General features: G+C 50.4%; 59 protein-coding genes and 1 pseudogene (1 of these 60 only partly in view). 24 read left to right on the top strand and 36 right to left on the bottom strand.

Translation table 11 applies throughout. From position 1 onward, the window contains the following. Positions 1-2,003: the 5' portion of a helix-turn-helix domain-containing protein gene (locus AC1DWB_RS14835; RefSeq protein WP_477541847.1), read on the bottom strand. The gene continues 340 nt to the left of window position 1, outside the view; the window shows 2,003 of its 2,343 coding nt (coding positions 1-2,003); it begins with the start codon at positions 2,001-2,003; its stop codon lies off the left edge, out of view. A 101-nt stretch (positions 2,004-2,104) separates the two neighbouring features. Continuing rightward, on the bottom strand, positions 2,105-3,550 hold the full coding sequence (locus AC1DWB_RS14830; protein WP_477541846.1) for a peptidoglycan DD-metalloendopeptidase family protein: 1,446 nt from the start codon (positions 3,548-3,550) through the stop codon (positions 2,105-2,107). A gap of 184 nt (positions 3,551-3,734) precedes the next feature. On the opposite strand from AC1DWB_RS14830, the gene AC1DWB_RS14825 reads away from it, so the two are divergent. After that, complete coding sequence (locus AC1DWB_RS14825; RefSeq protein ID WP_477541845.1) at positions 3,735-4,601, top strand: helix-turn-helix transcriptional regulator; 867 nt, start codon at positions 3,735-3,737, stop codon at positions 4,599-4,601. A gap of 101 nt (positions 4,602-4,702) precedes the next feature. Here the strand turns inward: AC1DWB_RS14825 and AC1DWB_RS14820 are convergent, their stop codons facing one another. Continuing rightward, positions 4,703-5,539 carry a phytanoyl-CoA dioxygenase family protein gene (locus AC1DWB_RS14820; protein ID WP_477541844.1) on the bottom strand — a complete coding sequence of 279 codons (837 nt, stop codon included), beginning with the start codon at positions 5,537-5,539 and terminating at the stop codon, positions 4,703-4,705. Positions 5,540-5,669: 130 nt separating this feature from the next. Then, positions 5,670-6,272 (bottom strand): TetR/AcrR family transcriptional regulator, encoded by a 603-nt coding sequence (locus AC1DWB_RS14815; protein WP_477541843.1) that lies wholly within the window; start codon positions 6,270-6,272, stop codon positions 5,670-5,672. A gap of 117 nt (positions 6,273-6,389) precedes the next feature. On the opposite strand from AC1DWB_RS14815, the gene AC1DWB_RS14810 reads away from it, so the two are divergent. The 3 genes from AC1DWB_RS14810 to AC1DWB_RS14800 all read left to right on the top strand — a co-directional run bounded on the left by AC1DWB_RS14810 (position 6,390) and on the right by AC1DWB_RS14800 (position 7,683). After that, positions 6,390-6,932: a hypothetical protein gene (locus tag AC1DWB_RS14810; RefSeq protein ID WP_477541842.1), complete on the top strand. Its 543-nt coding sequence runs from the start codon at positions 6,390-6,392 to the stop codon at positions 6,930-6,932. A gap of 107 nt (positions 6,933-7,039) precedes the next feature. Next, positions 7,040-7,285 carry an AbrB/MazE/SpoVT family DNA-binding domain-containing protein gene (locus tag AC1DWB_RS14805; protein ID WP_477541841.1) on the top strand — a complete coding sequence of 82 codons (246 nt, stop codon included), beginning with the start codon at positions 7,040-7,042 and terminating at the stop codon, positions 7,283-7,285. Continuing rightward, a complete protein-coding gene (locus AC1DWB_RS14800) occupies positions 7,285-7,683 on the top strand; it encodes a type II toxin-antitoxin system death-on-curing family toxin (RefSeq protein ID WP_477541840.1) in 399 nt (132 codons plus the stop codon). Before AC1DWB_RS14805 ends, AC1DWB_RS14800 begins: the two co-directional genes overlap by 1 nt. A gap of 240 nt (positions 7,684-7,923) precedes the next feature. On the opposite strand, the gene AC1DWB_RS14795 is transcribed toward AC1DWB_RS14800, so the two are convergent. The 7 genes from AC1DWB_RS14795 to AC1DWB_RS14765 form a co-directional block, all read right to left on the bottom strand. Further along, positions 7,924-8,322: a DUF6454 family protein gene (locus tag AC1DWB_RS14795; protein WP_477541839.1), complete on the bottom strand. Its 399-nt coding sequence runs from the start codon at positions 8,320-8,322 to the stop codon at positions 7,924-7,926. A gap of 106 nt (positions 8,323-8,428) precedes the next feature. After that, a complete protein-coding gene (locus AC1DWB_RS14790) occupies positions 8,429-9,247 on the bottom strand; it encodes a putative protein N(5)-glutamine methyltransferase (protein ID WP_477541838.1) in 819 nt (272 codons plus the stop codon). A 273-nt stretch (positions 9,248-9,520) separates the two neighbouring features. Continuing rightward, entirely contained in the window at positions 9,521-10,591 is a 1,071-nt protein-coding gene (locus AC1DWB_RS14785; RefSeq protein WP_477541837.1) for an ankyrin repeat domain-containing protein, read from the bottom strand. Between the two features lie 195 nt (positions 10,592-10,786). Further along, positions 10,787-13,090, bottom strand: coding sequence for a 5-methyltetrahydropteroyltriglutamate--homocysteine S-methyltransferase (gene metE, locus AC1DWB_RS14780; RefSeq protein WP_477541836.1), 2,304 nt, complete (start codon positions 13,088-13,090; stop codon positions 10,787-10,789). Positions 13,091-13,216: 126 nt separating this feature from the next. Further along, positions 13,217-14,119 (bottom strand): LysR family transcriptional regulator, encoded by a 903-nt coding sequence (locus AC1DWB_RS14775; RefSeq protein ID WP_477541835.1) that lies wholly within the window; start codon positions 14,117-14,119, stop codon positions 13,217-13,219. 281 nt (positions 14,120-14,400) lie between these two features. Beyond that, positions 14,401-14,856 (bottom strand): carboxymuconolactone decarboxylase family protein, encoded by a 456-nt coding sequence (locus tag AC1DWB_RS14770; RefSeq protein WP_477541834.1) that lies wholly within the window; start codon positions 14,854-14,856, stop codon positions 14,401-14,403. Between the two features lie 97 nt (positions 14,857-14,953). Further along, on the bottom strand, positions 14,954-15,829 hold the full coding sequence (locus tag AC1DWB_RS14765; RefSeq protein WP_477541833.1) for an RNA polymerase sigma-70 factor: 876 nt from the start codon (positions 15,827-15,829) through the stop codon (positions 14,954-14,956). A gap of 138 nt (positions 15,830-15,967) precedes the next feature. Between AC1DWB_RS14765 and AC1DWB_RS14760 the strand changes: the two genes are divergently transcribed. Next, the gene (locus AC1DWB_RS14760) at positions 15,968-16,666 is read left to right on the top strand and encodes a hypothetical protein (RefSeq protein WP_477541832.1); all 699 of its coding nucleotides are present in this window, start codon (positions 15,968-15,970) and stop codon (positions 16,664-16,666) included. Positions 16,667-16,696: 30 nt separating this feature from the next. Further along, a complete protein-coding gene (locus AC1DWB_RS14755) occupies positions 16,697-16,897 on the top strand; it encodes a hypothetical protein (protein WP_477541831.1) in 201 nt (66 codons plus the stop codon). Between the two features lie 59 nt (positions 16,898-16,956). On the opposite strand, the gene AC1DWB_RS14750 is transcribed toward AC1DWB_RS14755, so the two are convergent. Beyond that, a complete protein-coding gene (locus AC1DWB_RS14750) occupies positions 16,957-17,886 on the bottom strand; it encodes a phytanoyl-CoA dioxygenase family protein (protein WP_477541830.1) in 930 nt (309 codons plus the stop codon). Between the two features lie 168 nt (positions 17,887-18,054). Between AC1DWB_RS14750 and AC1DWB_RS14745 the strand changes: the two genes are divergently transcribed. Continuing rightward, positions 18,055-18,948 carry an AraC family transcriptional regulator gene (locus tag AC1DWB_RS14745; RefSeq protein WP_477541829.1) on the top strand — a complete coding sequence of 298 codons (894 nt, stop codon included), beginning with the start codon at positions 18,055-18,057 and terminating at the stop codon, positions 18,946-18,948. 100 nt (positions 18,949-19,048) lie between these two features. Then, positions 19,049-20,149 carry a lipocalin family protein gene (locus tag AC1DWB_RS14740; RefSeq protein WP_477541828.1) on the top strand — a complete coding sequence of 367 codons (1,101 nt, stop codon included), beginning with the start codon at positions 19,049-19,051 and terminating at the stop codon, positions 20,147-20,149. 21 nt (positions 20,150-20,170) lie between these two features. Here the strand turns inward: AC1DWB_RS14740 and AC1DWB_RS14735 are convergent, their stop codons facing one another. Genes AC1DWB_RS14735 through AC1DWB_RS14725 form a run of 3 tightly spaced genes read right to left on the bottom strand, consistent with a single transcriptional unit; the run spans position 20,171 to position 21,480 of the window. Then, entirely contained in the window at positions 20,171-20,395 is a 225-nt protein-coding gene (locus AC1DWB_RS14735; RefSeq protein WP_477541827.1) for a hypothetical protein, read from the bottom strand. Between the two features lie 13 nt (positions 20,396-20,408). Continuing rightward, positions 20,409-20,738 (bottom strand): hypothetical protein, encoded by a 330-nt coding sequence (locus AC1DWB_RS14730; protein WP_477541826.1) that lies wholly within the window; start codon positions 20,736-20,738, stop codon positions 20,409-20,411. Positions 20,739-20,781: 43 nt separating this feature from the next. Beyond that, the gene (locus AC1DWB_RS14725; RefSeq protein ID WP_477541825.1) at positions 20,782-21,480 is read right to left on the bottom strand and encodes a pirin family protein; all 699 of its coding nucleotides are present in this window, start codon (positions 21,478-21,480) and stop codon (positions 20,782-20,784) included. 191 nt (positions 21,481-21,671) lie between these two features. On the opposite strand from AC1DWB_RS14725, the gene AC1DWB_RS14720 reads away from it, so the two are divergent. From AC1DWB_RS14720 to AC1DWB_RS14710, 3 genes are read left to right on the top strand one after another with little or no spacing between them, the layout of a single operon-like run. Next, a complete protein-coding gene (locus AC1DWB_RS14720) occupies positions 21,672-22,370 on the top strand; it encodes an ABC transporter ATP-binding protein (RefSeq protein WP_477541824.1) in 699 nt (232 codons plus the stop codon). After that, positions 22,367-23,728, top strand: coding sequence for an ABC transporter permease (locus AC1DWB_RS14715; protein WP_477541823.1), 1,362 nt, complete (start codon positions 22,367-22,369; stop codon positions 23,726-23,728). The genes AC1DWB_RS14720 and AC1DWB_RS14715 overlap by 4 nt, the downstream gene beginning before the upstream one ends. Positions 23,729-23,745: 17 nt before the next feature. Beyond that, a complete protein-coding gene (locus AC1DWB_RS14710; protein ID WP_477541822.1) occupies positions 23,746-24,828 on the top strand; it encodes an efflux RND transporter periplasmic adaptor subunit in 1,083 nt (360 codons plus the stop codon). 23 nt (positions 24,829-24,851) lie between these two features. Here AC1DWB_RS14710 and AC1DWB_RS14705 read toward each other — a convergent pair whose 3' ends face one another. After that, positions 24,852-25,730, bottom strand: coding sequence for a helix-turn-helix domain-containing protein (locus AC1DWB_RS14705; protein WP_477541821.1), 879 nt, complete (start codon positions 25,728-25,730; stop codon positions 24,852-24,854). A gap of 110 nt (positions 25,731-25,840) precedes the next feature. Between AC1DWB_RS14705 and AC1DWB_RS14700 the strand changes: the two genes are divergently transcribed. Next, a complete protein-coding gene (locus tag AC1DWB_RS14700; RefSeq protein WP_477541820.1) occupies positions 25,841-27,916 on the top strand; it encodes an alpha-galactosidase in 2,076 nt (691 codons plus the stop codon). A 7-nt stretch (positions 27,917-27,923) separates the two neighbouring features. Here the strand turns inward: AC1DWB_RS14700 and AC1DWB_RS14695 are convergent, their stop codons facing one another. The 3 genes from AC1DWB_RS14695 to AC1DWB_RS14685 form a co-directional block, all read right to left on the bottom strand. Beyond that, a complete protein-coding gene (locus AC1DWB_RS14695; protein WP_477541819.1) occupies positions 27,924-29,348 on the bottom strand; it encodes a DHA2 family efflux MFS transporter permease subunit in 1,425 nt (474 codons plus the stop codon). A 181-nt stretch (positions 29,349-29,529) separates the two neighbouring features. After that, positions 29,530-30,060: an MOSC domain-containing protein gene (locus AC1DWB_RS14690; protein WP_477541854.1), complete on the bottom strand. Its 531-nt coding sequence runs from the start codon at positions 30,058-30,060 to the stop codon at positions 29,530-29,532. A gap of 32 nt (positions 30,061-30,092) precedes the next feature. Beyond that, entirely contained in the window at positions 30,093-30,536 is a 444-nt protein-coding gene (locus tag AC1DWB_RS14685; RefSeq protein WP_477541818.1) for a MarR family winged helix-turn-helix transcriptional regulator, read from the bottom strand. A gap of 210 nt (positions 30,537-30,746) precedes the next feature. Here AC1DWB_RS14685 and AC1DWB_RS14680 point away from each other — a divergent pair, with 210 nt between their 5' ends. Both AC1DWB_RS14680 and AC1DWB_RS14675 read left to right on the top strand, forming a co-directional pair. Next, complete coding sequence (locus AC1DWB_RS14680) at positions 30,747-31,103, top strand: cupin domain-containing protein (RefSeq protein WP_477541817.1); 357 nt, start codon at positions 30,747-30,749, stop codon at positions 31,101-31,103. 30 nt (positions 31,104-31,133) lie between these two features. Next, a complete protein-coding gene (locus AC1DWB_RS14675; protein ID WP_477541816.1) occupies positions 31,134-32,420 on the top strand; it encodes a neutral/alkaline non-lysosomal ceramidase N-terminal domain-containing protein in 1,287 nt (428 codons plus the stop codon). A 282-nt stretch (positions 32,421-32,702) separates the two neighbouring features. Here the strand turns inward: AC1DWB_RS14675 and AC1DWB_RS14670 are convergent, their stop codons facing one another. Both AC1DWB_RS14670 and AC1DWB_RS14665 read right to left on the bottom strand, forming a co-directional pair. Next, entirely contained in the window at positions 32,703-32,834 is a 132-nt protein-coding gene (locus AC1DWB_RS14670) for a hypothetical protein (RefSeq protein ID WP_477541815.1), read from the bottom strand. Continuing rightward, positions 32,824-33,006 carry a hypothetical protein gene (locus AC1DWB_RS14665; protein ID WP_477541814.1) on the bottom strand — a complete coding sequence of 61 codons (183 nt, stop codon included), beginning with the start codon at positions 33,004-33,006 and terminating at the stop codon, positions 32,824-32,826. Before AC1DWB_RS14665 ends, AC1DWB_RS14670 begins: the two co-directional genes overlap by 11 nt. A gap of 245 nt (positions 33,007-33,251) precedes the next feature. On the opposite strand from AC1DWB_RS14665, the gene AC1DWB_RS14660 reads away from it, so the two are divergent. The 4 genes from AC1DWB_RS14660 to AC1DWB_RS14645 all read left to right on the top strand — a co-directional run bounded on the left by AC1DWB_RS14660 (position 33,252) and on the right by AC1DWB_RS14645 (position 37,430). Then, positions 33,252-34,274, top strand: coding sequence for a LacI family DNA-binding transcriptional regulator (locus tag AC1DWB_RS14660; protein ID WP_477541813.1), 1,023 nt, complete (start codon positions 33,252-33,254; stop codon positions 34,272-34,274). Then, positions 34,271-35,188 (top strand): dihydrodipicolinate synthase family protein, encoded by a 918-nt coding sequence (locus AC1DWB_RS14655; protein ID WP_477541812.1) that lies wholly within the window; start codon positions 34,271-34,273, stop codon positions 35,186-35,188. The genes AC1DWB_RS14660 and AC1DWB_RS14655 overlap by 4 nt, the downstream gene beginning before the upstream one ends. A 23-nt stretch (positions 35,189-35,211) precedes the next feature. Further along, the gene (locus tag AC1DWB_RS14650; protein WP_477541811.1) at positions 35,212-36,309 is read left to right on the top strand and encodes a sialidase family protein; all 1,098 of its coding nucleotides are present in this window, start codon (positions 35,212-35,214) and stop codon (positions 36,307-36,309) included. A 179-nt stretch (positions 36,310-36,488) separates the two neighbouring features. After that, on the top strand, positions 36,489-37,430 hold the full coding sequence (locus tag AC1DWB_RS14645; protein WP_477541810.1) for a DMT family transporter: 942 nt from the start codon (positions 36,489-36,491) through the stop codon (positions 37,428-37,430). 134 nt (positions 37,431-37,564) lie between these two features. Here AC1DWB_RS14645 and AC1DWB_RS14640 read toward each other — a convergent pair whose 3' ends face one another. Then, complete coding sequence (locus tag AC1DWB_RS14640) at positions 37,565-38,254, bottom strand: SGNH/GDSL hydrolase family protein (RefSeq protein WP_477541809.1); 690 nt, start codon at positions 38,252-38,254, stop codon at positions 37,565-37,567. 174 nt (positions 38,255-38,428) lie between these two features. On the opposite strand from AC1DWB_RS14640, the gene AC1DWB_RS14635 reads away from it, so the two are divergent. The 3 genes from AC1DWB_RS14635 (at position 38,429) to AC1DWB_RS14625 (ending at position 40,279) form a co-directional block, all read left to right on the top strand. Next, on the top strand, positions 38,429-39,058 hold the full coding sequence (locus tag AC1DWB_RS14635; protein ID WP_477541808.1) for a bifunctional transcriptional activator/DNA repair enzyme AdaA: 630 nt from the start codon (positions 38,429-38,431) through the stop codon (positions 39,056-39,058). Positions 39,059-39,062: 4 nt separating this feature from the next. Continuing rightward, the gene (locus tag AC1DWB_RS14630) at positions 39,063-39,575 is read left to right on the top strand and encodes a methylated-DNA--[protein]-cysteine S-methyltransferase (protein WP_477541853.1); all 513 of its coding nucleotides are present in this window, start codon (positions 39,063-39,065) and stop codon (positions 39,573-39,575) included. Between the two features lie 104 nt (positions 39,576-39,679). Further along, positions 39,680-40,279, top strand: coding sequence for a DUF4386 domain-containing protein (locus AC1DWB_RS14625; RefSeq protein WP_477541807.1), 600 nt, complete (start codon positions 39,680-39,682; stop codon positions 40,277-40,279). On the opposite strand, the gene AC1DWB_RS14620 is transcribed toward AC1DWB_RS14625, so the two are convergent. After that, positions 40,251-40,676 (bottom strand): Lrp/AsnC family transcriptional regulator, encoded by a 426-nt coding sequence (locus AC1DWB_RS14620; protein ID WP_477541806.1) that lies wholly within the window; start codon positions 40,674-40,676, stop codon positions 40,251-40,253. The genes AC1DWB_RS14625 and AC1DWB_RS14620 overlap by 29 nt on opposite strands. A 130-nt stretch (positions 40,677-40,806) precedes the next feature. Here AC1DWB_RS14620 and AC1DWB_RS14615 point away from each other — a divergent pair, with 130 nt between their 5' ends. Next, positions 40,807-41,280, top strand: coding sequence for a hypothetical protein (locus AC1DWB_RS14615; RefSeq protein ID WP_477541805.1), 474 nt, complete (start codon positions 40,807-40,809; stop codon positions 41,278-41,280). Positions 41,281-41,417: 137 nt separating this feature from the next. Here the strand turns inward: AC1DWB_RS14615 and AC1DWB_RS14610 are convergent, their stop codons facing one another. From AC1DWB_RS14610 to AC1DWB_RS14585, 6 genes are all read right to left on the bottom strand, one after another. Next, on the bottom strand, positions 41,418-42,497 hold the full coding sequence (locus AC1DWB_RS14610) for a TolB family protein (protein ID WP_477541804.1): 1,080 nt from the start codon (positions 42,495-42,497) through the stop codon (positions 41,418-41,420). 27 nt (positions 42,498-42,524) lie between these two features. Further along, complete coding sequence (locus AC1DWB_RS14605; RefSeq protein ID WP_477541803.1) at positions 42,525-44,864, bottom strand: helix-turn-helix domain-containing protein; 2,340 nt, start codon at positions 44,862-44,864, stop codon at positions 42,525-42,527. Positions 44,865-44,935: 71 nt separating this feature from the next. Further along, the gene (locus AC1DWB_RS14600) at positions 44,936-46,531 is read right to left on the bottom strand and encodes an extracellular solute-binding protein (RefSeq protein ID WP_477541802.1); all 1,596 of its coding nucleotides are present in this window, start codon (positions 46,529-46,531) and stop codon (positions 44,936-44,938) included. Between the two features lie 81 nt (positions 46,532-46,612). Continuing rightward, positions 46,613-47,482 (bottom strand): carbohydrate ABC transporter permease, encoded by an 870-nt coding sequence (locus AC1DWB_RS14595; RefSeq protein WP_477541801.1) that lies wholly within the window; start codon positions 47,480-47,482, stop codon positions 46,613-46,615. A gap of 48 nt (positions 47,483-47,530) precedes the next feature. After that, positions 47,531-48,496, bottom strand: a complete 966-nt coding sequence (locus tag AC1DWB_RS14590) for an ABC transporter permease (protein ID WP_477541800.1) — start codon at positions 48,494-48,496, stop codon at positions 47,531-47,533. A 310-nt stretch (positions 48,497-48,806) separates the two neighbouring features. Continuing rightward, entirely contained in the window at positions 48,807-49,388 is a 582-nt protein-coding gene (locus AC1DWB_RS14585; RefSeq protein WP_477541799.1) for a TetR/AcrR family transcriptional regulator, read from the bottom strand. A gap of 164 nt (positions 49,389-49,552) precedes the next feature. Between AC1DWB_RS14585 and AC1DWB_RS14580 the strand changes: the two genes are divergently transcribed. Beyond that, on the top strand, positions 49,553-50,746 hold the full coding sequence (locus AC1DWB_RS14580; RefSeq protein ID WP_477541852.1) for an MFS transporter: 1,194 nt from the start codon (positions 49,553-49,555) through the stop codon (positions 50,744-50,746). Positions 50,747-50,873: 127 nt separating this feature from the next. After that, a complete protein-coding gene (locus AC1DWB_RS14575) occupies positions 50,874-51,038 on the top strand; it encodes a hypothetical protein (protein WP_477541798.1) in 165 nt (54 codons plus the stop codon). 89 nt (positions 51,039-51,127) lie between these two features. Here the strand turns inward: AC1DWB_RS14575 and AC1DWB_RS14570 are convergent, their stop codons facing one another. From AC1DWB_RS14570 to AC1DWB_RS14540, 7 genes and pseudogenes are all read right to left on the bottom strand, one after another. Continuing rightward, complete coding sequence (locus AC1DWB_RS14570) at positions 51,128-53,353, bottom strand: ATP-dependent helicase (RefSeq protein ID WP_477541797.1); 2,226 nt, start codon at positions 53,351-53,353, stop codon at positions 51,128-51,130. Positions 53,354-53,386: 33 nt separating this feature from the next. Continuing rightward, on the bottom strand, positions 53,387-53,731 hold the full coding sequence (locus AC1DWB_RS14565) for a zinc ribbon domain-containing protein YjdM (RefSeq protein ID WP_477541796.1): 345 nt from the start codon (positions 53,729-53,731) through the stop codon (positions 53,387-53,389). A gap of 286 nt (positions 53,732-54,017) precedes the next feature. Next, on the bottom strand, positions 54,018-54,611 hold the full coding sequence (locus tag AC1DWB_RS14560; protein ID WP_477541795.1) for a YdeI/OmpD-associated family protein: 594 nt from the start codon (positions 54,609-54,611) through the stop codon (positions 54,018-54,020). Between the two features lie 65 nt (positions 54,612-54,676). Beyond that, a pseudogene (locus tag AC1DWB_RS14555) lies at positions 54,677-55,078 on the bottom strand (SRPBCC family protein); the annotation flags it as partial. A gap of 18 nt (positions 55,079-55,096) precedes the next feature. Further along, the gene (locus tag AC1DWB_RS14550; RefSeq protein ID WP_477541794.1) at positions 55,097-55,426 is read right to left on the bottom strand and encodes an ArsR/SmtB family transcription factor; all 330 of its coding nucleotides are present in this window, start codon (positions 55,424-55,426) and stop codon (positions 55,097-55,099) included. Positions 55,427-55,771: 345 nt separating this feature from the next. Next, positions 55,772-56,248, bottom strand: a complete 477-nt coding sequence (locus tag AC1DWB_RS14545) for a GyrI-like domain-containing protein (protein ID WP_477541793.1) — start codon at positions 56,246-56,248, stop codon at positions 55,772-55,774. Between the two features lie 401 nt (positions 56,249-56,649). Then, positions 56,650-57,135: hypothetical protein (locus tag AC1DWB_RS14540; RefSeq protein WP_477541792.1), on the bottom strand; the 486-nt coding region annotated here is incomplete at its 5' end.

Raw genomic sequence — 57,135 nt, 5'->3', positions numbered from 1 at the left:
GATCGATTGGAGCTGCGGCCATGCATGAAAGAGAACGTGAGGCTCACTACCTGAGTGAGCCAATCCTGAAACTCTACTATATTGCCGATTTCTTCGAAACGCCGGACCCAATCTTCGGACAATATGTCTTCGGACTTCATATGCGCACCCTTCACGTAGGCATGATAGACAGCAACGAAGCTCCGCCATTGGTTGTGGCATTGCTCTACAGAGTATACCCCCGACTGCAGTTCCTTCACGATCTCGCGAATAGCCTCAATCGCCGCCTGCTCGTCCCGATTCTTCAAGGCATCCTCGAATCGATCCGAGAACTGCTCCGGGAATGCTCCCGTATACAGCCCCTTATCCCGAAAGGCAGCATCCGGTAACCAGTTCAGCTCGGGATGAAAATAACTGAACTTCATGTAGCGCTGCGCCTCTTTGTAGGAATTGCGCAAGTGCATGGGCTCTTCCGTCCAACTGCCCGCTGCTGTGATCGGTTCCAGCAAGAAGTGCTGCGACGCATACGCACACAACTGATCAATCGCCTGGTGGATAGCAGCATCGTCCTTACTCTGCGCGTTAACGATAACGGATATGCCCGTATCCGACGACGAGATGGCGAGGCATCTTATGCCGTCATTGTCCAACGATTCCAATTCGCGAATCAGATTATAAATAATAATCTGCTTATTCTCCATCTGCAGCGCATCGAATCGCCGTTCATCGAATTGAATCAACAACGCGCTAAAGTAAGGCCCACTCATGTCCAGCTGCAAAAACTCCAGCTTCTCCGTCCAATCCTCCCGCGTGCCATTCGTCCGATAGAGCAGATCAGAAACCAAATGATGCTTGATTACCGGGCGATTCTCCTCCACTGTCGTCTCCAGCTCTGTCATCTTGACGGACAAGGAGCGAATAGCTTGATTGATCAAGGTGTATTCATTCAACGTCTTGCTCACAGGTTGCTGTAGAGTAGGATCGAATGTTTGACGCAGCGATTGCAGAAGTGCTTTCAACGGGTGGTAGAGGTTCATTGTGAACAGATTGGCAAGCGCCAGCCCTACAACTGTAGCTATCAGACAGATGATAATAAGCGTGCGTTGAATCGCCGACGATTTCTGGTAAAACTGCTCTACCGATGTAATCTTAATCAGCTTCCAGCCGGTAGTCGACAAGGTCGTATAGGAAACGAGTGAGCGAACCCCACCTACGTCCGTTATTACGTTGTCCATCCCTGTGTTGGAACTTATGATCCGATGCACCGTTGCCGAATCGATGGAAGCCGGGATGTCCAACGCTTTGTTATCCGCTGAGATGACCGCCCCCTGTTGATCGATAATTAGCAGTTGCCCCCGGTCGGTCGATCCATTGGAACGTATGATGCTGTTCAGCGCGCTTTCTTTCATATTCACGGCAATATAGCCTTGCGATCGCTCCGCGGTGACGGTGAATGGGTACGCTCTAACATATGTAAACAGTAGCGGCCCTCCTGTATTCGCCCCCAGGTTCTGAGCTACCGTTCGGGTTCCAATCCATAATGCCCCGGAGCGGGATTGCTCCATCTGCCGAATCCAGTCGATGTTCACGACGATCTTATCAGGCGAATCCTTCAAGTACGTAATCCCTTGTTGAGAAGACAGGATGATCTGATTGCCCTTGTAGTAGACGGATACCGATTCCAACAAGTCGGGGTATAGACGAATGGCATTGGATAAGCTGCGCTGCGCATCGATAATCTTGGCATAATTGCCCTCCATCGGATTATCGAACAGGAACGACAGATCCTGATTCATCGCGAGATCGACATACACCTTCTCGGCTTTTTGCAATATATTGCTGTCCATCATTTCACTCGTATGGTCCAGCATGTCCGCATGTATTTTCTCGATCTCTTCGTTGAAGTTGGATGTGAAGTATACGTAGGAAGTCGTTCCTACTATTAATGTCGTCAATACAATCAGCAAGGTGAAGGATAAAAACAATTTATATGGGACCGTCCTAAAGCGATTCAACAGCTTCATCTTGTGCCCTCCAGTAAAGTAAGCGTTTTCTTGTTGTCATATAGAATTGATCTACCCTATCTGATCAATTCCGTGAAAGAAGCAAGATTAAGATTCGTGCGTTACTTCGCGCTCTGCCAACGGAAAGGCGTCGTACCGAAGAAGAGGTCCGGATTCGCCTGCACATTGTGCAGCCAGAACGTGAAGTGCAAGTGGGGTCCCGTTGAGAAGCCGGTCGTACCGACTAGGCCGATAATGTCGCCTTTCTTCACCCGGTCCCCGGTCTTCACCTTCAACTCCAGCATGTGTGCGTACTGCGAGAATAATCCCATGCCATGATCCAAATAGATCGCATTCCCAGTCAGGTAGAGCGTCTCCGCCAACACGACGATGCCGTCGTTGGTGGCCTTGATGGGAGTGCCTTGCTTCGCAGCTAGGTCAATAGCCAGATGCGAGCTATCGTACTTATTGTTCACATAGCGCGTATATCCGTATGGTGTTGTCAGAATCCCTTCCACCGGCTGGATGAAGTCCGACGTGAACAGGAACTCCGGTGCAGACTTGCTCCGCGCCAAGTCGATCTTCTTCTGGTCGGCCAGAATGCGCTGGGTATCCTGCTTCATGGCCTCCATTTCCTGAGTCACTTGCAAGTATTGGGTCTCGAACTTCTTGGCCTTCACGGTCAGCTCTTGATCACCAATCTTATAAGTCCCTGCCTTGACGGATAACGACATCGGGAGATAGGTGAAGTAGCCGGCTGCGAATGGCTGCAGCTTGTAGGTCGCCCCCTGCCACGCCACTTCGCCTGGCCCGTCATGACGAACGAGTACTGCGTCTCCAGGTGATGTCGTCTCTGGGAACAGCCTCCACCCGGATTTCAACACGGTCTTGGCAGTCTGTACCCCATCGTACAAGAACGCCTCACTCTGAATAAACTGACGTCGATTCTTCTCGTCCTGCGACGCCTTCTGCACCTCAGGCGTGACTTCCTTGTTCCAGGTCTTGCCCCCGTCTGCGGTCACCAGCAGGGGAACCGGTGTTGCCGATTGATTATCCACAAGCGCCCAGCCGATTCGTTCCGTCACGAACTGAGACTGCTTGATCTTATACTCCTGGGAAGCCCATGTTAAGCTCGCTATTGTCGGTTGGGTAGGAGCAGCCCATAGTTCTGCCCACTCATCTGTAGTTGCAACCATCGGGGCTGGAGCCGTGGGCGTACCGCTGCCGCTGCCCGTCGGTGTCCAGTGAAGGCCGCCGTCCGTTGTGATCTCGGTGTGAGTGCCTTTGACACCATCCACTTCCACCGTGTCTTCATAGCGAATCCAGCCGTTATCCAGATCCGTCATGCGGAATTCGACCGCTGCCTTCGGGATCGGAGCTGATAGCGCCATCTTGCCAGTCCCAACAGATGGCGCTTGTGCGGAACGGACGGAATAGCCGGCTGTACCTGCCACAACCACCAATACCACGCCTGCCATCAGTAGGATAGACTGCATCGTACGGCTGACTTTGTTGCTACTGCGATTTCGATTTCCTTCACGCTTGCTTCGGTTAGTACCTCTAGACATAATTCGTTGCTCCCTTTCCTCGCTACCCATACGTTCATCCCGTTGCTTGTTCTATGCTTCCATAGTACGACACACTTGGGCGTTCCGACAACCCGGTCTATGGATCGTAATTCCAACATCTTGCAACGTTGGATGACACGCTACATAATAGAAGCATCAGACCTGAAGGGTGGAGGTAGCGACCATGAGCACATTCCTTGGATGTATGAATAGTCTTAAGCCCACGGTCAACTTCGCGAGCCGTGCCGAAGCACCGGCACAAGCCCTTTGGGGTCCGAGGATTATACCGGACTGCCAGCTATTCTATGTGATCTCCGGGGAAGTTGAGCTCCAGCTAGGTCCCACTACATACCGTCTGCGCAGCGGAGACTATGGATTCTACGGCGCTGACAGCCCGCATCAGCTCCTCATCTTGAGTCCAACCCAATATTTCAGTCTGCATTTCCATATGGACCATGATTCTCCGGTGCCGGTTCACCCGGCCTATTCGATTCAAGCCTGCACGGAGCAGGATTTGGACACAGAGCCCCGTTCTTATGTTTTGGAACTGCAAGACCAAAGTCAACTTGTGATCCCCCATCACTTTACTATACCCGGACTCGAATCGATTCATATGCGTCTGGTTCACGAATACCAGAACGAACAGCCTGGCCATGCCTGGCTTTTGCGAGCCTTGATGATCGAGCTGCTGACCGCTATTGTGCGGCATCTGCTGAAGATTCAGCCGGTATCGCATGAGCTTGCCAAGATCGAACCCGCGCTTGAGGCGATTGAGAAGCATCCAGAGATCAATTGGACGGTCTCTCAACTGGCCGGCTTATGCGGCTACCATTCAGTCTACTTCGCTTCGCTGTTCGGCAAGGTGACCGGCACTAATCCGAAGCAATACTTGATCGCAGAACGTATCCGCAAAGCCAAGTATGACTTGCTGACGAGCGAGAAGATGGAGACGATCGCCGAGCGGTTGGGGTATTCGAGCATTCATTACTTCTCCCGTAACTTCAAGGAACAGACCGGTTTGACACCTACGCAATTCAAGCTGCAGAACTAGGTGAACGGGCGCTTGGCCAGCTGCCATACACAAAGAGCCGTCTACAAGGTCATAAATAGACCTCGCAGACGGCTCTTTCGACTTCTCAGACTTGGCTTCGATTATAAGCGTACAGTGCCTCGCTCATACACAACAGGGAAATGCTCGCCTGTTAGAATCTCGCCCGGCTGCACGCTGACATACGGCAGCATCGGATGATGGGCCGACGGCTCGTAGCGGACATGCCCCGGCATGTAGTGAACCGCGATTGCGCGCCGCTTCATTGCCGAGCGATTGTGCGGGCTTCCGTGCCAAGTGAGGCTATGATGATAGCCGACTTGGCCTTTCTTAATCTCGAACGGTACGGCCTCGACTTTAACTCCTTCTGGAAGCTGAGATGGGTCTCTATGATAAGGCATGAATTGCGCGTCACTCGCCATGTACTTCTGATGATTGCCCCACTTGTGACTACCCGGTACCATCCACATACAGCCGTTCTCGATGACAGCATCGTCCAAGGCGATCCAGGCGCTGACAAGATCAGCTGGTTGGATGACCGGCCAAGCCGGATGATCCTGATGCCATCCTGTCGGCCCTCCTGTAATCGGGGGCTTGTATTGGATTTGGTCGTGCCAGATGCGAACCGTGTCGGTGTCGCACAATTGAGCAATTTCCTCACATACTCTAGCGTTCTTGGCATGTTGGAAATAAGCGTCGCTAGCCATCCAGATGTTGACGATCTGAACGACTTTCTCGTTCTTCTTCATTTCCATACCCGTACCCGACTCTTCGTAGTCTCCCAGCAGGTTACGGTTCAGAACAGGCTTCTTGACCGACTTGCCCTCCATGACGAGATCCAGTTCCTCACGAAGTACTTCCACCTCAGCGTCGCTTAACACGACATCCCCCTTTAAATACCCGTTCATGTGAAACTCGTCCAAATGGGCTTGTGTTAACATGTTCATTCCCCCTTCAGGTAATTGCGTTCGTTCATGATGTAATCATAAGGGAGAATGGCGCTCACGTATTTGAAGGAAACCAACAGGGATTTGCACTTTCGCAAGATGTCGTGAATGGGCCCACTAACCCTTATGGTTGCGTGGAATCGTTCCTTCCTATCGACTCCAGATGCTGCACGAGCACCTTGGTAATTCGTTCTTTATCTAGCCGTTGCGGCTCTAACATAGCATGAAGAGCCAAGCCATCGACTAGGGCATACAGCTTCTCCGCTTCGATATCTTTGTTCAATGCCGAATTCAGCAGACGATGGTGGTCCATGTAGTCGATCATCCTGCACATCCCCACATACATCCCGTCATGTTGAGGGTCGAACCGGTCCTTCCGATGCCTCGCGTAGACGGTGAATGCAAACCAAACCTCCATCTCGGCCCTCGTCTCCTCCGTGCATGGCACGAGTTCTAGCAGCATGGCCAACACTTTCTGCTTAGGCGGCAGTTCTTGTACGGCGATCTCGTTGATTCGGGCCAAGGCGTTATCCTTTACAAGGTTCATCGCATAATCCAGCAATTCATCCTGAGTCGTGAAAAAATGGCGCAACGATCCCAGAGACAGCCCGGCTTCCTCGGCAATATTGCGGACAGTCGCCCCTTCCATACCACGCTCCAGAATGACCTTCCATGTCGCTTCCGCTATTCGTTTTTTCCTCTGATCGTGATCCACTCGTTTAGGCATAGCCGTATTTTATCAAGAAAACGATTCCAACGCAATTATAATAATACAGTTGTATCACCAAAATAAACATGCTACGATTAGTAAAACTTAATGCAGCTCGAAAAGGAGGACTGAGGCGTGAACTTGGTGGCATGGATGATCGTTGCTTGTGAACTTGCATTCTGGATCGTGATTGGTACAGGCTTGACGGCCCGATATGTGTTCAAGCTCCGTAGACTGGGGCTCGTTCTGCTTATGCTAACCCCGGTTGTGGACCTGATCTTATTCGTTACGACTAGTGTGGATTTATGGCGAGGGGCTACTGCAACGACGGCGCACGCGATTGCTGCAGTCTACATCGGCGTCTCTCTAGCCTTTGGCAAAGGTATGATCCAGTGGGCAGATGAGCGATTCCAATATTACGTGACCAAGCAAGGTTCCAAACCGGTTAGACGGGTTGGACTTGATCATGCCAAGCATTATGCGAAAGGATGGGTCAAACATCTTGTGGCTTATTTGATCGGCGCAGGGTTACTGGCGGGTACGATCTATCTGATTCAGGATGCTTCCAGGACAGAGTCTATGAACGGAGTCATCCAGCTCTGGTCGGTCGTGTTGGGCATCGATCTGGTCATTACGATCAGTTACTTCGTGTTTCCCAGGAAAGTTTCTGGCAAGTGAAGAGTGAATATCAAACCTGTGTTTAATTTTCTCCGTAATCATGTATAATTGTTATAACAGTTGAACATTAATGCTAATAGGAGAATACAATGAGCAGGGTGATAAATATGGAACGCAAAGTGTCAAAATTCGGAAATAGCCTTGGAATTACTATGACTGAGGCTTTAAAACAGGTTGGCCTAGATGTAGGAGATACCGTTCGTGTTGATGTACATGAAAGTGAAGGAGAAATCGTAATTAAAAAGATTCAAAAAGTATCTTTGCCGCCGGGAATCAGTGTCGACTTTTTGGATACACTTGCGGAAGTAATGAGTGAGTATGATGAAACGTTGAAGGGATTAAAGGATAGATAATGAAACCGATCCGTTTTCTCTCTGTACCAGAGGTGGTCGCAATTAACTTAGCTGTAATTCAGAAATACAGCCCTCGAGAACAAATCGGAGTCAAGAGCCAAAGCCTACTAGAATCAGCAGTGTTTCGTCCACAAACTACTGTTCTTGGTGACGATGCTTACCCAACACTATTCGAAAAAGCCGCGGCCCTGTTTGAATCCTTAGGGCAAAATCACGCATTTCATAATGCGAATAAGCGAACCGCCTTTACTGCACTTATTGTTTTTCTGAATTATAATGGCTTGAGCTTTAGAATGGAGCATAAGCAAGCCGAGGATCTTACCGTTGATATGGTTGAGCATAAGATCAGCTTTGAAGAACTAGTAGGAATAATCAGATTACATTCACAGCAGAAGTAAAATGAACTCTCCGAGGACCGAAGAGTTCATTAGTATGCAGTCGGCTATCTTTTCTTACGGCTCAGATTGCTCGTTTCCCATATCAGCAAAGACCCGTAATCATCATCCGGCACTGCGTAAAGCCTTATTTCCCTACCTGCGCTCGCAACGAACACTGGATTGCGGGTGATCACATTAGGCTTGGAATTAGTACCTGCAGGATTGGGCATACCGGCTATCCCGCTCAACAACATGGTCCCCTCACCTACATAATGACCATCTTGATAATCTACGAAGTGACTCGAATTGTCCTTTTCGCGTAGAACCATCGAAATCAATACCTCCTGGGTGATAGATTCCTTCTTCACCCAACAGCACATCCTTCACAAGCTCCCCATGCTTGTCGAACACAAACAAGTGGCCGAATCCCTTCCCTTCTGTACGGTCATAACCGTGTTCGGGCTGATCATACAGCACAGGATATTCGACTAGTTCAACCGAGGAAATATAGTAGAGGTCCCCGATCCGAACCATTCCTTGGGGGTGTTGGCTGTTAAATTGCAGATCAATCTTATTGATTTGCTCCCATTTCGTGTCACGACTAAGAGCTTGGAACTGACCGATCAGCTCCCGGTTGTCTATATGTCCTCGTCCTTCCACAGTCATCACCTTATTCCGCGAGATGATATCCTATTTCTCAGACCATACTATCATAATTAAACCTCTTACTGTTTAACAAATTGCTTAGCTACCTGCATGGATAGGGCTAGCCACCCAATCGGCTATAAAAAGCTGGTCTGGTTCCGATGACCACAGTGGCGTCCAGTTCTTCGGAACTGACCGCCTGCGGAGTCAGCCCGTTGCGAGCCAAGATCTCGGCGGTCTGCGGCGCCTGCCGCTCACTAGTCTCGATCAGCAGGTGACCGCCGGGTACCAGCCAGTTTGGCGCCGCAGCTGCCACCCGTCGCTGGACGTCAAGCCCATCTGTGCCCCCGTCGAGCGCCACCCGTGCCTCATGTAAGCGGGCCTCCGGGGGTAGCAGCCTGATCGCCTCGGTGGGCACATAGGGTGCGTTAGCGATCAGGACGTCGACGCGGCCCTGCAGCGTAGCGGGCAGCGGCTCGTAGAGATCACCTTCGTATACGTGACCACCGACAGCAGTAACGTTGCGACGGGCACACCGCACTGCAGCGGGGTCGATGTCGACGGAGTACAGCTCGATCCGTTCCAGATCAGAAGCCAGCGCGACGCCCAAAGCGCCCGAACCGCAACACAGGTCCACCACTACGGCTCTTGGCCGGGCGAGGGTGATAGCCTGGCGGACAAGAAACTCGGTACGATAGCGAGGGACGAAGACTCCCGGGTCCACCGCTATCCGCAGACCGCAGAACTCCGCCCAGCCGATGACGTGCTCGAGAGGCACACCAGCGACTCGCCGGTCCACCATGCGCGCGAGGTCGGCCGGCGTCCCTGCCGCGGATATGAGCAGCCCGGTCTCCTCTTCGGCGAAAACACAACCGGCGGCTCGAAGCGTGGTGACGATGGCTGAACAACTGGTATCTCCATGAAAGTCATCACCATTCACGAATCCATATTCCCCCTCATTTCGGAACGATTATTTATCATCACTGTGGGTTACTACTACGTCTCCATATAAGAAGTTAAAATTGATATACATCATTTTATCCCCGTCGTAGTTTGCTGGACAGATACAAATTCGTTATAAGGAACTATCTTATCCGTTAACGCAACAGGCCACCGTTCAAAATCGGTGGCCTGTTGTAATTAAATTGTCTCGTCCTTAATCACTTGCTTCTAGAATTAATGTTGCTCTGTTCGAATCCATACCAGTTATGACTTATAATGCCTCCAACAATCTGATCGAGTCGCGATTGCACCACTCGGGAGCATTCGCGAATTGCAAGGCGTAATCTAGCGCGGTTACGTTCTCGAAAACCTGACCGGCTCTCTCCGCCCAACCACTGTCTGGATGACGGATTGTCGCTCGGATTGAGGGGTCGGCGCCACGGTCAAGAAGGAATTGCGTCCGCTTGTCCGACGGAGAACCACAGGCGAGTACAGCATGGAATAACGGCGTGTGCCCCTCCGAGCTGCCTCGGTTCGCGGAACGGTCCGCCCGAGCATTCACGTCGGCTCCGCATTCCAGCAACCACTGGGCAATCTCAATTTCATCGTATTCCATAGCCAAGTGCAGCAGGGTCGTACCTTCAATCGGTGCGAGCACCGATGCTTCATTGAAGCCCTTGTCGGGGGAATACAAGTCCTGCGCCTGCAATCGGCGATGAATCAGGTCCGGGCTTTCGCGATAATAGTGCTCCAAGTAATCCAGCCGGCCTTGGTGGAAAGCGGTAATGGGCGTCTCTTCCCATTCACAACCGGCGTCCTTTAATACCTGAAGGCAAGCGTGTTTTCTCTGGGGTTGCCTCATGTAACCGCCGAGTAGGAAGCCAAAAGGGGAATGCACCTTGCCTTCAGAAGTCAAGTATTTCACATTGGGGTCCGCTCCCAAATCGAGGATCAATCGCAGTCCGTCCGGGTTGAGCGCCTCGCACGTGGCCAAGATGACGGGTCCGTAGTGGGTTGCATGGTCTGAATAGAGGCCGTTTGGATGAGCCCCTTGCTTCACGAGAAATTCCGCGACGGCACGGTTGGCTTTCATACATGCTCTCGAAAGAGCTTGTTGCACATCTTTCGCACCGAGCTGTACCAGTAGTTCGACCAGCTCCAAATGGTCGCATTGAGCAGAGTAGCTCAGCGGTCCTCCGTTGTCCGCGTATGGCACAGGTATATGCAATAACGCTGGTTGCCTACCAATGATCGTCTTCACCGTGTGAAAGTCACCACCTCGAACCGCTTCCATCAGCTCCATCTTCACGGCTTCCTCTAGCATGCGTTCGTTATTTTGCATTATTGCATCTCCTTACGGACAGTTCTTCTTATTTTAATCATATTTGCGACTTCTTCAGAGTTCAAGGTTGAATTGTTTATTTTCATATCATCCAGTCCGAATCGGAGAGGCTACAGTCAATTTACCGGAATAGGCCCAAAATTGGATCAGCGCAAACAACCGACCCTCAATGGATCGGTTCTCGTTTTTGCGGGTTTATTTGAGTATAGCTAATTTTTCCGGTCCATGATTCGCGCGTGCGATCCGAGTCGCCTCCACCATGTTGCGCAAGGAAGCAATCGTTTCTTCGAAGCCGCGAGTTTTCAAGCCGCAATCCGGATTGATCCAGAATAACTTGGGATCCAGGACACGCAAGGCTCGTTCGATCATACTCGTCATTTCCTCTACGCTCGGGATACGCGGACTATGAATATCGTATACGCCCAGACCGATGCCCAGCTCGTAGGTGTTCAGCTCGAAGCTATGAATTAGCTCGCCATGACTGCGAGACGTCTCGATCGAGATCACATCAGCATCCATCGCGGAGATCGAATCAATCATATCGTGGAACTCGCAATAACACATATGCGTGTGAATTTGCGTTGTATCTTGCACCGTGCAAGTAGCCATGCGGAATGCTTGGACCGCCCACTCCAAGTAACTGGCTTGCTCTTCTTCCCTGAGCGGCAGCCCTTCGCGGACCGCAGGCTCGTCGACTTGGATCATGCCGATGCCCGCTTGTTCTAGCGCCTCCACTTCTTGTCTAAGCGCGTAGGCCAGCTGATATGCGATTTGTTCACGCGGGATGTCTTCACGGACGAACGACCAATTCATGATCGTAATCGGTCCGGTCAGCATCCCTTTCACAGGGCGTTCGGTCCGCGTCTGGGCATACCTGGTTTCTTCCACCGTCATCTCCCCCGTGAACGCCACATCCCCATAAATAACCGGTGGTTTCACACAGCGAGAACCATACGATTGTACCCATCCGTTCTGTGTAAACGCGAAGCCAGCCAGCTTCTCACCGAAGAACTCAACCATGTCTGTCCGCTCGAATTCGCCGTGTACGAGAACATCCAGGCCGACATCCTCCTGCAGCTTGATCCAGATATCAATTTGCTCGCGGATAAAGTTGGCATACTGGTCATCGCTCCATTCCCCTTTGCGCCACAGTTGACGAGACTTACGCACCTCTGCAGATTGGGGGAAGCTACCGATTGTCGTCGTTGGAAAAATCGGCAATTGCCACTTTTGTTGCTGAGCCGTATGGCGCTCAGCAAAGGGCCGATTCCGTTCTAGCTTCTGATGGCTAACAGCAGCTACAGCCTGCTGAATGTCATGGCGATTGCGCTCACTTGAAAGCTTCAGTGCCTCATGAGCAAGATCGTTGTCAGCAAGTTCACCTGAGAGTTCAGCCCCAGCTTGGGTGAAGGCTCGCGCTAGGAAGACAAGCTCATCCAGCTTCTCGTCAGCGAAGGCTAGAGCACCCTTCAGCTCCGGCACGAGCTTCTTCTCCTGACCTACCGATACCGGAACATGAAGCAAGCTGCATGACGTTTGGACGATGATACGCTCAGGCTTTACATACTCACTAAGCTCATCCAGAAGCGCCAGTCTACCGCGTAGCGGCGCCTTCCAGATGCCGCGGCCGTCTATGATGCCTGCACCTAGAACCTTGTCTGCCGGAAACCCTAGCGCTTCGATCGACGACATATTACCGGAGAACCCATGCACGAAATCAAGGCCTATTCCTTGAACAGGCAGCGCCACAACGTCGCTGTAGTGCTCCACCGATTCAAAGTAAGTTTGCAGCATAATGTTTATATTAGGCACGGCTGCGGCAAACGTCTCATAGATGGTCTTCAGTCGTTCCACGTCCGCCCCACTTAACTTCGTGACAAGAATAGGTTCGTCCATCTGTACCCATTCAACACCTTCTGCCGACAACTCTTGAAGAATCTGTACGTACAGCGGCAGCAATCGGTCCAGCCAAACATCGGTCTCCGATGGAGCATATCCTTTCGCCAGCTTGAGGAAGGTCAGCGGTCCGACGATAACCGGTCTGCCTTCAATCCCGAGCTTCTCCTTGGCCTCCCGGTAAGCTTCCAGAGGTCTATTCACCGTGAGCACCGGTTGTGCCCCATCTAATTCCGGTACAATGTAGTGATAGTTGGTGTTGAACCATTTGGTCATTTCGCTTGCCGTAGCATCCTTCGTCCCCCGAGCCATACCATAATAGACCGATAACGGTACGACGCCACCCTCATAGGAAAAGCGCTTCGGAACAAGTCCGAACATCGTTGCTGTATCCAAGATGTGATCGTAATAGCTGAAATCATGGACCGGAATGAAGTCGATGCCCTTCTCCTGCAGCTTACGCAAATGATTCAAACGGATGTCCTGCAGTTGAAGGTGAAACTCCGATTCGCCGATCTTCCCGGCCCAGAACGCCTCGAGCGCTTTTTTCCATTCCCTGTCCATACCTATACGCGGATAACCCAACACACTGCTTTTCACCATTTTGTAAACACCTCTACGTCAAATTTTCGCAACTTGCGGTTGTTTACAAAAAGGTTATCACGGATTGTTGGTTATAGCGTAAATCGAATAAACTATAGCTAGATATAGCCTGCGGATATAGCTAGGTTACTTGGATAAAATCTGCTCGAGCGCTTGGATGTAGGCAAGTCCGAGCTTGGAAAGCGATATATTCCGATGGGAGATCCACCCGACGTTAATGACTTCCTCATAATCAAGTGGGACTGGAATGATTTCATTGCCATTCAGATCCGCGCTCAGCACGCCTGTCGAAATGGTATACCCGTTCAACCCGATCAGCAAATTAAACAGGGTCGCGCGGTCATTCACACGAATACTTTTCCGATGGGACATTGTACTGAGAATCTCTTCCGAGAAATGAAAGGAATTGTACTCCCCTTGATCGAAGGAAAGATACGGATACTGCTGGAGCTGCTCTATGGATACGATGGATTGCTTGGCCAACGGGTTCCTAATGCTGATGAAAATATGCGGTCTCGCCGTAAATAAGCTGGTAAATTGCAGGTTTGCCGCTTTCAGCAGCTTGTTGATGATTTTCCCATTGAAGTCATTCCGATATAGAATCCCAATCTCGCTGCGTAAGCTTTTGACATCTTCGATGATTTCGTAGGTTTTGGTCTCGCGCAACGCAAACTCGTACTCCTCCTGGCCATACTCCTGCACCAGATTCACAAAGGCATTCACCGCGAAGGCATAATGCTGTGTGGAAACCGAGAAATGCTGGGGGGACGGCTTGGCGTTGAGGTAGCGACTCTCCAACAATTCAGCCTGCTCGACTACTTGTCTCGCGTAGCTTAGAAATTCAACCCCCTCTTTCGAGAGTGAGATTCCTTTGTTGGACCTTTCGAATATCGCTATCTGCATCTCTTCTTCCAGTTCCCTTATTGCATTGGACAGACTAGGCTGAGAAATAAACAATCGCCTGGCCGCTTCATTGATAGACCCTTGATTCGCAACCTCTATCACATACTTTAATTGTTGTAGAGTCAATGGAATCCTCCTTCCGACCGTTCTCTTTAGTATAGAGCAGATCGGTAACTAGCGGATTAAGAATCGTGCTGAGCGGGCTACGTTTGAGTTGCTTATGATTATATTAAGGTGATTTCATCACTCTAAACTTTCGAACCTGCCCTGAATTGGATAATCGCCTAACGGCGTCCTTTGACGCCGTGCGTTTACAGAGACGATGAACAATCAGCGAAGTTAATCATTCTGAATCGTTAAGAAAAGCCTCGATCGGTGATCGCGGCTTTCCCCATTTGAACCATATGCTAGTCATGTATATCGAAACAACCCGGAAACATGTTCGTCGAGATCGCAATCCGATTCCAGCAATTAATTGTATTAATGGCTACAACCAACTCCATGTATTGCTTTTCGCTGAAATGCTCCCTCACTCGGTTGTACAGCGAATCGGGTACCCCGTTCTCCGAGATGCGGGTTATCGCCTCCGTCAGCTCCAGCACTGCCTTCTCCTGAGCAGTGAAGCAAGGGCTCTCCTTCCAAACGCTTATCAGCGCAAGCCTCTGGTCGTTGTCTCCCATCTTGCGAAACGCACTTGTGTGCATATCGATGCAATACGAGCAGCCGTTGATTTGGGAAGCCCGAATCTTAATAATTTCGTATAACTCGGCCTCCAATTCACTGTGGCTGATCCATTGCTCGAACTTCAGCATCAGCTGATAAACCTCCGGGTTCACTTGACGGTGATTGAATCTTAGCTCCATGTTGCACATGCCCCTTCCATTCTTAGATGCGTCTTGATTAACGCTCATGTACTAGACAACTAATGAGGTAAGTCTGTGACAAATTGACCACTGAAATTTATCTAATGACTCGAGTCAGTTTGTCCGGGTTCATGACCATATATATTTCCCGAATATTCCCTGCCGCATCCCAGGCTACATGCAGTATCTTCCGTACGATGCCATCGATAATCAAGACTACCCCCGGCTCGCCGCCGAGATCCACTTGCCTCCATTCTCCGGACATCACACCCTTGGCCGTAATTCCTTCGAAGAAAGCAGCGATTCTCGCGGAACCGGCGATCGGATTAATTGCAGCCCGCACTTTGCCGCCGCCATCCGTCAGCAGGATTGCGTCCTCTCGGATGAATTCCAGCAGCTCGCCGAATCGTCCCGTCTCCGTGGCCCGCTTGAACAAACGCACCCATACCTTCGCATGATCGCGGTTCGCCGGAAGCTGGCTCGGCTCGTCCGGGCCGAGCTTCGACTTGGCGCGACTGACCAGCTTGCGGCAATTCGCTTCCGTCTTCTCCATGGCCTCGGCCACTTCGGTATAGCTCAATCCAAACACGTCGCGCAACAGGAAAGCCGCACGTTCATCAGGCGTTAGCCGCTCCAGCAGTACCAGCAAAGCATAGGACATATCCTCTGCCTGCAGCACCTGCTTCTCCGGATCATCCTGAGCAAGCCCCGCTACTGGTTCCGGCAGCCACGGTCCCACATACATCTCGCGCTTGCGTCTCGACGATTTCAATACATTCAGGGCACGATTCGTTACACTTCGGAGCAAGTACGCTCGCATGTGCTGGATCGAGGACCATTCTGTCTCTGCCAGAGTAAGAAATAGATCCTGTACGATGTCTTCCGCCTCAGCCATTGATCCCGTCATCCGGTAAGCGACGGAGAGAAGCAAGGTACGATATTCTCGGTATATGGCATCAATTGTTAGTTTCATATTGGCATCCGAACCTTTCGATAGTGATTGGTAATCGGCACGCGAATGCGTTACAGCATCGCCCAAATCATATCATTGATTCGTAATATTTTCACTTTCACAAGGGTCGTGCGTATTTTTTGGTACGAGGTGATAACAATGGCCTTAACTTATTTTGAACATACTGAGTTTACCGACCATACCGATGAGATCGTTGATCGAATCATTCAGGATGACAAGTACAGCATGCTGCTATTCAAAGTGCTGACCTTGTCTATGCGTAACAGCGACGCACTATCTAGAGATTGGAACGAAACTATTTTTGAGAACCGAGTGGAATTCAGGAACCAGCTGGTTCATTTACTTCATCATGCTGCGAATGAAGCGTATTCGGTCAGCAAATTAAATCCCGTACAAGTTGCACATGCACAACCTGACCCTCCACCAATTGAATTAAAGGGATATACAACCAAACATTTAGCCAAGTTTTTTGGGGTTTCCCAGACTACAATTAATAAGTGGGTTCAGCAAAAACGTTTCGGTGGCATCTCGCGTTCCTATGAAAGGGAGAATCTATACTTCTCACCAGACACTACCTTCACTTCTCCTAATGGGAAACAATACCAGATTAGCGAAGTTGCAGCGATGTATGAAACTGGACGTTCCGAGAATACTCATGATAAGAGTGAACGGCAAGTGGCTGAGGAACAAAATGAGTACTATATGAAGAAATATAACGGTTTGTATGAGGAGACTCTTGGGGGAAGAGCTGGACAGTGGACACCGGAAGAAGAAATGGACGCACATACTTGGACCTTTTATCTGGAGAAATTGAATATCCCTAGGAATTCCGAGTAGCCAGTTCGCGACCCCGACCAACCACCGTATGTGAGAAGGAAAACGATTATTTTTTGTGATGACTCTTATATGCTCATTTCCGAATCTGTAGACCGTGATGGAGAAATTGAACGTTACTACTACCATTGGCTTGACCCTAAGCATACACCCATTCAGAAGTTCCATGCACATTTCCATCGGCCCGGCACACCTAGGTTCATCACCAAATTTGATCCATTCCATATCCATTAAACAAAGAAGCCTCCTAACCCCGCCAAAACAGGGATGGAAGCTTCTTTCTCTGTAAAAAATTAAGATTTGCTTCTCCAATACTCCCCGTGAGGGATGCGGTACGTGTCTGGCGCTTGCACGGAAGTAACCTCGAATTGACCGTATGGACGATATTCGAACGGCGTTTCATGGCTGAAGGCCGGGTCGTTTCGCCGTCGCTCCATACAGGCGAGCAAGATCTGCTGCTTGATCGGAATATACGCTTGAACGTGGGGGCCATACTTGAACTCCGTCTCACACTCTCGGAACTCGTAGTAGACGGTCCGCCGCAGCGCGTTCCCGTCCCCAGCCGGCGATCCATGCAACACGGTGATGTCGTGGAAGATGGCATCGCCTGCACGAAGCGGTACCGGGATCGCGTCCGACGTGTCGAAATCAGCATCCCGACGAATTCGCTCCTTCACCGCGGCCTCGTCCCACTTGTTGCTTCCAGGAATAACCCATAAGCAAGATTTGAGATCGGCATCGTCCATATAGAAATCCACATTGAAGATTGGCTTCGGATCCACCGCCCCATACGGGACTTCGGAATCCCGGTGCCAAGGTACGATAATCCCTTCATTTGGCATTTTCAGCACCATAGAATCCCATGTAGGAATGAAATTACGGCCTTGGAGTTTCTCAACGGAGCGAAGAATGAATGGATTGCCGAGCAGCGTTTTCATTGGGTCTTTTTTATCGATCACATATTCGATCCGTCTTAATACATTGCCGCCCGTCTTCCTACCCTTGCCATACATGTAGTCGGAATTATTCTCCACGCCAGCCATCCCTAGCTCAGTTAACTCCATCATGTCCGCTTGCACTTGCTTGAGCTCTTCACCTACAATGACATTGCGTAGAACAAGAAACCCGTTATCCTTAAAAAACTGAGCCTGCTCCTCGGTAATACAGTCCTGCTGTTGCGCATCCACGTATGGAATTTCGACAGAGCTGACTTTCTGATCCATAAGAACACCTCTCTCAACCAGTAGCGTAAAGCGGTTGAACCGCTCCCTATAGACCTCATTGTACGTGATCGGCTTGCTTCTGTAGTTAGACGGAATGTATGATTTGGTATCCAATATTATGATAAACTAAAAATAAATATGGTGATCTACGAAGGAGCGCTGGATGCAATGTCGAACCCCCGGGATGTTGACCTAATCTCGTTATCTCCACAGGACTCGATCAAGTACTTGGAGGACTACTATTTCCCCCCTTACATCACGCTCGCCCATACATTTAACGCCCCTAAAGGCTGGCATGCGCCCGTTCGTTATTTGAAGCATTATGCGTTGCAATACGTGGCTGCCGGGGAAGCCGATTATGAAATCAGCGGCCAGACGTACCGAACCGTGAAGGGGGATGTGGTCGTCCACCGCCCCTATGAGCAGAACTCTATCTACACCTTGGAGGGCAAGCCTTATGTGTGCATCTCACTCTTGTTCCACTTCGGAGACAGCGACTTTCCATTCGAAGCCCTGTTTGACAAGGATCACTACTGCGGCAATTACGCCGACCATCCGGTAGACCGCATGCTGACCCAACTTGTGACCCACTACCAGCAGCCCGGGTTGGACAACCAGATGACGTGTCAGAGCTTGCTCCTGCAAGTGCTGGCCGATCTCTCCAAGTGGAAACGCGAACAAGCCCCTCCCGGCAAGCAGCACCAAGGGAAGGCCAAGATGATTCTGATCAAAAATTTCATTCAGGAGCACTTCAATCGCGAGATTCAGTTCGAGGAATTGGAGAAAGTCGCTAATCTTAGTCGAAGCTATATCATCCCGCTCTTCCGCAAAACGTTCGGACTCTCTCCGATGCAGTACCAGATCTGGCTCCGGGTCAAAGCGGCCAAAGAACTGGCGATCCAGAGTGGTCTCAGCATAAGCGAAATTGCCGATCGGGTTGGTTATGCGGACGTGCATTCATTCGGTAAAATGTTCAAGAAGAAAACCGGCCACAGCCTCACGGAGTTCTGCGCCGCCCTTACGACCGGACACGGGAAGCTGGATCGGTCGAGGATTTATTAGGTCTACGATTGCCCTGTTCTGATAATAATCCCCTCATAGCCAAGTTCCGCCATTCCCCGCGCCCACATATCTTGTTAGCAAAAAAGTGGGGGTGTACCTTGTGAACGACGAAAATAACGAACAACGCTCGATCTCTTTTCCCCAAGATAAGGCCGACCATCCTTACTCGAATATGGAATGGTGGTATTGCTATGCGTTTCTCACAGGGGACCGTGGGAACCGTTATACTTGGATGACGTCATGGTTCCAGGTCGGGGAATTGCCTGCCCCCAAAGGCCACTATATGATCCATTCCCTCCATCGACTGGATGAGGGACAATCCGAATCAAGCTCGTATATAGATCGAACATTGGTCTTCCAGATGGTTAGCTTGTACCTCCCGCTCTATCTCATGCTCCATCCTACAGACTGGAAAGCCCACAGGCAGTATAAGACTCTCCTTCAAGGAACGATCCCGGCTCCCCACCTATTAATGCCTCAAGCCTCTGTCCAATCTTCCCCGACCCGGCTGAAATATGGGCAGTCACAATGGGTATTCTCGGAGGATCATCCGAACTTCCATATCCATATTCATGACGAATCCTCCCGCCTTAACCTGCAATTCATCCCTGAAAAACCCATTTCGATCATAGATGAACGTGGAGAGTTGAATGGACACCAGTACTATTCGATGTCTCGAAATCAAGTAGTCGGACAACTTCAATCGTCTGGAGTAACGGAAACCTTGTTGGGCGAGGGGTGGTTTGATCATCAGTGGGGGCGGGACTATGGACTGCTCCATGGGTCAGGGTGGAATTGGTTCGGGCTGCAATTGGAGGATGGACGCGAGCTTCTGATCAATCAGCGGCTCCCGACGGGCTCCAGCACGCCTGACGTCCCTATAGCCAAGCTCATTGGGAAGGACAGCGTTATCACTACAACGAAGAACGTCGCCTTGCACCCGCTCAGCTATTGGAGAAGCCCGACTACAGGGATTACATACCCCGTGGAATGGCAGATCCAACTCCCTGAATTGTCGATGAATTTGCACGTCATTCCCCTTCTGCACGATCAGGAAATGCAGATCCTCGGACCGCTTCAAGCGATCTGGGAAGGAGCTTGTACGCTCAATGGAGAAAGCCTTTCCCCGCCAGGCTTCCGAACGCCGGTTAAAGGGAAAGGCTTTATCGAATTAGTAGGGTATGCGCGCCAACGTGAGTAATGCAGGAATCTGCCTGACCCGTCAACCGTTCACACTCTCCGCAATATCCGCAACGGTGAATGTAATGCGCACGATCGTAGCATTCTCCTCCGTATGACGGAGCGCTCGCGCCTGCGCTTCCAGCAGATCGAAATACTTGTAGTAAATCTCCGCTCCCTCCAACTGCGGGGTGGAATAGGGCGCTTCTTCTATAAAATAACGCCCGTCGGCAAATTTCAACACATGGGCCGTCTTCGTTCTGGACATGGTCACCCTCACCTCAGCTGTATTCAAACTCGGTCGGTACGTATTCGATTCGGGAGGCAGCATGAATCGTTAGTTGTCCCGTCCCCACATCATAACTTACTTGGTCACCGTCTACGTAGAACCAGATTTTCTTTGTCGTATGATCGTCGAACTCCTGGAACACGAACACATTCAACTCCTGCTTCCACTGGAGCAACTCTTGCATGTCGGCGTCAAGCGGCGCGTCGAGTGTGATCGTCCAGCCTGGCCCAGCAGGTGTCACCTGGTAAGGCAGCGGCTGCTGCCCTGTGTGGTAGAACGTTCGTCCGCCGACCGCGTGCTTCAACAACAGGACTTCCTTCATCTGTATCCCTCCTGCATAATTGCTATGGTATACCGCTTCAAGCCTAAGGAAGATCGATCAGCATCAAGAAGGCGTCTTCTTCCACTGTGACGATTAACTCCGTTAACGATTCAATCCGTGCGGTATCTCCTACACCCATCCGCGACTCATTGGCCGTTACTTGGCCTTCGATGACGTAGAAGAACATACGCCGACCTTCAGCTTGCGTGAACGCCAGTTGTTGACCTTTCTCGACACGGCTGAGGTAGATCGTCATGTCCTGATGAATCTTCGCCGACTGCTCCGAACCCACAGGGTCTACGACGGACAACCAGGCATTGTTCAGCTTCGCTGGATCGTAGCGGCGTGTCTCGTAGGAAGGCGGAAGCCCTCGCTCTGCTGGCATGAACCACAGCTGCAGAATCTTCACCGGCTCCGTCTCCGAGACGTTGTATTCGGCGTGGATGATACCGGAGCCAGCTGTCATGCGCTGCACTTCCCCCGCTGATGTGAGCTCGCGATTGCCCAAGTTGTCCTCATGCTTGATCGCCCCGCTCAGCACTACGGTCACAATCTCCATATCACTGTGTGGGTGCGCGCCGAATCCCTTGCCGGGCCCGACTTCATCGTGATTGCACACCCGCAGCACACCGAACGCCGTGTTGTTCGCATCGAAATATTCGCCGAACGAGAAGCTCAATCGGCTGAGCAGCCATCCCAGGTTAACCTCATACCGGGACTCCGCTGGAAACACTTGTATCATCCTAAACCCCTCCTTTGCCTGCTGGCACTTCTTCTGAATAAATTATCGCATCCACCGTCGGAGAAGGCAAACTTGTAACCAACTCCGCTCCGCAACGTACTACTTAAGAAAATCTTCATGAATTCTAAACTTTTTATTAAGTACCATCCGCTATGATGAAGATAGACTGTGTTAAAAGACGGAGGGGTTTTGTGCTTGAAGTTCAACAGCTTTCCCACTCGTTTCTGAACGGAACGGAGTCGACCGTGGTGCTTGCGGAAATCAATTTTCAAGTCCATTCGGGTGAGATGGTCGCCTTGCTTGGCAGCTCCGGTTCCGGCAAATCCACACTGCTCAACCTGATGGCTGGCCTAATGAAGCCTACGCGAGGCAGCATCCGCATCGCTGGACAAGCTATCGAGAAGATGAGCGAGAATCAACTGGCCGTGTTCCGGCGTACCCATATCGGCTTTATCTTCCAATCGTACGAGCTCATCCCCCATCTCACCGTACGTGAGAACGTCGAGCTGCCGCTCGTCTTCCTGGGTGTGAAGGGGAAAGTCCGGAAGGAGAAAGCCACCTCCCTGCTCACCCGAGTCGGACTCTCCGAGAAGACTGAGCTTTTCCCCTCCCAGCTGTCCGGGGGGCAGCAGCAGCGTGTCAGTATTGCCCGCTCGCTTATTACCGACCCGGCTGTCGTGTTCGCCGACGAACCGACCGGGAATCTGGATACGAAGACGGAAGCGGAGATTATTGACTTGTTGACCGAGCTTAACGTCAACCAAGGTACTACCTTCGTCATCGTCACCCATGAACATGAGGTGGCTCGACGAACGAAGCGGATTATTCAACTGCGTGACGGGCGTCTAGTGGACGCCGAAGCAGAAGAGCAGGCAGGTGTCCACTCATGAGACTGCGCGATTACCTGGTCATCGGCTGGGATCAGCTCCGGCGGCGCAAGGTCGTCACCTTATTATGCGTCATGGGGATCGCCATTGGTTCGGCCTCCATCGTCGTGGCGCTGGCCTTCGGCGAATCGATTACACATTACAGCACCCAGCAGATGAGTCGTTACCTGAAAACCGACGAAATCACGATCATGAATCAGTCTGGCGGCCAAACATCCGATCAATCCAGATCGGTGAATGAGTACGGCATCTCACAGCAGAAGATCAATCTGATTCGGACGCTTCCCCACGTGAAGTCGGTTGCCGGCTACAGTGAACTGGGCAGCATGGAATTTATCGTGGATAATACCAAATCTGGTCGATTGAATATCGTGGCAACCGATCTTCAGACATTACCGGACTTCGGCATGGAATTCGGGCAGGGCGCCTTATCCGATCAAGCTAATACCATCGTGCTGACTTATCCTGCCACCGTCGATCTCAGAGATACACGAGCGACACAGACCGACAGCCGACAGCGAATACAGCCTGATGGGAGAAGCGTTCGCGATCTGACACCACCGATCTCGTATCCCTTGTACAAGAAACAGCTCCGGCTTCTTCAATCCGTGCAGCAGGTGGACGGCACGGTCAAGAAGTTCGAATATTCGGTTCGGGTTGTCGCTATCGTGAAACGTCCGGACAGCATGGACAACGACTCTGTACGTTATTCTCAGAAATTAGCCTACATAAGCCCCGCCCTCGCAAGTCAGATGCGGCAAGACCGTCAATCCATCTTGCGGTCATCGGAAGCGGATTCCAGCTATGAAGATTACGGCCAGGTCAAGGTGAAGGTCGATTCAGTTAACGCCGTAGCCGATACAGAGAAGCTCATTAAGTTGCTAAAGTTGAATACGATGACCAACTTGAGCCAGCAGGAAAGCTTGAGCAAGGAATTCGCCATTGTCCGGATCATATTCGGAGGGGCCGGACTATTCATCTTGTTCGTTGCCTCCATCTCCATCGTCGTGGCCATGACCATGTCGACACACCAACGCCGCCGTCAGATCGGCATCATGAAAGTACTCGGTGCCAATCTCGGCCAAATTCGCAATATGTTCGTTTGCGAATCGGCGCTGCTCGGTGTACTCGGAGGTATAGCCGGTATCTGTATCGCCTATTGGGTCATCTGGGGAATCAATATTCTCGTCATCCAACTATCCGGCACCCGGCCTGGACAAGACCCGGAGATCTTGTTCATTAGTCTATGGATTCTACCGCTCGGTCTATTCTTTGCCCTGCTGACCGGCATATTGTCAGGCATCCTCCCAGCCATCAAGGCATCTAGAACCGACGCGCTGACCGCGATCAAACGAGAGTAGCGAAGGAGCAAGAAATAATGAAGAAGAAGAGAAAGATAGTGTTGTATGTATTCCTGGGGGTCGTGTTCTTGGCCGTGAGCGGCTTTCTATACATGAGCAGCCATCCAGGTAAACAGCCTTCGACGAATGCAGGGCCTAGCTCCATCCTGAAGTTCAAGGCAACCAAGGAGGACCTATCCAGCAGTGTCGAAGTGAAGGGCAAATCATCCTATGTAAAAGAGTCGATCATCTACGCCCCCTTCAGCGCGAAGGTGACACAGTGGAATGTGAATGATGGGGTGCAAGTGAACAAAGGCGATTCGCTGTTCAAGCTGGAGGACAAGGCACTGCGCAGCGAGATTGAGCTGCAGTCGACCAATTTGCGCAAGCAGGAGTTGGAGACGAAGCTCAAGAACGCGGAGCAAGCGGTCACAGCCAAGACCTCAGCGGTGATTGCCTCTTCGGAGACCGAGGCGTTCCAGCAGTATGCACAGAAGACTACCAAGGAAGTACAGGCCGAGCTGGACCAGTTGAATCGCTCGATGGCCGCTACCGACCTGGAGACGAAGCAGAATCTGCTGGCCAAGGCCGAGCAGACGGCGCCGGACTCCGGCATCTTCCTGTTAACGGGCGGCTTGAAGCCGCAGTTGTTGAAGGAAGGCGAAGCCGTAGGCCGGATCGTAGACGTGTCCAAGCTGCAGATGACGACGTCGGTTGGCGAATACGATGTGTTCCGCATCCAACCCGGTATGCCAGTAGAAGTGACCATCGAAGCCTTGAAGCAAACGAAGCTCACGGGCAAGGTGGAGAAGGTAGCCAAGTTCCCGAAAGCTTCCAGCAACGATACAGCAGCGGCCCAGTTCGAGATTGTCATCTCGCTCGATACGAATCCTAGCCTGATCGCCGGACTCAGCCTGACAGCGACAATCGTGACCGATACGAAGAAGGGTGTGCTGACTGTGCCGACAATCGCGGTGCAGCGCGACACGGAAGGTACGTTCGTCATGTTGGAGACAGAACAAGGAGTGCAGAGACGAGCCATTAAGGTCGGACTCGAAACTGTAGACAAGACCGAAGTTCTGGAAGGGCTGCAAGCCGACGATTCCGTCGTGCTTCAATAGAAAATACTCGTCGACCTCCGAACTTAATCCAGTAATTTAATCCGATCCGCACTCAAGTCTGATTGTTGATTGCGGTAATCGGTTGGCGACATGCCTACTATTTCGCGGAATACTTTGCCAAAATAGCCGAGTGTGTCGAACCCGACACTACTCGCGATCTCGGTCGCAGACAGGTCGGTATCACGAAGTAGTCGCAGCGCTTCTCTCACCCTCTTGCGCCGGAGATAATGAATGGGAGAGAAGCCGTAATACCGAGGGAATAGTCGGCTCAGATGATGCTTCGACAATCTGGCATAGGCTGCTACCTGCTCCAAACTGATCGGCTGATTGAAGTGGTCGTTCATATAGCTCGCAGCCCGCTCGAAAGCCGGAGGGACGTCTGAACGCCCATCCTCTCCCCCCGTCTCCGCCCCTCTCAACAACTCAAGCATCCACTCATAGACATGCATCGAGATGATGTACTTATCATCGGCCAGCCGCTCTTGAATCAAATTCTCATGCAGCTTGTACAGCAGCCTGACCGACTTACCCTCGGGTTGTAAAACCAGAACCGGTCCCGACATGCCATGAATGTTCTGAACGAACTCTTCGGCCCCCGGGCCTGTTATTCGTATCCACAGAAACTCCCAACACGCTCCAGCCTCCGGATCGAACCAATAGCGGTAATCGCTGCGCGCCTCAACGAGGAAGGCATGACCAACCTTCAAGGCAACCTCCTCCTCACCGAACCGCAGCTTCCCCTCCCCCGCGACCGTATATTGGAAAATAACACCCCCGCCCTCCCGCGTTCGCCCCTCCCATTCGTAGGTTGCATCTGTGATCGTTTGGCGACCGATCGTAAGAATACGGTAGAGGCTGCGATCAAGGTCCCTTGCGTACCGAAAGCTCATGGATTGCAGCACAATATATTACCACCTTCGCAATTTATTACACTTGATGGTTCGTCGTTACAGGTCTACTATGAGCATATCATACAACAATGCATTACTACTATATGATATGGAGGCCTCTTATGAATTCGTTCCAGGACTGTTATTTCCATTGCAAGGATAACCAGCTGACTATTGGTAATGCCCGGATTGAGCGCGTATGGGACCTTACGCGACACATCCCGGCCTCCCTCTCTCTGCTTGACAAATCCACAGGAGAACAATGGTTGAATCCATCGCAACCTGTGCCGATGTTCCGGTTCCCCTTCCTCACTGATTGCAAGCTGATCGGCTATCGGCTGGAGTCAAGCTCGGACAACGATCTTGCTATAGCCAACATCCATCTTAAGCTTGATCTTCAATTGATGTATGATCGCTACGATGTGCTGCTCACGACTCGCATATACCCCGATCAAGCTTTCATGCAGCATGAGATTCTGGTCAAGCTCGCCAACCGCGGCGGCTCTGAGGAGACTGCACTAGATACGGCAACTTACACCGTACCTGAGTTGCTATTGGATAACAACAACAAGGATGCCTCCCATTCGCCAAGCCACTATGTAGACTCGCTGCCTTTCCGAGAGCGGCACAATCGCTGGTCCTCCGTTACACTTCGCGATGTGACAGACCACAACAACAACCTGGTCAGCGAAGACAGCGGCTTATTCTACATCAACGAGAAGAGGGATCTGTCCGCAGGTGCCTTGTTTGTACGCAATCCATTTCATGACCACGGGCTCTTCTTCCTGAAGGAATCTCCTACCCCGATCGCCCAGCTCCATTATCCCGGGCACGATTACCACTTTCGAGGCCAGCATGTGTTCATGACAGGCAGCGGACTGGAGGAAGCCGATCTACAGACGGATCACTATTTGCCTGCCTACGGATCGGTTGTCGGGGTAGGCACTAACGGTGAGGTCGGTCTACTGAAGGTGCTCCATGACTATCATGCTTCCATCCGCTCATTCCCCCCCGACAGGGACTGCTTCGTTATGAGCAATACGTGGGGGGATCGGTCCCGGGACGCGCGGGTCAGCGAAGCTTTCTTACTGCAGGAGCTTGAGACGGCCGCCCAGATGGGTGTGAGTATTGTGCAGATTGATGATGGCTGGCAGCAAGGAGCCACGGTAGGTTCTATCGTTCCTGGGGGGGTATGGAGCGGTTATTACGAGCATCAAGATGACTTCTGGCAAGTCCATCGCGATCGTTTCCCGAACGGACTGGAGCCCATTGTCAGCCGAGCCCGTCAGCTCGGGGTTAAGCTAGGCTTGTGGTTCTCCCCTGATTCCTCCGAACACTTCGCCAATTGGGAGAAAGACGCCGCAACCGTGCTGCACTATTATAACGAGCATGGCATTCGTCACTTCAAGTTGGATGCTATTCACATACGGTCCAAAGCAGGTGAGGTGAATGTATTGCGGATGATGAGGGAAGTGATTCGCCAGAGTGGCGCAGCCGTCTGCTTCAACCTCGACACTACGGCACAGATCCGGTTAGGTTACTATGGCCGTAATCAATACGGAAGCTTATTTCTGGAAAATCGCTATACCGACTTTTTGAGCTACTACCCGCACTACACGCTCAGGAACTTATGGATGTTAAGCCGATACGTCCCGGTCCGTAAGCTGCAGATGGAGTTCCTCAATGTCGACCGCAATGTCGAACGATACGGAGACGATCCCCTCGCCCCCGTTCGATGTGGCTTTGCCTACTCCTTCGGCGTAACCATGGCTTCCACTCCACTTGCCTGGATGGAGCTGTCGGGCCTCGGGGAACACAACAAGGAGCTGCTCGCCAAGATGCTCCCCGCTTACCGCTACGTGCAGGCCAACATATTGGGCGGGACTGTCCTCCCTATTGGCACCGAGCCGTCGGGCTTCGGATGGACCGGCTTCCAATCGCTCGCGGCCTCAGGAAGAGATGGATGGCTCGTCATTTACCGTGAGAACAGCGCACAGGATACTTATGCATTCTCCCTGTGGGAATCGGCGCAACAGTTTTTGGACGTGGACTGTATGCTGCGATGGGAAGCCGGAACGTGGTCCGGGGATGGCCTTCATCCTGTCTATACCGAGCGACTGCAGCCCGATTCCACAGGTCAATACACATTCCGATTCAGCCAACCGTTTTCGTTCGCTGTGTTCCGGTATCGCGAATAGGATCATTCTACGGCTGTCTGGGAGTCCGGACGAACAGTAGCGCCAGCAAGGCACCGAATAGAGCAATTAGAGCAGCCCAGCCGAACGCGGCGTGAAATCCTCTGTTCAGCGCCTCTTGCGTGAGCGTGGTCCCTTGGCCCAAGTCAGTTGCTGCAGAGGCAATCGCTACCATAATCGCAAGACCGAGTGCGGAACCGATCTGGTAGCTTGTGCTCGCGAGCCCGGAGGCCAGCCCGGTTTCTTCTGGCTTGGCACCGGACATCGCTGCAATTGTAGCCGGGATATAAGCCAAAGACATGCCCAATGCGCCTAATAAGGAAGCAGGAAGAACATTGCTCAGGAAGCTCCCGCCGACAGGCGTATTACTCGCGAATAGAAACAGAGCTCCAGCCAAAATAGCCATCCCCAGCACCAAGTTCACTTTGAAGCCGAATTTCCCCACCAATCGCCCTGTTACGCCGACCATCAAGATCATGATCAATACCGTCATCGGGACGAGCGCCAATCCCCCGGAGAAGGCCGAATAGTTCAGAATCTGCTGCAAGTACAAATTCAGAAAGTACCATAGAGGAATCCAGGCTCCAGCTAACAAAATCAACGAAAGGTTACCGATGGACAAGTTCGGGATGGAGAACGTCCGAAGAGGAACAAGCGGTTCCTTTCGCACTTTCTGGATGATCAGGAACAGGAGAAGCAGGATAGCGGCCGCACATAACAGTCCGATCGTCTGAGCCGAGTTCCACCCGTTGTGCTCCGCTGTAACAATGGCATAGACCGACACGACTAACGCTAATGTCGAAGTAAGCGCCCCCCAGATGTCCACACTACCCTTCTGTCGAACGCCCGCTGATAAGAGGACGGGTGCGGCGATCAACACGATCACTCCGATCGGTACGTTAATTAGGAACGTCCACCGCCAGCTGAGCCATTCCGTAATCACTCCACCTAAGAATACTCCCGCCGTACCTCCAGCAGCAGCCGATGCCCCCCAATAGCCGAGCGCCCGGCCAAGCTCCTTCGGATTGCGACCGAATAGCATCATGACGATGGTCAGCGCAGCCGGAGCAATCAGTGCCGAGCCGAAACCTTGTAACGCCCTCCCTACATTCAACGAGTCATCCGACCAAGCCAATCCCGCGAGTAGAGAGCTGGCCGACAAAACTACGAAACCGATCACAAACAAGCGGCGTTGACCGAACAGATCGGATAATCGCCCGCCTAACAGCAGGAAACCTCCGAATGCAATCACGTAAGCATTGAATACCCATTGCAACGACGTCTGGGAGTAGCCCAGTGCATCCTTAACCGCCGGTAAAGCCACCCCGATAATTGAGGTATCCATAATGACCATAAAGTTGGCCAAGCATAGCAATAATAGAGCTTTCCACCGACGCGGATCAGGAAGAGCTGCCGAGTTCCCTTGACTATTCATAAGTTCTGACCTCCATCATCAACACCTGCCACTCCCGACGGCCGTCTGAGGAAGAAGCCCTCGTGTTGATTTCCATATTTTGAATACAGAATTATAGTATACCCCCCTACCCTATATTGTCAATATAATTAAACAAAAAAAAGCCCATCATGCCGCTACTCCTTCCGACATGACGACCTTTCTATCTCACGATACTCACCCGTTCGTTTGTATCAATGTTGCCTTCCCTTTCCACAGAACAAACAATTCCTCTTAATCGTCGGGCTGCCGGCACGAACTTGAGATGAAGTCCAGGCTCCTCATACATATGTTCGATGACCTTACCGGGGCCGAGACAGGGTAAGTTCTCCCCTTCACAGATCAGCCCAGTCCCATCCGGAAAAAGAAGGCGTGCTCCAACCTCAAGCTGCGTCAGTTCTCCATATCCGCTTAGGACAAGATTCGCTCCCAGCCATTCCGGGTGAATATCCGGAAGCTTCATGTTGTACGTGATTTGCGCGAGCTCCTCCCGGGATACGATACTCAGTTGACGCCGATTCGCGATCATCGTGCCCCGCGGGTACAGCTTCTGCCGTGAATCAGCCGGACGCAGCAGCCCATAGTGGCGGTCTCCTGGAATCCCTCCGAGCTCGATCTGAATGCTGGTCACTTGACGGGTTACGAATGTCGTCGGGTCGTCCGCAATCATTACGCTTTCAACAACCGCTGTCATATTCACAATCTCATCTCTCCTTCGATTCCTTCTCAAGACTTGTCATTCTTCAATGTTTCCAGTGCCTTGCCCAAGGACTGCAAGCTTTTCTCATTCAAGGGCGAGACAAAGTATTGCTTGATGCCTCTCGCGTACACAGGCCACGCCCTTCGCAATTCCGACTCGCCTGCTTCGGTTAAGGCCGCATATGCACCACGTTTGTCCACATCGCTCTTCTCCCTGCGAATCAGTCCCTCACGCTCCAGCCGATCGACTAACCGCGTCACCCCACTCTTGCTGAGTACCACTTTATTCAACAATTCCCCGATTCTGAGCTTCTTGTCAGGCGCTTCGAACAAAGCAATCAATACATCATACGTTGTGAGCGGAACACGCTTCTGATTCGCCAAATCCTGCTCAATCCGCTCGATAATATGCGCATGCGCTTTGATGAACAATCTCCATACTGCCAATTCTTGCTCCGTCACCTCTTCCATGAACTGCCCCTTTGCCTATGCGGGCAATCCCGGACGCAGCCGTTCTGTGACAGCTCGCACCGCGCCTGCGGCTTCAAGGATGCATCCCGCGCGAATGCTGATTCCTGACATTTCTTCGCAAAAGACGTCCGAAACCGCTATATTTTGATCTCTGATGGAGTAGTACAATTTTCCGTGTAAGCCACAACTACTCTATTGGAGGACACCCTAATGATCACACCATTCGTCAAAAAAATCTCGCAATGCGAAGGCTACTCAAGCGGAGGTACGACATTCTTACTGGAGGAGGAAGCGGAAACCTTGTCAAGCAACTACGTCCGGATTCACTTGAACGACTCAACACCGGTTGGGTACCATGATGATGAAGAGGAATTGTATATTGTTACTGGCGGGCGCGCCCGCCTGGAGCTGGGGGATCAGGTTCACGAAATCGAGGCGGGTGACGTCGTGTTCATCCCACGCAATACGCATCATCAAGCGACCTGCATATCACAAGAAGCCTTCGAATATATTTGCGTAGCGAACTGGCCGGATCGTCCTGGCAAGCTGGAGCCCCGCCACGCTTAATCCGATTCGACCGCGAAGGAGGAATCCCGCATGAAGTTCGGTATCGCCAAAGAACTGATCACGCCATCATTCCCAACCGCGATGGGTGGCTATGGTTCGTTTTACGGCAAACAATTTCTCGGAATTCACGACGATCTGTATGTACGGGCCTTGTTGCTAGACGACGGGAGATCCCAATTGCTCTTCGTCACGCTGGACTTGCTCTTCCACGACTTCGAGCTTACGGAACAAGTGAAGCAGTATGCCCACGACAAATACGGCATATCCCTCCAGGGTATATTCCTATCCTACACGCATACCCACGGGGGACCGGCTGTAAGCGGTTATGGAGATCCTAACCAATTGTCGGAGCCGTACGAGCAGTTCCTGCGGTCGCGTATTGAATGCTGCATCGACCGGGCAATGGTGAACCAGTTCGAAGGCACGATCTTGTACGGCAGCGTCGAAGGAGACTGGAACATCAATCGGCGGAAGCCCGTGAATGGAACGATTGAACTCGCGCCTAATCCCGCCGGAGCCAAGGACAACACCTTGCACTTGCTGCAGATTTGCGATACGGCTGGTGCAATCAAGGGTATCTTCGTAAACTACGCTTGCCATCCTGTGACGGTAAGAGATACGTTGTATCTCTCGGGTGATTTCCCCGGACGCATATGCCAGCTATTGGAGTGCGAATATTTTGGCTCAACAGCTCTATTCTTCCAGGGGGCTGGCGCGAATGCGCGACCAAGGCTCACGGCTCAGGGCGATCAGTTCGTCACACTGACGTACGCGGAAGTGAATGAGATGGCGGGTGCCATAACCTCGCGGATCAAAACCGCGATTGCAACCCGCCCTTCGTTCACGAGCATCGAGCTCGACTTGGCAGCGCAGCAATTCCAGATCCCGCTTCAGCTGGATCCTTTCCCTAAGGCTTTATTCGAGCAGAAGGCGTCTGACCCTGAGGAGCACCCTGCTATCCGAACGATATCCAAACGCGTTTATGACCACTATGACGAAACACCGGATGTGCTATTGGTTCCAGGTGGTATCGCCCGCATCAGCGAAGGCCTATATGTCGCGTTTATGGGGGGAGAGCCGTGCTATGAAGTGAAGCTGACACTGGAACCGCTGTTTCCCGGTAAGCAGCTGCTCTTCATCGGGTATACCGATGCCTGTGCCTACTTGCCAAGCGACAAGCTGAATGCTGAGGGCGGGTATGAAGCGTCGGGCTCTACGATTGAGTATGGGTTGAAGGGGCCGTTCAAGCCAGGCATTGATGCTACGATGAAGGAATCGTTCCTTGCAGCGATAGCTAGCATAGAATCCTCGACATAAGCAAACATGGGATGAGAAAGTAATGGGAATCGATCACACGATAAGCATGATGATGAAGAAGTTGTTGTTCTAGCATCGGAATAGGAAAAACCCGGCCATCGGCCAGGTCCTTGGTCGTTGAGTTCAGTTTGCGCGTGGGGACGGGTAGGTAGAGGGGTTGCGATCGCTGTTGTACTTGAATGCTTTAATCTATTGTTTAGTAGTGAGCATCCAAGTACAGGCGACCTGACGCTTCTCCACTCCCTCTACCTGCCCTCTCTTGTTCTTCTTTCTATTAAGGTGTTACGTCTTCCATGTTCCGTGGTGCTGTATCAGATGAATCTGCTCCTTCACCGGATCAAGCAGATCGATCTCGAGCCGCGGTTCCACCCCGCGAATAAAGTTAATGATGTTAACTCGGTTGTTACCCTTCATTCAGCATCCTCCTCAAGTTCGGTTGACCGTAATTCCCTTCCGGCGCCTCGACGTCGAGACGAACTGCGCCGTCCTGATCCAGCTCCCTCGCGAAGGCAAGTGTTCCGTTCGACGTAGCGTGCGTTCCTGAAGGTGAATGCGGCTGTACCGACATCGGCTCTACCATACGCATGAAGGCGCATACATTTTCAGACGCTCCGGCACTTGTCGATCATGCTCCCGTCCAACCTCACATCCGCCGCTCCTGAAGTCCTTGCACTCGAATGTCAAATTTTTATATAGGCGGAGTTCATAGTTCGATAAAGCGTTATTTGCGAAATATTGACAAACGAGAACCTGATGCAATATGATTTGTATTGACAGCGTTGCTATAACGTTATAGCAACAATCATTTCAAACCGTTAGGAGAGAAACTCAATGGGAGGAATTCGTGAAATTGCTCAGCTAGCCAACGTGTCCAATGGAACCGTGTCGGCTGTCCTTAATGGGAAAGGAGACGTGCTGCGAATCTCGTCTACTACCCAGGAACGAGTATGGGAAGCCGCACGGGCCTTGAATTACCGCCCCAACATATCGGCGAGAAGATTACGTCGGACTGATGACAAGTCGGCCCCGGTTATTGCGCTATTCTGGACATGGGATACGCGCGCTTCCCTGATGGGACGGTTTCTCAAGGGTATTCAGAGCGTTGAATCGACTCGCAACGGAGATATTGAACTGCTCATCCAGCCGTATACATCGTCATCCCTGGAAGAACAACACAGTCTACTGGGCGGCACACGATTCAACGGCGCCATTGTTGCTAATGCTTCTGCACGCGATTTGGCTTACTTAAGTCGAGTTGAACCGAGTGTCCCTGTCGTTCTTTACCAAAGAACGTTGAACGGATACAGCTCCGTCCTGGTTGATCATTATCGTTCAGGCAGCGAAGTGGCCTCTTTGTTTCATAGAAAGGGGTTCACGCAAGTGGGGATGATTACACCTGATGTGTCGTCACAAGCGATCTCGTTAAGACAAGCCGGATTCCTGCAAACGATGGAACGATTGGGTGTGAGGGTGGCCGAGGAGAACATCCTGACGAACTCGTTCTCCGAACAGGGCGGATTCGAAGCCGCCTCCCGTCTGGCAGCCAACCCGGTGTTGCCGGAAGGTGTGTTCGTATTAAGCGATCAAATGGCGACTGGGGTACTCGCTGCGCTCCAAGCGCACCACATCAAGGTTCCGGAGCAAGTTCAAGTTGTCGGCTACGATGATTGCGAAAGTGCACCCTTCACCATGCCTTCGCTCACAACCGTCCATCTTCCGGTAGAACGAATGGCTGCTGCCTCGATTGAAATGTTATCCCGACTCATTCATCACCGAAGCGAAGCACCTCTTACCGAGATGTTTCAAACTCACATCGTTTATAGAAATTCAAGTCCAGAGGAGAGAAGCATATGAAGCGGATTGCAAATGGAGTTTGGCCGACTATGATTACCCCGTTCACCCCTACGTTACAGATTGATTACACCGCATTGGATGCCTTAGTAGATTGGTACATCTCCAAAGGAGTGGACGGGTTATTCGCCGTTTGCCAGTCTAGTGAAATGTTCTACTTGGATTTGGAAGAACGGGTAGCGTTGGCTGCACATATCGTGAAGAAAGTAGATGGACGAGTACCCGTCATTGCCTCCGGGCATGTCTCGGATTCGATCGAGCAACAGCTTAATGAAATCCGACTTCTCTCCGATACCGGCATTGAAGCCTTTGTGCTTGTGAGCAATCGATTGGCCCAGGAGACGGAATCCGACGACGTTTGGCAACGTAATGCCAGTACGATTCTCGATGCCTTTCCGCACATCTCGTTCGGGTTGTATGAGTGCCCTTATCCTTATAAAAGACTCCTGTCCCCAAAACTGATCGAGTGGTGTGCAGCTTCAGGACGATTAATATTTCTCAAAGATACTTGTTGTGATCCGGGAATCCTGCAGGAAAGAGCGCAGCTCTGCGAAGGGAGCGGTCTGCAGCTGTTCAACGCCAACTCCGCGACACTGTTACATAGTCTCAAACTGGGGTATGCCGGATTCAGCGGGGTGATGGCCAACTTCCATCCCGAATTATATGTTTGGCTTACTCGGAATTGGAACAGCGAGCTTGAGCGTGCAGAAGGAATGCAATCGTTCCTCGGGTTCTCCTCCCTCATGGAGCTTCAGGCTTACTCTCTTAATGCTAAGTATTATTTGCAGCTAGAAGGACTGCCCATCTTAGTAAACTCTCGTGCGAGAAAGGGAGTAGTCCTATCTCCTTCCCAACGCTTGGAAGTTGAGCAATTCCGCATGACCTCGCAGTCGTTCGCTCAAACCTATACGCAGTAGACAACTCGGAAAGGAAGGGTGCTATGAAGACGGAACACGTGGTGATTTACAAAGAACCCGGACGTTATGCGGGATGGCCGGCGAACTATGGGATTTGGGCTTGGGGAGATGAGATTGTTGTAGGCTTTATATCCGGTCATCATCAGCCAGACGGCGGCTTCCATGCGCGAGACAAGACCAAGCCATTCGTTACGATGCAGGCTCGTAGTTTGGACGGAGGAGTAAGTTGGCAGACGGAACCATTCCCCGGCCATACACCTGGCAATCGGGGGCTATCCGCTGATGAGCATATGGAGCCACATCTGTGGGCATCTCAGGCTATGGACGGTTCAGATGCCCCCTCTCCCCTCCAGGAAGATATGGATTTCACGCATCCTGACTTTGCGCTTATGTGTGCCAGAACGCATTTGGACGCTGGAGCAACCTCTTGGTTTTATACGTCAATCGATCGCTGTCGATCTTGGCTGGGGCCCTATAACCTCCCCAATCTTGGGCTGCCTGGTATAGCTGCTCGTACGGATTATTTGGTGTCGGGCCCCGAGGAGTGTTTGTTTTTTCTGACCGCAACAGGAGAGGAAACGGAGACAGGAAGTCGTGTATTCGGCGCTCGAACGAGGGATGGCGGGAAAACCTTCGAATTCGTTTCYTGGATCGGACCCGAACTGGATAACGGGTACAATATTATGCCGGCCAGCGTTCGTCTCTCCGATACACATCTCCTAGTCGCCACCCGTGATCGAAGAGAGGTGGACAATCAGAGTCCCTGCTGGATCGACCTGTACGGATCGACCGATCATGGAGCGACATGGAACTATATGAATCGTCCGGTTGCTGACACGGGGAAAGGAGGGAATCCGCCGACCCTGACCCGACTAAATAATGGCGATTTGTGCATAACCTATGGGTATAGGAATGCTCCGTTCGGAATTAGGGCTAAGCTCAGCACGGACAACGGGATAACTTGGGGAGAAGAGATCGTATTACGCTCTGACTCCAGCAGCCACGACATCGGCTATTCCCGCACCATACAACGATCAGATGGAACTTTAATCACCGTCTATTATTATAATGATCACTATGGGGGTTCTTGTTATATAGCTGCGACCATCTGGAAACCTTAAAAGCCCATAACCGGGCGAACAACCGCCTCTCGAACAGTCATCCGTGTATAATCCCATCCTTTCGTGGCAATCGCGGCCTTTATATTCGTTTTATACCGTCATCACCGCGTTGACGATAGAACTGGAGCAGCTATATACTTTGTTCAGCATGTATTGCGGTTCGTGGAGGAACACCTATTGTGAAAGATCGAATCATCTATCTCCGTCTGCTCGGGGTATCTTTACTCTGGGGTATTAATTATGTGGCCAGCTCCTACTTGCTGCGAGAGTTCTCGCCCATATTCCTGTCCTACTCCAGGCTGATTCTGACCTCTCTGTTCCTGATCAGTGTTGGCGTCATTGCCGGTAAGATGAAGTGGCCGACGAAACCCCAATGGATGCTTCTCCTCTTGGTCGGATTTTTCGGCACCTTGCTGAATCAATATTTTTATTTTATCGGATTGCAGGATTCTACAGCCGGCAACGCGGCCTTGATTGTTGCCTTAACTCCCGTGCTCACGACGATATTGGCTCGGGTTTTTCTTGGTGAGATGATCACAATTGTTAAATTGACCGGAACGGTGATCGCCTTCATGGGCGTCGTGCTGATCGTGATCTTCGGTGGCAAATCGTTGTCCATCTCACACGGCGACGTGTATATCTTACTTGGGACATTGGCCTTATCCGTCAGCTTGCTATTAGTCCGAAGACTGACGAACAGTCTGTCCTCCTATGACATTACCATCTTGTCTACCGTGATCGGTACGGTGCTCATGACTCCAGCTGCCATTATGGAATCCGTACAAGGACGCATGCACTTGAGTACGGATGTGTACCCTTGGATCATCATTGCCCTTGTGGCCATCATCGGTCAAGGACTTGCCGGATTCTGGTGGAATCAAGGGGTGTCAGTCGTCGGAGCTTCTTCCAGTGCGATGTTCATGAACATTCCGCCGTTCATCGCCATCATCGCCTCTTACTTTATTCTGGGCGATCCCATTCACGGTACGCAAATCGTTGGCGGCGTATTGATCTTGCTCGGTGTCGCCCTCTCCAACAGCCGTATTCAGCTGCGGGGAACGAAGGCGGTCAAGCCCGTCTTAATACCATTGAATAAAAACACAGACACATCAAGCAACTAGCGGAATCCCGTTAGTTGCTTGATTTTTTCCATGTGCAGATTGTAGGCAGACGTATCAGATAAGAAAAAAAGCAGACAACCCCTATTACCGCTCAGGGGCGTCTGCCAAATCAAGATATGTCCCGTTCGATCTTATCACGCGTCCAGACGCAGCTGATCTCGAATGCACTGGAATATCCGATCATGTCCTTGCTGGAACAGATGGTAGGCATCCAGAAACCAGGTGCCTCCTTCTCTGACAAAGCCAGGGTCTGCCATAATAGCTCGTTCGGCGTCGGCCATCAGAAGACCGCGCTCTGAGGCAATATCGCGCAACGTTTCATTATACGCCTCGAAGCCGTGGGGGAAATGCCGGTCATCAACCGGCGTGCCCCAACCGAAATCTTCTCCCCTCAAGGAAGAGACCGGACCGCTTGTCCACAAGAGACAGTCGCTGCCGATAAGCCGTATGCGGTCCGTCAATTCCTCAATTGATCGCCGATAGTCGGTAATCGGAGCCTGGTGCCGCCAGTCGTTAATCCCGAAATTAAGCAGCACTACGTCTGGCCGTAACGAACCGACTAGTGTTTCGAACCCCGCTACTCCCTGCGTACCTGTCCAACCGCCCTGGCCGGCATTATGAACTTCAGACTGACTGTTGTGTGCCTTGCACAATCGACTAAGCTGCGAAACCCACGAGCCATGGATAAGTGCTCGGTCATATCCAGCCTCTCGGGCCTCCAACCAACCGTCCGCACAACTGCCATAGGTCCAACTATCGCCGTATGCGACTACCACTACACGTTCTTGTGCCGCCATCTTTTGATCCAATCGGACAAATCCCATCACTAGCACGTCCTTTCCATTATTACCCTTATCGTAGCATACCTCTTCCACGTTTGTTAATAGTTACGAGCACGAAATGCTATTCTTGTTAGTTTCGTTATCTTGCTCTTACATTCACAATTGCGTACAGAGGCCCCTTCTTGAGGGTATACTAGAGATGGAGGTGGTGAATCCATGAACACCGATGCAAGTGCCAATGATACGGATGTGAATCGTATGACCGACGAGAAATGGCAGGCTGTTCTGCTCAATGATGCGTCTTACGATGACCAATTTATATACGCAGTGAAAACGACCGGTATATTCTGCAGACCGTCTTGCAAGTCCAGACCGCCGAATCGGGAAAATGTGCGAATCTTCGAAAATGCCAAACAAGCGCAATCCGCTCAGTTCCGTCCGTGCAAACGGTGCAAACCGACCGGTGAGCGCTTGCCTGATACCGAGTGGGTGGACCAGATCACCCGTTGCATGGACACGAATTACGGGGAAACGCTGACACTGGATAAGCTAGCCGATATGTGCCACGGCAGCCCCTACCATCTGCACCGTACATTCAAGCGGATCAAAGGCGTCACGCCAGTCGAATACATCCAGCACATGAGAATGACCAAGGCCATCGAATACTTACTCCATACAGATAACGCCATTGCAGAGATTGCTACACTAGTCGGTATTCCCAGCACACCATACTTCATTACACTGTTCAAGAAGATAACCGGGCATACGCCTACCGACTACCGAAGAGTGAACAGCAACCATACCCATTCTATTAAGGAGGTTAACGATCGTGGAAACAAACACTAAGCCGATGATTTACTGGACGTTATTCGTTCATGAAGGGTGGAGCCTTTACGTGGCTACCACCTCGAAGGGACTTTGTTATGTAGGATCGCCCCATAAACCATACGAAGAGCTGGCCGAATGGGCGAGTTTTCGTTTCTCTAACTATGGTCTGGTGCAAGATGATGAACGACTACAGCCCTATACAGCTGAATTGATCGAGTATTTCCAAGGGAACCTCCTGGATTTCACCGTGCCCCACGAACTCCAAGGCACACCGTTCCAGCTTGCAGTATGGGATGCGCTCCGCGAGATTCCGTATGGACACACCCAATCGTATTCGGATATTGCCCATCGTATTCAGAAGCCAGCCTCGGTACGCGCCGTTGGAGCTGCGATCGGCGCCAATCCGGTGCTGATCTCCGTACCGTGTCATCGGGTTATCGGCAAGAATGGCTCACTTACCGGCTATAGGGGCGGACTGGAGATGAAGACGCAGCTCTTGCAGCTAGAGAATGAGGGGAGCCAGCGGCAAGCCTAATCGTCTAATCCTGGAAGATTACGTGCCCATGATTTAAGTCAATGACAAGTCATACTCCTCCTAATAAAATGAAAAACAAACAATATCATATAGGAGGCTATCTTATGGCTACCTCAGTAAAAGAACTATCAAATGAGCGAAAATCTGCTTTAACTGCTGGTACATCACTTATCATCATGGCACTTGCTGCATTTTTTTCCTATGGTTTTGTCCATGGAAGCCTTGTGGTGAAGGACGATGCCAGCACCACATTTAACAACATCATGTCATCAAATAGCCTTTTCAAAGCCGAAATTCTGGGGTGGGTCATCATCCTGATAAGTGACATTGTAGTCGCATGGGCTTTATATATCTTCCTGAAGCCAATTAATAAAAACCTTTCATTGCTCGGTGCATGGCTCCGTCTTACCTATTCGACTATATTGGGAATTGCCATAATGAACTTGATAGTTGTGATGCTTCTCTCGAGACATACAAACTATTTATCCTCATTTAAAATCGAACAAACTCAATCACTTATGATGCTATTTCTTGAAGCATTCGAATCCATTTGGTCTATTGGTTTGATCGTTTTTGGTGGGCATCTGTTGATTGTGGGCTATGTGGCTTTAGCGAGCTTCTTCCCGAGAACGATTCGCCATACTAGATGCCTCCTCTGTATGTACAATTCCAAAGTTACTTATACTGCMCAATGGAAATATTGATTTTATAATGGCCATAGACAAGGATCTCATCCAGAAGTTTGGATAGTTGGTTATGATCGGATACCTGGACTTTTAAAATGAAGCACGGCTCCCCACTAACACGGTGAGCCTCTTTGATTTCATCACGTTTCTGAATGAACTCTTGGAACTTCGTATGCCTATAGTCCTTCATCATAACGATTATAAAAATACAGTAGATGTTCCCCAACAATTTTTCATTTAACCGGACCGTATACCCCTCTATAACCCCTATCTCCTCTAAACGTTGGATACGATTGGCTACAGCTACCCCAGACATATGGACTATTTCCCCAATTTGTTTCCATTGAATTCTTGAGTTATTTTGCAAACAGCGTATGATTTCCATATCAATGTGATCAATCACTCTCCATTTCATCCTTTCATCGACTAAGTAATCTGGAGAAAACTCTTTCATGAATGTATGTAAGTATAAGAACGTGTGAACTAGAATGATTACTAGAGGATCCTCAAAATACAATTATTGCCTATATAAGGAGGTTAGACAAGTGATCAAAAGGTTCATTATTTTATTTTCACTATCGCTAATTTTCGTTATCCCGGTTGGTTGTGGAAACAATACACTGAGTTCAAGTAATATAACGTCCAGTGAGGCAAGTGCTTCTCCACATAATCAGCACACTACACAACCGGAAAAAGTAGCTCCAACCAGCTCTGTCCCGAATAAAGAAACGAAATATTCGCTTGATGCTTCCGTTTATAAAGACAATGACATCTATTACCTGAAAACTAATACAAATTTGAAATTATCGAGCGAACATTATGCTGGATCGCCGGTAGATGGAGAAGGACACATCCATTTTTACCTAAACGGCTTCTTGATAGGCCCGATCAAGGATACATCTCCATATCCCCTTCATTTACGGAAAGGTAAAAATACAATAAAACTCGTATTAGCTGAAAATAACCACGCGGAAAGCCTCGGCGTTTCTAAAGATCTGAGCATTGAGAAAGCAGATTAACCACTTTGGTTGTCATATGATAAAAAACAGTCGCTTTCACTGTTAAGTTGAAAGCAACTGTTCTTTATTTATAGCGATAGCAGTCCGCACCGCGCTTGATCTTACGCAAAACAATGCGACCAGAGCCGTTCTTATATTCAGACCCCACTTACGGGTACATCCATAATGCCAACCCAGACCATATCATGCTCATCGGAGAACGTGAAGGTGATCTTGCGGCTGTCCGCACTGAACGATGGGTGAGGGTGACCGGGATGCATACCGCGGCATGGCAGCTCGCAGAGCAGCTTGGACTGTTTCGTAGTCGTGTCGATCAGCACGATCTTGGAAACGCCAGGCTCCTGTGTATCTGCCACCGCATACTGGCCGTCGGGACTGATGCCCACATGCCAGTACTTGTAGTCTCCATTCAGGAATTCGCGCCGCTTCCCCTGTTTATCCGTGAAATAAACGCCTGTCGGCTTATCCGGACTATGGGGATATTTCACGAAGAACAGCCCGCTGCCGTCATAGGCCCACATCTCGTGCCCGACATATTCCACAAGCCGTCCGCTTTCGTCCGTTCTCTGCGCAAAGACGTTGCGCGATTCCCCGACTCGTCGATCCACTACCCATAGCCGATCCGGTATATGCTCGGTCTGCCCCTCATGAGAGTAGAACACCAGCTCCGGATCGACCGGGTTGATCATGGCATGATTCGCCACCGGATAAGGCTCGTCGAACTGAGGACGGGCCGCTTCGCGCACATCTCCGTCCTCCGTACTAACGGTGCCGATTACCCATTGCACCGCCTGCTCTTGATGCTGCTCCTTCCAATAGACGCCCAGCGTCTTGCCGTCGTTCGTAATCGATAAGGGGCCTTGGAAGGAGCAATGCTCCCCCAGCTTGCAAATCGTGCGCCGTGTGCCGCTCCAAGCGTCGATCGTGTACAACTCGTTCTTGTCGTGCAAATACAGGATGTCATCACACGAAACGACACCGCGTCCCCAAACTGTCCCTTCCTCCAGCACCTGCGCATCGCCCGTTTCCGTATCGAAGCGCACGATGTTCCCCGTCATCTGCACCCGGTCGATATCCGTGTGTACGATCAAATGCCGACTGTCCGACAGCCACGTCATCGCCGTAAAATAATGATGCGCCGTATCGCGCCCTTCGCACCCGACAGCGAGTATCGGCAGCCCTGTGATTGTATCCGCAAACGATGTTCTCCTCAGCATCGTTATCGCCTCCTGTTTCTTGTGTGCTTATTCGGTATCACCGGCGTCGCCGCGTGACGCCTGCTCCCGTTCCCGGTATTCGCCTGGCGTAAAGCCGGTGCTTTTCTTGAAAATGCGCACGAAGCTGCTAACATTCGTGTAGCCAACCGACAAGGATACGTCTCGGATCAGAATATCGGTGTCTGCGAGCAATTCTTTGGCCTTCCTCAGTCGGATGCCCAGCAAATAATCGATGAAATTGCCTTCCGTCTGCTCCTTGAAGATACGGCTCATGTGCGACACACTCAGCTTGAACTCGCTTGCCAAAACATTCAGCGATAGATCGCTGTGCATGTATCGCGCATCGATGAATGCAATGATCCGCTCAACAACGTCGTTTCGCTCTCGGCTGTTTCGTTTCTCCTCGATTCGCACCGCATATCGGCTTAGCTGCTCGATCACATAGTCCGACAGCTCGCGGATGCTTTCATACTGATTCAATAGGTCGAACAGCCGGTGCGTCGGCGCCTCCTCAAGCAACGCTGGATCAATCTCGCCAACAGCTCTGGCCGCTTTCATCATGAACTGAACGACAAGCTGCCGGATCATATCAGGCGCAGCGCCGCTGCCAGCCATCTCGTCGAACCATCGCTCGGTCTGTTTCTCGATCTTCTCACGATCCGTCATCCGCAGCGAGTCGAGGATCGCATCCGTCATGCCGAGCAGCCGTATGAACTCTCCGCCAGCCGGCTCCCGAATATCTTCACTGGAGATGATCGTGTTCCCGCCGAGTATCATCTTGTATGAAAGCGCCGATAGCGCGTCGTGATAAGAAGGCTGTAGCATATCCACCCCTTGCGCCATCCGGCCTAGTCCGATGGAGATCGTCCGTTTGAACCGCTCTTCCACATAGCTCTTGATCAATTCAGCGATGGCCAAGGCCCGCAAACCATTCGCTTCGCCATCCGTCTCGGCGAAGCTGATCACGATAACGACAAGCCCGTCACGGGCTTCGATGGCCACGCCGCGATATTCGGTATTGATGATTTCCTCCGCCACGTTGCAGAGTGCGTAGCAATACAGATGAAGATCCTGCGGCTTGGCAATCTCCGACCGCCGATCGAACTCGGCAGCCATGACCATGACTTGCCCGGCGTGCAGGGCGAACCCGATCGCTTCGAGATTGCTCAGAAGTTCGCCTGCATTTCTCCGTGCGCCGATCAAGGCATCCATTACAAGCCGCCATTTGACGACTGGCTGCGCTTCACGCATTTGCCGGAACATACGGTCGCTGTCTGCCAATATATGCGATAGAGAAACTTCGATACTGCCGAATTCGTCGTCTGCCGTATGCTCGGCTCTGAGCTCATAGGCGCGATGCGACTGCAGCTGTCTCGTCACATTGGAGAGCACCCGATACACAGGCCGGAACATCCAGCGATTGACGATCGCTGACATGACGACGGCAAGCAGCAGAAGGCCGATAATAATGATCAAGAGCGTGTTCCGCACCTTCACAAGCGGCTTACTGAGCCCTGCTTCAGACACAATGCTGACAATCTCCCAACCCGTATAGGGACTTTTCATGTAAAAAACCGTTTGGTTCACACCGTTAACTTTCGTATGGAACTGTCCTTCACCCTGCTCGTTCATCTGCTTCGACCAAATCGCTTCGCTTGCTCGTGTTCCGATCATCGATTTATTCGCATGGCTAATGATCGTTCCCTGCGCGTCGGCAATGAACATATAACCGAGAGAAGGATCGATCGCATTTTTAATCAAATTGAAGATGGAGAGCTCATCGATATTGACGGCGACTGCACCTCTCCGGTACCCTTCCGCGTGCGTAAGCGGGTAGGAGCGAATAAGCGTCATCACGTTATGCCAGATAGTATTGGAATCGTCCAGGGACAGCTTCCGCGTGCCAATCAACTGATAGAAGCCTTTGTATCGTTCGAATGCGCCAATCCATTGGTAGTCGAGGGCCACTTCCCGCTGCTGGAACGGACTAGTCTGTGACCAGCGCTTCTTGGCATACGAATACAGATCAATCGAAAATATGATATCGTTGCTGTTCAATATATCGCCAATCCGGTTGTTGATCGCGATAGTGTCCTGCTGATCGGCAGAATCGTCCTCCATAAACACCCACATATCTCGGCTACGCAAAAATTGAATCGCCTCCGAGTCGACAGCCTTAAGCACTAGAAGCATCTTCTCGTTTACTTCGCGGAGCAGCGACATGTTCGTTCGCTCGACTTCTGCCTGAAGGTGATCGGTCGTGATGAAATAAGACAGGCCTGCCGTTGAAACGATGCAAAGGCTCAAGAAAAGCAAAATAATCGTGATCGCACGCTTCGAATGACTCCGCTTTTGCCGCCAAAACATGCCTCTGCCCCCCGAGTTAAGAATAAGGAAATAACGGGACCCCCGAAGAGGTAGTTATTTCCTAGTTCGAATTATTTGAAATTCGCTTTATTTTTGTCGTACCACTCCTGCGCGACTTGATCCGCTTTGTCCCCGCCGGCGTTCTTGTACTCCTTGCGCATCATGTCCAGCGCCTGCTCCGGCGTAATGTCGCCCTTGATAATCGCTCTCGTGCGGATCTCCGCCAGCTTCGGTCCGACGCTCGCGAACACGTTGCCGATCTCCGGCGAGTTCGGTGCATAGGGAATGTCACGGCGGAACGGCACACTAAGCGACGTCTTCATCGCGTCGACATTCAGTTTCACCCAGCGCTGCGAGAGCGGGTCCTGAGCGGCTTTCACGAGCAAATCCTCCAGCTTGAACGTCTTGGCATCGTTCCTTACAATTGCATACTCGCCGGCATACCCAACTTCCTTCTTAAACTTATCAGCGTCAATCATCTGCGGGACGCCATTCACCGATTTGTAATGCGTATTCTCCGTGCCGTTCAGCAGGGTGTTCCAGCCTTTATCGAGCAGCCAGTCGAGATATTGGATAGCTGCCTTCGGATTTTTCATATCCTTATTGAACGCGACGAATATATTGGCCGGCGTTTCCTGGTAGGAGCCGAACTTGCCGTACTTGGTCGAGAAGGAGGCCAGCGGCACCGGGTTCGCTTCGGGAACGTTCTTCATCAAATCCTTCATGTAAGTGTCAATGCCGTTGCCGACCGTGCCGATCAGAATGCCCGCTTTGCCTTGCGCCCAATCGGTCATCATCTTCTGGCTGTTTTTGTCGGTCAAATACTCTTTGTCGATGTAGCCGTTCTCATAGAGCTTCCGTTCGAATCCAAGGGCACCCACATTGCGGTCAACGAAGCTGGCATTGGTCATTTTGCCCCCTTCAAGATACCATTGCGTGCTGTGTGTTGCATAGAGGCCGTTGATGACATTGGGCCAGACAAACATCGAAACGACAGGCGCGCTTGTGCTCCCGGCAAGACCCTTATCCTTGAACGCCTTCACGACTGCGAAAAATTCTTCCTCTGTCGTCGGCGCCTTCATCCCAACCTTGTCTAGCCAATCCTGACGTATCCACATACCGCCGTTGGCCAAGCCGTTTGCTGGCCGCCTTGTTGTGATCCCGTATATTTTACCGTCGAATGTCATGAACGGCTTCAAGTCCGGATTCTCGTTGATATAGTTCTTCAATACCGTGCTGTACTTATTGATATAATCGTCAATCGGTTGAATGACGCCCTGTGTGACGAGCGTACCGATATAATTGCGGTCATATTCCCATATCAGATCCGGTGCTTCACCGGAGGCAATCAGCGTATTTAGCTTATCCTGCGCCTGGTTACGGGGAACCGGGACGTATTTGACCTGGATGCCCGATTGTTCCTGAATCCACTTGGTCCAGCGATTCTGTTCGTAGGAGCCTTCATCTGCCGCGACGGTGCCCCGGTCGAATATCGAAACACTGACGGCCTTCGGCAGCTTGTCGTACTTGTCTTCCGTCTTACCTGAAGCGGACGGAGCCGGACTGCCGCTCGCGCCTCCCTCCGATTTGCCGCAACCTGTTAACGCCGTTCCCAGCATTAATGCCAGAATCGTAGAACCTAACACCCATCGTTTCGTTCTCTTCATACTGTGACCTCCCACAAAGATTGATTATATCACAAGGCGCTTGGCGCCATTATGAACGATTGATCCTACACGCTGAACCAACTAGCCTTTTACGGAGCCCATTAAGACACCTTTTACGAAATATTTTTGCAGGAACGGATAAATGAGCAGGATCGGCAGCGCAGCCAACATGGCGGCGCCCGCCCGTACCCCTTCCGGTGGCAGCGTATGGTTCGCGTCCGTTGAATCCCCGAGCAAGAGCGCGGGATCTATATTGTCGATCATCTGATAGAGCTTGACCATGAGGGACATCTTGGTCGAGCTCTTAATGTAGATGAGCACGTTGTAATAGGCGTTCCACCATCCCACCGCATAGAACAGCGTTAACGCAGCGAGTACAGGAAGCGCAAGCGGCAGGACAATCCGCACAAGCACCACCCAGTCCTTCGCCCCGTCGATGGAAGCCGACTCCTCCAGCTCGCTCGGCAGCCCTTCGAAGAACGTCTTCAGAACGAAGAGGTTGTACGTGCTGAGGAGTGCCGGCAGCCAAAGCGACCAATACGTATTCATAAGTCCCAAGCTTTTAATGAGCAGAAAATGCGGGATAAGCCCTCCACCGAACAGCATGGTGAAAATGATCATCCCGAGGACTGGCCCCCGTCCGCGGAGATCCGCCTTGGACAGTGGGTAAGCCGCCATAATCGTAACCAAAATATTCAGTAATGTGCCGACAACCGTCATCACGACCGTATTTCTCATCGCCATGAACAACTGCCCATCATCAATCAAATTGCGGTAGGACTCCAGAGTAAACTCTATCGGCCATATCGATACGCTGCCTGCTCGAATCGCTTCGCCCGAGCTGAGGGAAACCGCCAGCACATTCAGAATCGGAAACACCGTTGTGAACGTGCACGCCGCCAAGAAGAGATATAGAATGCCGCGGGACACGCTGCCCTTCCTAAAAGCCATACGCAGTCCCTCCTTTCCGTGAACCTTGCCTCGTACTGCACCCATTTCCTACCATAACGCCCGCTCTCCCATCGCCCGTATGATACGATTCACCGAAAGCACCAATATCAAGCCTACGAGGGATTGAATCAACCCGATGGCGGTTGTGTAGCTGTACTGCAGGTTGACGAGGCCCAGTCTGTAGATGTAGGTGCTCATGACGTCGGAAACGCTCGTTACCATCGGATTCGTGAGCACCCATACTTTCTCGAAGCCGACATCGAGCATATGCCCCATTTGTAGAACGAGCACAATCGCGATCGTGCTTCGGATTCCGGGTAGCGTCACGTGCCAGATTTGCCGCAACTTCCCGCCGCCGTCGATTCTGGCTGCCTCATATAAATGCGGGTCGATGCTTGACATGGCCRCCAAAAAGAGAATGGTGCCGAAGCCAGCGTCCCGCCATATGCCGGAGAACACATACACGAGCGGCCACCAGAAGGTGCTACCCATGAAATAAACCGGATCGATCCCGAACGCCTTCAGCACATAATTGACAAACCCGGTGCTTGGGGACAATAGGCCGATCACAATCGTGCCGAGAATGATCCAGGATAGGAAATGCGGCAAATACAGCAGGTTTTGTACGACTCGCTTATACCATTCCACTCGAACCTCGTTCAATATAATGGCGAGCGCGATCGGCACGGGAAAACCGATGCATAGCCCGTATACATTCAAGAGAAGCGTATTGCGGACGATCTTCAGCAGGTCGCTGCTGTGCATCAGCCGGTTGAAATGCTCCAGCCCCACCCATTTGCTTCCCCAGATGCCATCGGCCAGCCGAAATTGTTTAAATGCGATGATTTCCCCGTACAAGGGGAGGTATTTGAATACGATAAAATAAGCGATTACGGGGATGAGCAGCATATAAAGAAACGGTCTGCGCTTGAGCTCCCTCCATAACGACCTTCGCGAACCCGTTTGTTTGGCGCGTTTGCCGCTTCCAACTTCCGCGGCTGGTTGTGCAAGCATGCTTCGTTCTCCTCCTCTCTGTTGTCAGCCTGTTGCGGACCGGCTTGATCCCAACATAACAACCGCCGTCTTCTTTGGAAATATCCACTTTTTGATGCCATTCACTTGTTTTGCTCTGGGGTTTAAGCGCTTTTTGCTCCGGTATGCCTTTCATGATCAATAACCCGGACACGGCGGGCCACACAAAATAAAAAGCCGAGCGAACATCAGGCATACATACCTGAAATTCGTCGGCCCTCATCATACGAAATGCCACTACCTATACTGCCAAAGCTGCCACCTACGTCTCCGAAGCCATTGATACCGTGTTCTACCTAAGCAAAGCAAGGTATTCTTTCACAGCATTATCAACAAATGATCGTTCAGGACGGGATTTCATCATAACCGTAAGCCCTATTAACGATACGACCAATGTCTGTGCCAAACTCTTTGCGTTAATACCGCTATCAAGCTCACCTGAGCGCAAACCTCGTTCAATCGTTTCTTGAAATATGACCGAAAGGTACATCTGATGTTCTCTTGTTAGGATTTCAAATTTCTCATCATGAGGCGAAAGTTCCACCATCGAATTGATGCAGAAGCATCCCCAGCTTGGACTTTTTTCATATTCCTTTGCCACTATATTTTCAAAAAAAGCACGGAATGCTTCTTTGACAGAAAGATTGTTTTGAAGATTGGCGCGTACATAGGCAGCATGAGAACTCGTATATTTTCGCAATGCAGCTTCAAATAGTTCTTTTTTGTCTCCAAAGGCTGAGTATATGCTGGGTCGCTGAATGCCCATTCTTGATGTTAAATCGCTCAAAGAGGTAGCTTCGAACCCCTTTTCCCAAAATAGTTGCATAGCTGCATCCAATGCCTTTTCCATATCAAATTCGCGTTGTCGAGCCATAACAACCCCCTCTTTTCATATCGAACGGTATATTATGATTTTACTTACAGTAGGTTACTTTGTCAATTCATCTACCTTACTATAGTAAAACCTTGACATTTAGTATTTATGAGAGGTATATTGATCAGGAATATTTCATACCAATCGGTACATTATTAAGTGAAATGAGCAATAGAAAACTGAAGGAGGTGTTATTTTTGGAGAAGTTCGTTCGATATGTGGCACTCTTATTTGCTATCGCCTGCGGACTGGCTGTCGCCAACATCTATTACGCGCAACCATTACTGGACGCTATTTCGGACGAGTTCGGAATTACCCATTCAACCGTCGGCATTGTTATTACAATCACTCAAGTGTGTTACGCGCTGGGACTGCTGTTACTAGTGCCGCTCGGCGATTTATTAAATCGACGTTGGCTGATCGCTGGACAGATGCTTTTATCCGTGATGGCTTTGATTGTGGTTGGCACCGCCCCTTCCAGTACGGTTCTGTTCATAGGCATAGCTGCGGTTGGACTGCTCGCCGTAGTAACACAGACGCTCGTTGCGTTCGCAGCAACCTTGGCTGACTCGGCCGAACGTGGGCGTGTCATCGGAGTTGTGACAAGTGGAATCGTAATTGGTATTCTTCTTGCGCGAACTTTCGCTGGCGTATTAACGGATTTAGCCGGTTGGCGTTCGGTTTATCTTGTCTCTGCGGGATTAACGCTAATCATGGCAGGCGTTTTGTTCCGGGTGCTGCCTCATTCTGAGCACGATAGAGTGTCATTGTCCTACCTACAGTTGCTACGCTCTATGCTCACGTTGTTCTTACAAGAACGAATCTTGCGCATCCGTGCTGCACTAGCCCTGATGATTTTTACTGCTTTTAGTATATTATGGACTTCCTTAGGGCTGACTCTAAGTGCTCCGCCGCTTTCTCTTTCGCATACTGCGATTGGGGCATTTGGTCTCGCTGGAGTTGCGGGGGCGTTAGCGGCAGCGCGAGCAGGTCGCCTTGCTGATCAAGGTTTAGGCCAGAGGACCACCGGCGTGGCGTTGGTTCTGTTGCTTACATCATGGTTGCCAATCAGTTATACCCACCATTCACTTCTCGTATTAATCGTTGGTATTGTCCTTCTTGACCTGGCCGTACAAGCCGTACATGTCACTAACCAGAGCATGATCTTTACTGTGCGTCCTGAGGCACGTAGTAGGCTTACCGCAGGTTACATGATTTTCTATTCCATTGGCAGCGCCATCGGGTCAATTGCATCTACCAGTATCTATGATCATTCGGGCTGGAACGGGGTGTGCTTGTTAGGTGCTAGTGTCAGTGCTTTGGCTCTTCTATTCTGGTCACTGACCCGTCGCCATTAAAGAATAGCTGAGCTTGATGATTAACTAGCATGCTCGAATTTTCGTATTTCTTTTCATTTATGGATCCTCTAAATTGAATTTATTCCTTGAATTTGGTAACCCTACTTGCAACGAAAGGAGGGTTCGTATGCCGGAAGAAAAGAATGAATTAGCAAGCAATGAAGACTTGGTTGCAGACAAAATGAATATTAACAACAGTTGCAGAGATATGACTTTAGTTACAGATGGTAAATTTCTAGAAGATGGTATCGTTGAACTTACAGACAAAGATAAGTATATGGATGAACCTTAATACAAGCTCCGTTTCTGCTAATCTGTTTTACGACAATAAGTTTTGAAGTGCAAGAAACCAGCAAACTCAAGGGTTTGCTGGCTTTTTTCTTAAACATTACATACCGGCTCTAACAAGCCCATATTCAAACAAGTTTCAACAGAAAGAATCTTTATGCTTGCTTGAAATCGAACATGAACCCGTTCATCGTCTAGCGTGAGGATAGATCCCGTCCCGAAAACCCTATGCCTAACCGTCGCCCCAACTATCAACTCCGACTTACTACGGATAGCATTGGGGTTGTAGGGGACCAACGTTTGCCGCGAACCCGGTGGCTTCCTTACAGTCACCGCTACTTGCTGTGCTGGCGCATTCCTTGTCTCCTTCACCTTCGGAGGGTCAATGATGCTCCTAACAGCTGCTACGAATGGAGACTCTGCTGTCTTCTCCTTATCCCGCTCCTGATACCCGATCAGTTCCAGGTACTCTTTGGCCCGTGTCATTCCTACATAGAACAAGCGAGTCGCTTCTTCCATAAGGGCGGTGCTTTTGTCATCCGGAGAGGGGATAATCCCGTCGATCAGGTCGATCATATACACTCGCTCGAACTCCAATCCTTTCGCACTATGAAGCGTCGAGAACGTTACCGCATTTTGACCCTTTCTGGATTTGGCGGTCTTGAGTACCGCTTCCAAGTGCTTGAGCCGACTCGCGAACGCCTCCATCGTATCCAACGTATCCGCAATCTCCTCCAGCGTGTTCAGGATCCCGATCAAAGTTTCTTTTCGAAATCCAAGTCGTTCGCACATCTTCTCCAGCGCTTTCTCGTAGCCCAACCGACCTCGAATGACCCGGATCGCATGCAGCGGCGGCATCCCTTTCATCTCCAGGAATGTTTCTTTGCTCGCCTTCAGTAGGTTGATTTGATAGTCCTGCAACGGAACGTAATTCAACAAGTTATCGAAGACCGACTCGTTATTGTCGATTTGTTTCAAAGCCGCCATCTGTTGCTTACTAATATATCCGTTGAACTTCAGATGGATTTGCTCCAATAAGTCCGGACGTTTGTCGGTAAAGGTCATTCGCATGAAATTCAGAATATCGCCAACCACCCAATGAGAGAAGAAGCGATTGTCGGCATCCTTCATATAGAACGGGATACCAGCTCGATCGAACTCATTCATTAAGGCAATGGAGGAGGAGTTGTTGCGATACAACACGGCCACTTCAGCGAGGTCCTCAACCTTCTCAATTTCCTTCACCAAATACTTGGCTTGGTTCAAGTAATCCGTCAAACTCCTGATATTGATCGGCTTCATTGATGGATTGTTGGTGAACATATTTTTGTCGTACCTATCCTCGTTACGTTTAATGAAAGAATTGGCGACCGTCACGATATCCTGGGATGACCGATAGTTCTGCTCCATGAACAATGTAGTCGCATGCGGGTATACCTGTTTGAAATTCAACAAGTAAGATGGCTCTGCCCCACGCCAGCTATAGATCGACTGGTCATCGTCGGCTACCACACACAGATTCCCATGCCCCCGAACCAGCTTCTCGATAATGGCATGCTGCACCATAGAAGTATCTTGGCTCTCGTCGGTGAGCACATAATCATACCTCATCTGAACCTTCCGAAGCAGGTTCCTGTCTCTCTCCAGAACCTGTTCTCCCATCGTCAGCATATCGTCGTAATCGATTAACACCTTCGGGTGGGCCGACTTCTTAAAGGACTCATATTCACGCAGAATTCGCTCCGCTTCTGGAACCTCAACCTTTACCGATGCCCATTGATCGGGTGGGATCATTTTGTTCTTGATGTAGCTGATATAGGTCGTCAACTCGTCCATCTGATCGTCGGTCATGTTCTCTCCAACCATCGATTGGAACATCTTCCGCAAAATGATCTTCTTGTGCAAGGGCCATGCATCCGAATCAGCCGCTTCCTGCTTCTCCATATCGACGTCACCCTCGATAATCTGGTAAGCCATTCCCGATTTGCGAAAGTGATCCCGCACCACTTCGAAAGCAAAGCTATGAATCGTTGAGAAATCGACTGGAGGCAGATGTGGAAAAAAACGCTTGAACCGCTCCTTCATATCACTTGCTGATGCACGGCTGAACGTAACCGCCTTGATCCTTGATGGATGAACTCTCTTCTCCTCGATTAGATAGCCAATTCGCATAATGATCGTGGTCGTTTTCCCGGAGCCCGGCGATGCCAATAACAGCAGTGGACCTTCAGTCTGAAGCACGGCCTCTCGCTGGACTTCATTCAAGGAGACGCCAATCTCCTTCTTCTTGCGGGCAAAAAATGGTTCACTTTCCTTCATACCCATTACCCTTTCATTCACCGCTCCATATGCCTACAATACCTTTTTTACAAATTCAGATTTTAATTTCATTTCTCCAAAACCATCTATCTTACAATCAATATCATGATCCCCATCAACCAAACGTATATTTTTTACTTTTGTTCCTATTTTGACGACTAACGAACTTCCTTTTACTTTAAGGTCTTTGATTACAGTAACAGAATCACCGTCGTTTAGTACATTACCATTGGCATCTTTGATTATCCTTCTATCGGCATTATCCTCAGATTCTAGTTCTATATTCCACTCATGAGCACATTCCGGGCAAATCAATAGACTTCCATCTTCGTACGTGTATACTGAATTACATTTCGGGCAATTTGGCAAATCAACCATGATCTCTGTTCCTCCAAGTAAAATTCAATTTTCTATATACTTTAGCAATATGACCGCACAAATACAAACCCGTATACCAGAAAAGGTGCGGTGGCGAGAAAAAGACATGAACTTACATGCTTAAATGACCCCACAAAGTGACGTGGGCCTTCGGAGCTTATTCCACGGCGAAGCCCCTTTGCGGGGACCCCGGGATTTATAAATTCTTATTTGTAAACAAAAACTCCGCGCTTAGCGCGGAGTTTAATCAATGGATGTTCTAGTCCTTCAACATAGATAAAATATACTAATCATCTAATCCCTGTCCATTGAGAATATGCGGCAAATATTTTTCAATTCTGGACTCTCGAGTTTTGGATTGCTTGGGTGCAGAAAAATAAAGTATGTACGCTCTTTGCCGTCCAGGCGTCAATGCTTCAAAAGCAATTTTCAAATCAGGGATTTCAACGAATTTATTTTGTAATTCTTCAGGAATGGTGTATTCCGTATTCTTGTTATAGGTCACTTGCAAACCGGCTTTTTCAACTTCAATGGCTTCATCAATATATGCTTTCAAGATAAGCTGCATCTCATCTATCTCTTGAACATTGGTGAACCGAATTTGGCGCGCCGCCTGTACATTCTCCGTTTGTTGGATTAGGATCCTATGGGGATCTTTTAACAAGACGCCTTTGTGAAACAGAAGCGCACAGTATTCTTTAAATCCATGGATTAAAACGATGTTTTTATTCTGAAACGTGTAACAAGGATGCATCCACTTAAATTCTTCGGTCAGCTCGCAGTCAAGAACGATCTCTCTCAACATCTCGAATTCTTCCTTCCACTTTTTAGCCTTACTAAAAAATGGATCAATCTTAGGATTCCTTTCACCTTTTATCATCAAGGTATACCCCTCTATCGACTTGTTTTAAGCAGAAAATACTTGCTCGATTGCCGCCCGATAAATCAAAAGTCCGCGGTATTCATGAGTACCAGAGCGGCTGCAATCAATACCTTTTCAAGCTCGCCGCACCATTTACCCCAGCCATACCTAGCGCCTTCGAGACCTTGAGCATTGGCGAATCCGGTTTGTTCGAGATGAAGGTTAACCTTTCCGTCTCCTAAATCCTGCAGCGTCCAGGTGACCGTGTGCTTCTCCCCTCCGCTGGCCCAAGTGTAGGACACCCGGTTTGGTGCGTCTACGATAAGCACTTCTCCGTCAATAATACCATCCCAATATTCGGACGGTTGCGTGCGAAACTGAAAACGGTGTCCTACGACGGACTCAAAATCATTCTCCATCGCCTGACCATTGTGGATGTTGACCACCCGCTTGGCAAGCTTGCTTGAATCGGTTAAGGCGGACCAAAAAGGATAAGGATAAACTCATTCATCCTCCTCCTCTAATAGTTGGTTCAAACGCAACAAATTCGTACTCCAGAACTTGTTGTAGAACGCCACCCAATCATGAATTTCTCTAAGTGGTGAGGCGTTTAGCCTAAATCGCGTCTCCCTGCCGACTTTTCTGTCAAGGACCAGTCCGGCCTCTTTAAGGATTGTCAAATGCTTGGATACCGCTGTACGGCCCATTTGAAACTGTGTCGTTAACTCATGAAGCGGTATCTCCTCTGACTCTGCTAACAGACGAATCAGTCGGCGTCTAGTTGGGTCTGCAATTGCGTCAAACACATCCCGCAACTGGTTGTTTTCGCTCACAGCACCCTCTCCTAAGACCTCTAATAGGTCACCATTTGGTGTCTCTTTCATTGTAGGACACCATTAGGCGTCGTGTCAACGAATTTTATAAAGTCCAGATCAGTCAGCTAATTTCGTGATGGTGCGAAATGAAGAACCATTTCTTCATAATATTCGGGAATCAGTACATATTCTTGACATCCGATAGCATTTCATTACGACAAAAAAACAGGGACATAAGAACAAAAAAGCTTGATTTCTCATAAGGACTCGCGGGTGAACCTGTTGCCATGAAGGCACGCTCGGCGATCTTTACAACCATTTGACAAAATAAAAAAATCCTGTTTTCACAGGATTTTTTCTTATTTATTTTTTAACCACAGGCACCCAAAATTCCCCATAGAAAGTGCCGTCGCCGTTATCTTTGCGATAAGTTGCATTTGGACCGCCGATGTATGCATAGTCAGTGATTTGGGCCAAGACTTCGCCAAAAGCACGGTAAGTCAGCTGATCAAACAAAGTTTCCTTGTCGCCATTTCCTGCGACCACGATGTACTCGCTCTCTGGAAACTCGATGATGCGCGTTGCGTCAGCCACTGATTTGCCAGCTTCTACCGCGAAATAATTCCACGGTTTTCCTTGATAAACCTCGTTGACTGACCATTCGCGATCGTCTTTTGCGGCGTTTTTGAGCTTATCAAAACGCCCGTCAGCCTTGAGTCCGCCCCAAAACTCAGCTTTTTCCTTTTGCAAAGCTGGCATGTCTTGGAAATTCGACTGGATTGAAAAACCATAAGCGGTCAATGTGAATGATTTTTTGTGTTCAAGTGTGTAATCTGTCATGTGAGTGCTCCTATTATCCAGTTTAACTTCTGAGAGGTCAGGCTCCGCTACAAAATGCCAATGTCAAGCAAGAAGCCTTCTTTGCCGCCAAAAGCTTGCAGTTTGTATTCTGCCAAAATGTTCACAGAATCATGTCCGAAAAAGCAATCTGATGACCTGCAAGAATGATCGCACCGTACAAAGTGATGTCCTCAGGCTCACGATCGGTAATCCCGAGCTTTGTTGCTACACCTGGATTTCCAGGCTGTCTAAAAATTACTTTGCGCCGAAAAAGGGGCATAGCCGTCGCCAAAATTGCAAGAATAAAAATGAAGTGAGTTTTTCAAGTGTTTTTCCTCTTAAATTAAGGTCTATCAAATTTGACAGACCTTGTTTTTTGATTTTGTCGAATTTGACAGAGATTAGCCTTCKACTTTCTTTACACGAAGCCACATTTCGCCGTAGAATTCACCGTTTTCAGCAGCTTTGACGAATGTTGAGTTACCAGGACCAACGTATTTGTAGTCTGTGATTTCTTGCATCATGCCGCCGAAAACTTTGCCTGTGATTTCGTCAGCAAGGCGGTCTTTGTCAGCGCCTGTGCCAGGTACGACGAGGTAGTCGCCAGCGAGGAAATCGAGGACGACCGCGCCTTCCACGTCGAACTCACCCATCACGCCGAAGCCGCGCCAAGCCTTGCCGTCGATGACGTAGTTGATTTGATATTCTTGCCCGTCAGCGAGCGCGAGAAGTTCAGCAAGCTTGCCGTTTTCAGTGATTTCAGCTTTTTTCGCTGCAGTTTTTGCTGCATTACCTGCCCAGTCGTTGTAGTCTTCAAGTGAAACACCGAAAGCAGTCATTTTGTAGTTTTCTGAGATTGTTTTGATTGAGTAGCTAGACATTTTGTT

The organism is Paenibacillus sp. P4_E11 (assembly GCF_056401635.1).
This window is presented reverse-complemented; position numbering and strand designations above follow the sequence as displayed.

What these genes read in the sequence shown, in the direction of transcription:
- AC1DWB_RS14830 (WP_477541846.1), bottom strand. Translation starts at nt 3,550, where the DNA reads ATGTCTAGAGGTACTAACCGAAGCAAGCGTGAAGGAAATCGAAATCGC.
- AC1DWB_RS14825 (WP_477541845.1), top strand. Translation starts at nt 3,735, where the DNA reads ATGAGCACATTCCTTGGATGTATGAATAGTCTTAAGCCCACGGTCAAC.
- AC1DWB_RS14820 (WP_477541844.1), bottom strand. Translation starts at nt 5,539, where the DNA reads ATGTTAACACAAGCCCATTTGGACGAGTTTCACATGAACGGGTATTTA.
- AC1DWB_RS14815 (WP_477541843.1), bottom strand. Translation starts at nt 6,272, where the DNA reads ATGCCTAAACGAGTGGATCACGATCAGAGGAAAAAACGAATAGCGGAA.
- AC1DWB_RS14805 (WP_477541841.1), top strand. Translation starts at nt 7,040, where the DNA reads ATGGAACGCAAAGTGTCAAAATTCGGAAATAGCCTTGGAATTACTATG.
- AC1DWB_RS14800 (WP_477541840.1), top strand. Translation starts at nt 7,285, where the DNA reads ATGAAACCGATCCGTTTTCTCTCTGTACCAGAGGTGGTCGCAATTAAC.
- AC1DWB_RS14785 (WP_477541837.1), bottom strand. Translation starts at nt 10,591, where the DNA reads ATGCAAAATAACGAACGCATGCTAGAGGAAGCCGTGAAGATGGAGCTG.
- metE (WP_477541836.1), bottom strand. Translation starts at nt 13,090, where the DNA reads ATGGTGAAAAGCAGTGTGTTGGGTTATCCGCGTATAGGTATGGACAGG.
- AC1DWB_RS14770 (WP_477541834.1), bottom strand. Translation starts at nt 14,856, where the DNA reads ATGGAGCTAAGATTCAATCACCGTCAAGTGAACCCGGAGGTTTATCAG.
- AC1DWB_RS14765 (WP_477541833.1), bottom strand. Translation starts at nt 15,829, where the DNA reads ATGAAACTAACAATTGATGCCATATACCGAGAATATCGTACCTTGCTT.
- AC1DWB_RS14760 (WP_477541832.1), top strand. Translation starts at nt 15,968, where the DNA reads ATGGCCTTAACTTATTTTGAACATACTGAGTTTACCGACCATACCGAT.
- AC1DWB_RS14750 (WP_477541830.1), bottom strand. Translation starts at nt 17,886, where the DNA reads ATGGATCAGAAAGTCAGCTCTGTCGAAATTCCATACGTGGATGCGCAA.
- AC1DWB_RS14745 (WP_477541829.1), top strand. Translation starts at nt 18,055, where the DNA reads ATGTCGAACCCCCGGGATGTTGACCTAATCTCGTTATCTCCACAGGAC.
- AC1DWB_RS14735 (WP_477541827.1), bottom strand. Translation starts at nt 20,395, where the DNA reads ATGTCCAGAACGAAGACGGCCCATGTGTTGAAATTTGCCGACGGGCGT.
- AC1DWB_RS14730 (WP_477541826.1), bottom strand. Translation starts at nt 20,738, where the DNA reads ATGAAGGAAGTCCTGTTGTTGAAGCACGCGGTCGGCGGACGAACGTTC.
- AC1DWB_RS14725 (WP_477541825.1), bottom strand. Translation starts at nt 21,480, where the DNA reads ATGATACAAGTGTTTCCAGCGGAGTCCCGGTATGAGGTTAACCTGGGA.
- AC1DWB_RS14715 (WP_477541823.1), top strand. Translation starts at nt 22,367, where the DNA reads ATGAGACTGCGCGATTACCTGGTCATCGGCTGGGATCAGCTCCGGCGG.
- AC1DWB_RS14710 (WP_477541822.1), top strand. Translation starts at nt 23,746, where the DNA reads ATGAAGAAGAAGAGAAAGATAGTGTTGTATGTATTCCTGGGGGTCGTG.
- AC1DWB_RS14700 (WP_477541820.1), top strand. Translation starts at nt 25,841, where the DNA reads ATGAATTCGTTCCAGGACTGTTATTTCCATTGCAAGGATAACCAGCTG.
- AC1DWB_RS14695 (WP_477541819.1), bottom strand. Translation starts at nt 29,348, where the DNA reads ATGAATAGTCAAGGGAACTCGGCAGCTCTTCCTGATCCGCGTCGGTGG.
- AC1DWB_RS14690 (WP_477541854.1), bottom strand. Translation starts at nt 30,060, where the DNA reads ATGACAGCGGTTGTTGAAAGCGTAATGATTGCGGACGACCCGACGACA.
- AC1DWB_RS14685 (WP_477541818.1), bottom strand. Translation starts at nt 30,536, where the DNA reads ATGGAAGAGGTGACGGAGCAAGAATTGGCAGTATGGAGATTGTTCATC.
- AC1DWB_RS14680 (WP_477541817.1), top strand. Translation starts at nt 30,747, where the DNA reads ATGATCACACCATTCGTCAAAAAAATCTCGCAATGCGAAGGCTACTCA.
- AC1DWB_RS14675 (WP_477541816.1), top strand. Translation starts at nt 31,134, where the DNA reads ATGAAGTTCGGTATCGCCAAAGAACTGATCACGCCATCATTCCCAACC.
- AC1DWB_RS14670 (WP_477541815.1), bottom strand. Translation starts at nt 32,834, where the DNA reads ATGAAGGGTAACAACCGAGTTAACATCATTAACTTTATTCGCGGGGTG.
- AC1DWB_RS14665 (WP_477541814.1), bottom strand. Translation starts at nt 33,006, where the DNA reads ATGCGTATGGTAGAGCCGATGTCGGTACAGCCGCATTCACCTTCAGGA.
- AC1DWB_RS14660 (WP_477541813.1), top strand. Translation starts at nt 33,252, where the DNA reads ATGGGAGGAATTCGTGAAATTGCTCAGCTAGCCAACGTGTCCAATGGA.
- AC1DWB_RS14655 (WP_477541812.1), top strand. Translation starts at nt 34,271, where the DNA reads ATGAAGCGGATTGCAAATGGAGTTTGGCCGACTATGATTACCCCGTTC.
- AC1DWB_RS14640 (WP_477541809.1), bottom strand. Translation starts at nt 38,254, where the DNA reads ATGGGATTTGTCCGATTGGATCAAAAGATGGCGGCACAAGAACGTGTA.
- AC1DWB_RS14635 (WP_477541808.1), top strand. Translation starts at nt 38,429, where the DNA reads ATGAACACCGATGCAAGTGCCAATGATACGGATGTGAATCGTATGACC.
- AC1DWB_RS14630 (WP_477541853.1), top strand. Translation starts at nt 39,063, where the DNA reads ATGATTTACTGGACGTTATTCGTTCATGAAGGGTGGAGCCTTTACGTG.
- AC1DWB_RS14610 (WP_477541804.1), bottom strand. Translation starts at nt 42,497, where the DNA reads ATGCTGAGGAGAACATCGTTTGCGGATACAATCACAGGGCTGCCGATA.
- AC1DWB_RS14605 (WP_477541803.1), bottom strand. Translation starts at nt 44,864, where the DNA reads ATGTTTTGGCGGCAAAAGCGGAGTCATTCGAAGCGTGCGATCACGATT.
- AC1DWB_RS14600 (WP_477541802.1), bottom strand. Translation starts at nt 46,531, where the DNA reads ATGAAGAGAACGAAACGATGGGTGTTAGGTTCTACGATTCTGGCATTA.
- AC1DWB_RS14595 (WP_477541801.1), bottom strand. Translation starts at nt 47,482, where the DNA reads ATGGCTTTTAGGAAGGGCAGCGTGTCCCGCGGCATTCTATATCTCTTC.
- AC1DWB_RS14585 (WP_477541799.1), bottom strand. Translation starts at nt 49,388, where the DNA reads ATGGCTCGACAACGCGAATTTGATATGGAAAAGGCATTGGATGCAGCT.
- AC1DWB_RS14580 (WP_477541852.1), top strand. Translation starts at nt 49,553, where the DNA reads ATGAGCAATAGAAAACTGAAGGAGGTGTTATTTTTGGAGAAGTTCGTT.
- AC1DWB_RS14575 (WP_477541798.1), top strand. Translation starts at nt 50,874, where the DNA reads ATGCCGGAAGAAAAGAATGAATTAGCAAGCAATGAAGACTTGGTTGCA.
- AC1DWB_RS14570 (WP_477541797.1), bottom strand. Translation starts at nt 53,353, where the DNA reads ATGAAGGAAAGTGAACCATTTTTTGCCCGCAAGAAGAAGGAGATTGGC.
- AC1DWB_RS14565 (WP_477541796.1), bottom strand. Translation starts at nt 53,731, where the DNA reads ATGGTTGATTTGCCAAATTGCCCGAAATGTAATTCAGTATACACGTAC.
- AC1DWB_RS14560 (WP_477541795.1), bottom strand. Translation starts at nt 54,611, where the DNA reads ATGATAAAAGGTGAAAGGAATCCTAAGATTGATCCATTTTTTAGTAAG.
- AC1DWB_RS14545 (WP_477541793.1), bottom strand. Translation starts at nt 56,248, where the DNA reads ATGACAGATTACACACTTGAACACAAAAAATCATTCACATTGACCGCT.